Origin of the sequence: Deinococcus arcticus (assembly GCF_003028415.1) — a bacterium.
GTDB lineage: Bacteria > Deinococcota > Deinococci > Deinococcales > Deinococcaceae > Deinococcus > Deinococcus arcticus.
Genome location: NZ_PYSV01000014.1, coordinates 1 through 57,671 on the forward strand (window position 1 = coordinate 1; position 57,671 = coordinate 57,671).

39 protein-coding genes (1 of these 39 running past the window's edge) are annotated in these 57,671 nt (G+C 68.5%); 26 read left to right on the plus strand and 13 right to left on the minus strand.

The genetic code is table 11. The annotated features are described in order from the left end of the window. The 4 genes from C8263_RS13770 to C8263_RS13785 all read left to right on the plus strand — a co-directional run. Nucleotides 1-1,532 (plus strand): glycosyl hydrolase family 18 protein (locus C8263_RS13770; protein ID WP_233218817.1); only part of this gene is annotated, 1,532 nt, incomplete at its 5' end. A gap of 445 nt (nucleotides 1,533-1,977) precedes the next feature. Further along, nucleotides 1,978-6,831 (plus strand): response regulator, encoded by a 4,854-nt coding sequence (locus C8263_RS13775; protein WP_107138716.1) that lies wholly within the window; start codon nucleotides 1,978-1,980, stop codon nucleotides 6,829-6,831. After that, nucleotides 6,816-7,664, plus strand: a complete 849-nt coding sequence (locus C8263_RS13780) for a CheR family methyltransferase (RefSeq protein ID WP_233218818.1) — start codon at nucleotides 6,816-6,818, stop codon at nucleotides 7,662-7,664. The genes C8263_RS13775 and C8263_RS13780 overlap by 16 nt, the downstream gene beginning before the upstream one ends. Next, the gene (locus tag C8263_RS13785; protein WP_107138718.1) at nucleotides 7,664-9,232 is read left to right on the plus strand and encodes a sensor histidine kinase; all 1,569 of its coding nucleotides are present in this window, start codon (nucleotides 7,664-7,666) and stop codon (nucleotides 9,230-9,232) included. The genes C8263_RS13780 and C8263_RS13785 overlap by 1 nt, the downstream gene beginning before the upstream one ends. A 140-nt stretch (nucleotides 9,233-9,372) precedes the next feature. Here the strand turns inward: C8263_RS13785 and C8263_RS19325 are convergent, their stop codons facing one another. The 6 genes from C8263_RS19325 to C8263_RS13820 form a co-directional block, all read right to left on the minus strand. Further along, nucleotides 9,373-10,422 (minus strand): eCIS core domain-containing protein, encoded by a 1,050-nt coding sequence (locus C8263_RS19325; RefSeq protein ID WP_158263806.1) that lies wholly within the window; start codon nucleotides 10,420-10,422, stop codon nucleotides 9,373-9,375. Between the two features lie 4,194 nt (nucleotides 10,423-14,616). Continuing rightward, on the minus strand, nucleotides 14,617-15,207 hold the full coding sequence (locus C8263_RS13805; protein ID WP_233218819.1) for a phage tail protein: 591 nt from the start codon (nucleotides 15,205-15,207) through the stop codon (nucleotides 14,617-14,619). Nucleotides 15,208-15,210: 3 nt separating this feature from the next. Then, nucleotides 15,211-15,378 carry a hypothetical protein gene (locus tag C8263_RS19330; protein WP_158263807.1) on the minus strand — a complete coding sequence of 56 codons (168 nt, stop codon included), beginning with the start codon at nucleotides 15,376-15,378 and terminating at the stop codon, nucleotides 15,211-15,213. Then, the gene (locus tag C8263_RS13810) at nucleotides 15,375-15,785 is read right to left on the minus strand and encodes a hypothetical protein (RefSeq protein ID WP_107138722.1); all 411 of its coding nucleotides are present in this window, start codon (nucleotides 15,783-15,785) and stop codon (nucleotides 15,375-15,377) included. Before C8263_RS13810 ends, C8263_RS19330 begins: the two co-directional genes overlap by 4 nt. 22 nt (nucleotides 15,786-15,807) lie before the next feature. After that, nucleotides 15,808-16,266 (minus strand): phage tail protein, encoded by a 459-nt coding sequence (locus tag C8263_RS13815; protein WP_199188407.1) that lies wholly within the window; start codon nucleotides 16,264-16,266, stop codon nucleotides 15,808-15,810. Between the two features lie 81 nt (nucleotides 16,267-16,347). Then, nucleotides 16,348-17,979, minus strand: coding sequence for a phage tail sheath family protein (locus C8263_RS13820; RefSeq protein ID WP_107138723.1), 1,632 nt, complete (start codon nucleotides 17,977-17,979; stop codon nucleotides 16,348-16,350). Nucleotides 17,980-18,261: 282 nt separating this feature from the next. Here C8263_RS13820 and C8263_RS13825 point away from each other — a divergent pair, with 282 nt between their 5' ends. The 10 genes from C8263_RS13825 (at nucleotide 18,262) to C8263_RS13870 (ending at nucleotide 34,723) form a co-directional block, all read left to right on the plus strand. Further along, nucleotides 18,262-19,086: a Pvc16 family protein gene (locus tag C8263_RS13825; RefSeq protein ID WP_107138724.1), complete on the plus strand. Its 825-nt coding sequence runs from the start codon at nucleotides 18,262-18,264 to the stop codon at nucleotides 19,084-19,086. Nucleotides 19,087-19,138: 52 nt separating this feature from the next. Further along, nucleotides 19,139-19,552, plus strand: a complete 414-nt coding sequence (locus C8263_RS13830) for a GPW/gp25 family protein (protein WP_107138725.1) — start codon at nucleotides 19,139-19,141, stop codon at nucleotides 19,550-19,552. Nucleotides 19,553-19,578: 26 nt separating this feature from the next. Continuing rightward, the gene (locus C8263_RS13835) at nucleotides 19,579-21,681 is read left to right on the plus strand and encodes a putative baseplate assembly protein (protein WP_107138726.1); all 2,103 of its coding nucleotides are present in this window, start codon (nucleotides 19,579-19,581) and stop codon (nucleotides 21,679-21,681) included. Next, a complete protein-coding gene (locus tag C8263_RS13840; protein ID WP_107138727.1) occupies nucleotides 21,681-22,643 on the plus strand; it encodes an FHA domain-containing protein in 963 nt (320 codons plus the stop codon). The genes C8263_RS13835 and C8263_RS13840 overlap by 1 nt, the downstream gene beginning before the upstream one ends. After that, entirely contained in the window at nucleotides 22,636-27,492 is a 4,857-nt protein-coding gene (locus tag C8263_RS13845) for a serine/threonine protein kinase (RefSeq protein ID WP_107138728.1), read from the plus strand. The genes C8263_RS13840 and C8263_RS13845 overlap by 8 nt, the downstream gene beginning before the upstream one ends. 21 nt (nucleotides 27,493-27,513) lie before the next feature. After that, on the plus strand, nucleotides 27,514-28,152 hold the full coding sequence (locus C8263_RS13850) for a CIS tube protein (RefSeq protein ID WP_146160693.1): 639 nt from the start codon (nucleotides 27,514-27,516) through the stop codon (nucleotides 28,150-28,152). A gap of 3 nt (nucleotides 28,153-28,155) precedes the next feature. After that, nucleotides 28,156-29,934, plus strand: coding sequence for a VgrG-related protein (locus C8263_RS13855; protein ID WP_107138730.1), 1,779 nt, complete (start codon nucleotides 28,156-28,158; stop codon nucleotides 29,932-29,934). A gap of 113 nt (nucleotides 29,935-30,047) precedes the next feature. Beyond that, nucleotides 30,048-32,141, plus strand: a complete 2,094-nt coding sequence (locus tag C8263_RS13860; protein ID WP_107138731.1) for a C39 family peptidase — start codon at nucleotides 30,048-30,050, stop codon at nucleotides 32,139-32,141. Then, nucleotides 32,138-32,761, plus strand: coding sequence for a hypothetical protein (locus C8263_RS13865; protein WP_107138732.1), 624 nt, complete (start codon nucleotides 32,138-32,140; stop codon nucleotides 32,759-32,761). Before C8263_RS13860 ends, C8263_RS13865 begins: the two co-directional genes overlap by 4 nt. Beyond that, complete coding sequence (locus tag C8263_RS13870) at nucleotides 32,762-34,723, plus strand: ATP-binding protein (protein ID WP_107138733.1); 1,962 nt, start codon at nucleotides 32,762-32,764, stop codon at nucleotides 34,721-34,723. A 70-nt stretch (nucleotides 34,724-34,793) separates the two neighbouring features. On the opposite strand, the gene C8263_RS13875 is transcribed toward C8263_RS13870, so the two are convergent. Next, on the minus strand, nucleotides 34,794-36,242 hold the full coding sequence (locus tag C8263_RS13875; protein ID WP_107138734.1) for an NAD-dependent succinate-semialdehyde dehydrogenase: 1,449 nt from the start codon (nucleotides 36,240-36,242) through the stop codon (nucleotides 34,794-34,796). A gap of 178 nt (nucleotides 36,243-36,420) precedes the next feature. On the opposite strand from C8263_RS13875, the gene C8263_RS13880 reads away from it, so the two are divergent. The 9 genes from C8263_RS13880 to C8263_RS13920 are packed head-to-tail and all read left to right on the plus strand — an operon-like array spanning nucleotide 36,421 to nucleotide 42,884. Continuing rightward, entirely contained in the window at nucleotides 36,421-37,197 is a 777-nt protein-coding gene (locus tag C8263_RS13880; protein ID WP_107138794.1) for an SDR family oxidoreductase, read from the plus strand. After that, the gene (locus tag C8263_RS13885; RefSeq protein ID WP_107138735.1) at nucleotides 37,194-37,643 is read left to right on the plus strand and encodes a MaoC family dehydratase; all 450 of its coding nucleotides are present in this window, start codon (nucleotides 37,194-37,196) and stop codon (nucleotides 37,641-37,643) included. The genes C8263_RS13880 and C8263_RS13885 overlap by 4 nt, the downstream gene beginning before the upstream one ends. Continuing rightward, nucleotides 37,640-38,230, plus strand: coding sequence for a hypothetical protein (locus C8263_RS13890; RefSeq protein ID WP_107138736.1), 591 nt, complete (start codon nucleotides 37,640-37,642; stop codon nucleotides 38,228-38,230). Before C8263_RS13885 ends, C8263_RS13890 begins: the two co-directional genes overlap by 4 nt. Continuing rightward, nucleotides 38,227-38,862, plus strand: a complete 636-nt coding sequence (locus C8263_RS13895) for a macro domain-containing protein (RefSeq protein WP_233218820.1) — start codon at nucleotides 38,227-38,229, stop codon at nucleotides 38,860-38,862. Before C8263_RS13890 ends, C8263_RS13895 begins: the two co-directional genes overlap by 4 nt. Beyond that, entirely contained in the window at nucleotides 38,859-39,077 is a 219-nt protein-coding gene (locus tag C8263_RS13900) for a hypothetical protein (protein ID WP_107138737.1), read from the plus strand. Before C8263_RS13895 ends, C8263_RS13900 begins: the two co-directional genes overlap by 4 nt. Beyond that, nucleotides 39,074-40,309: an acyl-CoA dehydrogenase family protein gene (locus C8263_RS13905; protein ID WP_107138738.1), complete on the plus strand. Its 1,236-nt coding sequence runs from the start codon at nucleotides 39,074-39,076 to the stop codon at nucleotides 40,307-40,309. The genes C8263_RS13900 and C8263_RS13905 overlap by 4 nt, the downstream gene beginning before the upstream one ends. A 2-nt stretch (nucleotides 40,310-40,311) precedes the next feature. Next, nucleotides 40,312-41,079 (plus strand): SDR family oxidoreductase, encoded by a 768-nt coding sequence (locus C8263_RS13910; protein WP_107138739.1) that lies wholly within the window; start codon nucleotides 40,312-40,314, stop codon nucleotides 41,077-41,079. 10 nt (nucleotides 41,080-41,089) lie between these two features. Further along, nucleotides 41,090-42,184 (plus strand): phosphotransferase family protein, encoded by a 1,095-nt coding sequence (locus C8263_RS13915; RefSeq protein ID WP_107138740.1) that lies wholly within the window; start codon nucleotides 41,090-41,092, stop codon nucleotides 42,182-42,184. Then, on the plus strand, nucleotides 42,177-42,884 hold the full coding sequence (locus tag C8263_RS13920; protein WP_107138741.1) for a histidine phosphatase family protein: 708 nt from the start codon (nucleotides 42,177-42,179) through the stop codon (nucleotides 42,882-42,884). Before C8263_RS13915 ends, C8263_RS13920 begins: the two co-directional genes overlap by 8 nt. 40 nt (nucleotides 42,885-42,924) lie before the next feature. Here the strand turns inward: C8263_RS13920 and C8263_RS13925 are convergent, their stop codons facing one another. From C8263_RS13925 to C8263_RS13935, 3 genes are all read right to left on the minus strand, one after another. Further along, nucleotides 42,925-45,351, minus strand: coding sequence for an EAL domain-containing protein (locus C8263_RS13925; RefSeq protein ID WP_107138742.1), 2,427 nt, complete (start codon nucleotides 45,349-45,351; stop codon nucleotides 42,925-42,927). Between the two features lie 369 nt (nucleotides 45,352-45,720). Continuing rightward, on the minus strand, nucleotides 45,721-46,929 hold the full coding sequence (locus C8263_RS13930) for a S8 family serine peptidase (protein ID WP_158263808.1): 1,209 nt from the start codon (nucleotides 46,927-46,929) through the stop codon (nucleotides 45,721-45,723). Nucleotides 46,930-47,405: 476 nt separating this feature from the next. Further along, on the minus strand, nucleotides 47,406-49,553 hold the full coding sequence (locus C8263_RS13935) for an ATP-binding protein (protein ID WP_158263809.1): 2,148 nt from the start codon (nucleotides 49,551-49,553) through the stop codon (nucleotides 47,406-47,408). 402 nt (nucleotides 49,554-49,955) lie between these two features. Here C8263_RS13935 and C8263_RS18975 point away from each other — a divergent pair, with 402 nt between their 5' ends. Together C8263_RS18975 and C8263_RS19895 are read left to right on the plus strand one after the other, a co-directional pair. Continuing rightward, nucleotides 49,956-50,258: a hypothetical protein gene (locus C8263_RS18975; RefSeq protein WP_146160694.1), complete on the plus strand. Its 303-nt coding sequence runs from the start codon at nucleotides 49,956-49,958 to the stop codon at nucleotides 50,256-50,258. Nucleotides 50,259-50,699: 441 nt separating this feature from the next. Beyond that, the gene (locus C8263_RS19895) at nucleotides 50,700-51,038 is read left to right on the plus strand and encodes a helix-turn-helix domain-containing protein (RefSeq protein ID WP_107138745.1); all 339 of its coding nucleotides are present in this window, start codon (nucleotides 50,700-50,702) and stop codon (nucleotides 51,036-51,038) included. Here the strand turns inward: C8263_RS19895 and C8263_RS13945 are convergent. After that, nucleotides 50,966-52,825, minus strand: coding sequence for an ABC transporter ATP-binding protein (locus C8263_RS13945; protein WP_107138746.1), 1,860 nt, complete (start codon nucleotides 52,823-52,825; stop codon nucleotides 50,966-50,968). The two genes, C8263_RS19895 and C8263_RS13945, sit on opposite strands and share 73 nt — an antisense overlap. A 100-nt stretch (nucleotides 52,826-52,925) precedes the next feature. After that, on the minus strand, nucleotides 52,926-53,831 hold the full coding sequence (locus tag C8263_RS13950) for an MBL fold metallo-hydrolase (protein ID WP_107138747.1): 906 nt from the start codon (nucleotides 53,829-53,831) through the stop codon (nucleotides 52,926-52,928). A 355-nt stretch (nucleotides 53,832-54,186) separates the two neighbouring features. Between C8263_RS13950 and C8263_RS13955 the strand changes: the two genes are divergently transcribed. Next, on the plus strand, nucleotides 54,187-54,672 hold the full coding sequence (locus tag C8263_RS13955; RefSeq protein WP_146160695.1) for a hypothetical protein: 486 nt from the start codon (nucleotides 54,187-54,189) through the stop codon (nucleotides 54,670-54,672). Nucleotides 54,673-54,991: 319 nt separating this feature from the next. Here the strand turns inward: C8263_RS13955 and C8263_RS13960 are convergent, their stop codons facing one another. Next, nucleotides 54,992-57,671, minus strand: the 3' portion of a protein-coding gene (locus C8263_RS13960) for a PAS domain-containing protein (RefSeq protein ID WP_107138749.1). It continues 482 nt past the right edge of the window; the window shows 2,680 of its 3,162 coding nt (coding positions 483-3,162); its start codon lies off the right edge, out of view; its stop codon occupies nucleotides 54,992-54,994.

The window sequence follows — 57,671 nt, forward strand, 5'->3', positions numbered from 1 at the left end:
CCACGGTGAGCCTGAGTGCGAGCCCAGGTGCGGTGACCAGTGCCGGTGCAGTGAGTTTGAGTGCCAGTGCGGGCGATAACGTGGGGGTGACGAAGGTGGAGTTCTATCAGGGCTCGACCTTGCTGGGAACAGATACGACGGCGCCGTATACGGCAAGTGAGAACGTGACGAGTGCCCACAATGGCACGCGGACGTACACGGCCAGAGCGTTTGATGCGGCGGGAAACAGCACCTCCGCGTCCGCCTCGGTCACTGTCTCCATCGGCACCACGCCCCCACCACCTCCGCCCCCCAGCGGTTTCAAGAAGATCGCCTACTTTGCCCAGTGGGGCATCTACGGGCGCAACTATCAGGTGAAGAACATTGACACCAGCGGCACGGCCGCCACCCTCACGCACATCAATTACGCGTTCGGCAACATCTACAACGAGAACGGCACCTACCGCTGCAACATCGTGACCCGGGCCGAGACCGGCAACGGGGACGGCGGCGACGGCTTTGCCGACTACGGCAAGGGCTTTGACGCCGCCACCAGCGTGGACGGCGTGGCCGACCGCTGGGACCAGCCGCTCAAGGGCAACTTCAACCAGATCAAGAAGCTCAAGGCCAAATACCCCAACATCAAGGCCCTGATCTCGCTGGGCGGCTGGACCTGGAGCAAGCACTTCAGCGCCGCGTCCATGACCGACGCCTCGCGCAGGGCGCTGGTCAGCTCCTGCATTGACGTGTACATCAAGGGCAACCTGCCGGTCTCGGACGGCGCGGGCGGCCCCGGGGCGGCGGCCGGCGTGTTTGACGGCATTGACATTGACTGGGAATACCCCGGGGGCGGCGGTCTGCCCACCAACGGTGTCAGTCCGCAGGACAAGCAGAACTTCACGCTGCTGCTGCAGGAGTTCCGCCGCCAGCTCGACGCCTACAAGCCGGGCCTGCTGCTGACCATCGCCGCGCCGGGCGGGGCCGACAAGATTGCCAACCAGGACCCCGCCGCCTACAAGAACGCTGTGGACTGGATCAACATCATGACCTACGACTTCCGGGGCGCCTGGGACGCGACGGGACCCACCAACTTCCACTCCAACCTGTACCCCAGCCCCAGCGACCCCGGCACGGGCGTGGTCAAGAACTACGCGGTGGACACCGCCGTCCAGGCGTTCCTAAATGCGGGCGTGCCGGCCAGCAAACTGGTGATCGGCATTCCCTTCTACGGACGCGGCTGGACCGGCGTGGGCAGCGCCAACAACGGTTTGTACCAGTCGGCCACAGGCCCGGCGCGCGGCACCTACGAGGCGGGCATCGAGGATTACAAGGTGCTGAAGAATGCCCCGGGCACCGTGTTCCGCGACCCCGTGACCAAGCAGATGTGGAAGTACGACGGCAGCACTTTCTGGAGCTACGACGACCCCGAGGTGATTGCCACCAAGATGGCCTACGTGAAGCAAAAAGGCCTGGGCGGCGCCATGGCCTGGGCGCTGGACGGCGACGACGCCCAGGGCACGCTGGCCAAGGCCATCCACAACGGCCTGAGGTAAGACCGACCTCCGGTGCCATCGTGGGCAGACCCGATGGCACCGGAGCGAGTCGAGAACGAGGACAACGGACTCCGGGCGCCACACCCCCTCCGGGCTGGGCCCAGCGAGAGGCGCAACAGACGGAACCTGCCCCAGCCCCGAAAGGAGCCCACATGACCTGACAAAGAGTGACAACCGACCAGGAGGGAAGGGTGCTGAGGGGCGCCCTTCTCCGCTGTTTGGGGGGTATTGTTGAGGCCCTCCGCCAGAGTCCCACGACGAAAGGCCCACAGTTGCATGAAGAAGAGTTCATGCGCAGGGGGGGCCTGCCCACCTGCTGGGCGCCGCGCCGGCCCCGGCACCCCGCCGCCCGCTATCCTGACCCGGATATGGCCCGACTGCGCCGCTTTGGCCTCTTTGCCCGCCCTGCCTCCCTGCGCCCCCTTTCCGCTCCAGGCAGGACGCGATGACCACCACCGACCGCCTGGACGCCCAGGCCATCTTGCAGGCCCTGAATGCCTACCGCCGGGGTGATTTCAGCGCCCGGCTGCCGCTCACCTGGGACGGCGTGGAAGGGCGCATTGCCGAGACTTTCAATGATCTGGTGGAAGAGAGCGCGCGCATTGCCCAGGACGTGACCCGGGTGGGCCGCGCCGTGGGCAAGGAAGGCAACACCAAGCAGCGCATTCCGCTGGGCCCCACCACCGGCAGCTGGGCCGCCCTGATCGAGAACGTGAACGATCTGGTGGACGACCTGGTCTGGCCCACGAGCGAGATGACGCGCGTGGTCACGGCCGTGGCCCACGGCGACCTGTCGCAGACCATGGCCACCGAGGTCAACGGCCGCCCCATGCAGGGCCAGTTCCTGCAGATCGTGACCACCCTGAACACCATGGTGGCCCAGCTGAACGCCTTTGCGGGCGAGGTGACGCGCGTGGCCCGTGAGGTGGGCACCGAAGGCAAGCTGGGCGGCCAGGCCAACGTGGAAGGCGTGGGCGGCGTGTGGCGTGACCTCACCGAGAACGTGAACTTCATGGCGAACAACCTGACCGGGCAGGTGCGCAACATTGCGGACGTGACCACGGCGGTGGCGAACGGCGACCTGAGCCGCAAGATCACCGTGGACGCCCGGGGCGAGATCCTGGAGCTGAAAAACACCATCAACACCATGGTGGACCAGCTCAACGCCTTTGCCAGCGAGGTGACGCGCGTGGCCCGCGAGGTGGGCACCGAGGGCCGCCTGGGCGGTCAGGCCGATGTGCGCGGCGTGGGGGGCACCTGGAAGGACCTCACCGACAACGTGAACTTCATGGCGAACAACCTGACCGGGCAGGTGCGCAACATTGCGGACGTGACCACGGCGGTGGCGAACGGCGACCTGAGCCGCAAGATCACCGTGGACGCCCGGGGCGAGATTCTGGACCTGAAAAACACCATCAACACCATGGTGGACCAGCTCAACGCCTTTGCCAGCGAGGTGACGCGCGTGGCCCGCGAGGTGGGCACCGAGGGCAAGCTGGGCGGGCAGGCGCAGGTGGTGGGTGTGGGCGGCACCTGGAAGGACCTCACGGAGAACGTGAACTCCATGGCTTCCAACCTCACCGACCAGGTGCGTAACATCGCCTTCGTGACCACCGCCGTGGCGAACGGCGACCTGAGCAAGAAGATCACCGTGGACGTCAAGGGTGAGATTCTGGACCTGAAAAACACCGTGAACACCATGGTGGACCAGCTCAACGCCTTTGCGGGCGAGGTCACCCGCGTGGCCCGTGAAGTGGGCACGGAAGGGAAGCTGGGCGGGCAGGCCGACGTGCGCGGGGTGGCCGGCACCTGGAAGGACCTCACGGACAACGTGAACTTCATGGCCTCCAACCTCACAGACCAGGTGCGTAACATCGCCTTTGTGACCACGGCCGTGGCAAACGGGGACCTGAGCAAGAAAATCACCGTGGATGTCAAGGGTGAGATTCTGGACCTGAAAAACACCGTGAACATCATGGTGGACCAGCTCAACGCCTTTGCCAGTGAGGTGACGCGCGTGGCCCGTGAAGTGGGCACCGAGGGCAAGCTGGGCGGGCAGGCCAACGTGCCCGGCGTGGGCGGCACCTGGAAGGACCTCACCGAGAACGTGAACTCCATGGCCTCGAACCTCACGGGGCAGGTGCGCGGCATTGCCCGCGTGGTGACGGCGGTGGCGAACGGCGACCTGAAAAAGACGCTGACCCTGGAAGCCAAGGGCGAGATTGCCGAGCTGGCCGAGACCATCAATTCCATGATCGAGACGCTGGCCACCTTCGCCCAGCAGGTGACCGGCGTGGCGCGCGAGGTGGGTGTGGAAGGCCGCCTGGGCGGGCAGGCCAGCGTGCCCGGCGCCAGCGGCACCTGGAAGGACCTGACCGACAACGTGAACCAGCTGGCGGCCAACCTGACCACCCAGGTGCGCGCCATTGCCGACGTGGCCACCGCCGTGACGGCCGGCGACCTCACCCGCTCGATCAATCTGGATGCCCGGGGCGAGCTGGACGCGCTGAAAGACAACATCAACGAGATGATTGTCAACCTGCGCGAGACCACCGAGAAGAACACCGAGCAGGACTGGCTGAAAACCAACCTCGCCAAGTTCACGCGGATGCTGCAGGGTCAGCGCGACCTGCTGACCGTCAGCCGCCTGATTCTCTCGGAGCTGGCGCCGCTGGTGCGTGCCCGGCACGGCGTCTTTTACACCATAGAAGAGGACAGCACCACCCTGCAGCTGCAGGCCAGCTACGCCTACCGCGAGCGCAAGGGGCTGGCCAACCGCTTCATGCTGGGCGAGGGCCTGGTGGGGCAGGCCGCGCTGGAACAGGAAATGATCGTCCTGACCCATGTGCCCGACGATTACGTGCAGATTAACTCCGGGCTGGGGGCGGGCGCGCCGCGCACCATCGTGGTGCTGCCGGTGGTGTTTGAAGGGCAGACCAAGGCCGTCATTGAACTGGCCTCCTTTGAAACCTTCAGCGCCACCCACCTGAGCTTCCTGGAGCAGTTCACCGAATCGGTGGGCATCGTGCTGAACACCATTCAGGCCACCATGCGCACAGAAACGTTGCTGCGCCAGTCGCAGGGCATGGCCCAGGAACTGCAGAGCCAGCAGGAAGAACTGCGCCAGACCAACGAGGAACTGGAAGAAAAGGCCCGGTTGCTGGCCGACCAGAACCGCGAGGTGGAGCACAAGAACCGGCAGGTGGAATCCGCCCGCCACGCCCTGGAAGAAAAGGCCGCGCAATTGGCCCTGACCAGCAAATACAAGAGCGAGTTCCTGGCGAACATGAGCCACGAACTGCGCACGCCTCTGAACAGCCTGCTGCTGCTGGCCGGGCAGCTGCGCGAGGACCCGCAGGGCAACCTCTCCGAGCAGCAGAAAGCCTACGCCAAGACCATCTTTGCGGCCGGCAACGATCTGCTGAGCCTCATCAACGACATCCTGGACCTCTCGAAGATCGAATCCGGCACCGTGAACGCCGACCCCACCCAGGTTTCCTTCGCGCGCATCCGGGAAGCGGTCGAGACCACCTTTGCTCACCTGGCCGCCGAAAAGGGCGTCGAACTGCGCCTGGACTTCAGCCCGCAGCTGCCGGCCAGCCTGTACACCGACGACACCCGCCTGCTGCAGATTCTGAAAAACCTGCTGTCCAACGCCTTTAAATTCACGGCAGAGGGCCACGTGGCGCTGGAGGTGGCCCCGGCCAAGGGTGGCTGGAGCCCCGACCAGACGGCGCTGAATAGCGCCCCCAGCGTGGTCGCCTTCCGTGTGGCCGATACCGGCATCGGCATTGCGGCCGATAAGCAGCGCCTGATTTTCGAGGCGTTTCAGCAGGCCGACGGCTCCACCAGCCGCAAGTACGGCGGCACCGGCCTGGGGCTGGCCATCAGCCGCGAACTGGCGCGCATTCTGGGCGGCGAGATTCTGCTGGAGAGCACCCCCGGCCAGGGCAGCCGCTTTACCCTGTACCTGCCGCTGCGCTTTCAGGCCCCGCCTGAAGGGCGCGCGCGCCCGGCCACCACGCCCCTGCCGCCCCTGGCCCCGGCCGCCCCGGCCCTGCCTGCCCCCGAGCTGGCCGCGCCAGACACGCTGGTGCAGGACGACCGCGCCTCGCTGCAACCCGGCGACCGCATCCTGCTGATCGTGGAAGATGACCCCGCTTACGCGGGCGTGCTGCTGGACCTCGCGCACGAGCGCGGCTTCATGGCGCTGGTGGCCGGGCGCGGCGATCAGGCGCTGCACCTCGCGCAGACCTACCGCCCGGCGGCCGTCACCCTGGACCTCACGCTGCCTGACACCAACGGCTGGGCGGTGCTGGACGCCCTGAAGCACGACCCCCAGACCCGGCACATTCCGGTGCATATCATTTCCGGGCAGGAGCCCAGCATCGTCAGCCGCAAACTGGGCGCGCTGGACCACACCACCAAGGCCGGCACCCGGCAGCAGCTGACCGACGTGTTTACCAACCTCGAAGCCTTCCTGGCCCGCCGGGTCAAGCGCGTGCTGATCGTGGAGGACGACGAGACGCAGCGTCAGAGCCTGGAAGAGCTGATTGGCGATACCGATGTGGAGACTGTGGCGGTGACCACCGGGGCCGCTGCCCTGGAGGCCCTGCAGGACGCGCCGTTTGACTGCATCGTGCTGGACCTGCACCTGCCCGACATGAGCGGCTTTGACCTGATGAGCACCCTGCACGAGACGCCCGCCTACCGCGCCATTCCGATCATCGTGTACACCGCCCAGGACCTCACGCGCGCCCAGGAAACGCAGCTGCGTAGGGCCGCCAAGTCCATCATCCTGAAAGACGTGCGCTCACCCGAGCGCCTGCTGGACGAGGTGACCCTGTTCCTGCACCGCGTGGAGGCCAGCCTGCCCGAGGGCAAACGCCAGATTCTGGCTGGCGCGCGCCAGCAGGAACCTGAACTGCACGGCAAGAAGGTGCTACTGGTGGACGACGACATCCGCAACATCTTTGCGCTGACGGCGGTGCTGGAGCGCCACCAGATGCAGATTGTCACCGCCGAGAACGGACGCGAGGCCCTGGCCGCCCTGGAGGCCCATGACGACATTGATCTGGTGCTGATGGACGTGATGATGCCGGAACTCGACGGCTACGAAACCACGCGCCTGATTCGCCGCAACCCGGCCTATGCGGCCTTACCCATCATCTCGCTGACTGCCAAGGCCATGCCCGGCGACCGCGAGCAGTCCATCGAATCCGGGGCCAGCGACTACATCAGCAAGCCGGTCAATACCGCGCAGCTGCTCTCCCTGCTGCGGGTGTGGCTCTCGAAGTGAACGGCGAGTTTCCCAAAGAGCCCCTGCAGGACATTGAGCTGTCGCTGCTGCTCGAAGCCGTGTACCGCGTGACCGGGCACGATTTCCGTGCCTACACCACCGCCACCATCCGCCGCCGGGTGCTGCACGCGGTGGCCGAGGAGGGCCTGGGCAGCATCAGCGCGCTGCAGGCGCGGACCCTGCATGACCCGGCCGCCATGCAGCGCCTGCGCGAAACGCTGGCCATCAATGTCACCGAGATGTTCCGCGACCCCACCTTCTTCCGGGCCCTGCGCGAACAGGTGCTGCCCCTGCTGCGCACCCACCCGTTTGTGCGGGTGTGGCACGCGGGCTGCTCCACGGGCGAGGAGGTGTATTCGCTGGCCATCTTGCTGCACGAAGCGGGGCTGCTCTCGCGCAGCCGCCTGTACGCCACCGATATGCACGCTCCGGCGCTGCAACAGGCGCGCCAGGGCATCTATCCGCTGGACAAGCTGGCGGCCCATGCAGAAAACTACGCGCTGTCGGGTGGACAGGCCGAATTCAGGGACTACTTTACCCAGCAGTACGGCCACGCCCGGGTCAAGGCGTTTCTGCGCCAGCCGATCATCTGGGGCCAGCACAACCTCGCCACCGATTCGTCGTTCAACGAGTTTCACCTGATTCTGTGCCGCAACGTGATGATCTATTTCACCCGCCCGCTGCAGGACCACGTGCAGGCCCTGCTGTGGGAAAGCCTGATGCCGTTTGGCGTGCTGGGCCTGGGCCACCACGAGAGCCTGGATTTCAGTCCGCAGGCGGTGCGTTTTGAGCCGCTGAATCTGGCGGAAAAACTCTACCGGCGGGTGGGGTGATGACCGCGCCCGTCCTCACGCCACGCGCCCGCATCCTGATTGTGGACGATCAGGACGCCAAGCGCCTGGGCCTGGCCGCTGCCCTGGAACCGCTGGGGCAGGAAGTGGTGCTGGTGGCCTCGGGCCGCGAAGCGCTGCGGCACCTGCTGACGGAAGAGTTCGCCGTGATCCTGCTGGACGTACAGATGCCGGACATGGACGGCTTTGAAACCGCCCGCCTGATTCGCAGCCGCCGCCAGACCGAAACCACCCCGATCATCTTTGTCACCGCCCATGACCGCGCCGAGGCCGACATGCTGGGCGGCTACCACCTGGGGGCAGTGGACTTTATCTTCTCGCCGGTGCGCGCCGAGGTGCTGCGGGCCAAGGTGAACGTGTTCGTGGAGCTGCACCTCAAGACCCTGACGGTGCAGGCGCACGAGCGGCGGCTGCGCGAACTGGAAAGCCGGCAGGCGCAGCACGAACTGGCCAAGCTGTGGGGCGCGATTGCCCAGTCGGCTGACCCCGTGATGATCACCAGCCGCGACGGCCGGATTGAATACGTGAACAGCGCCTTTGAGCGCGTGACCGGCTACAGCGCCGACGAAGCGCTGGGCCAGACGCCGGCCCTGCTCAATTCCGGGCGGCAGGACGCGGCCTTTTTCGAGGCCCTGTGGCGCACGCTGCTGTCCGGCGAGGTCTTCCGGGGCGAGTTCATCAACCGGCGCAAGGGCGGCGGCGAGTACTTTGAGGAAAAGACCATCACGCCCATCCGCGACGAGGCCGGGCACATCACCCACTTCGTGGCCACCAGCCAGGACGTGACCTACCGCAAGCAGATGGAAGCCGAACTGCACGCCCTGAACGCCTCGCTGGAAGCGCGGGTGCAGGAGCGCACCGCCGAGCTGGAGGACGTGAACAGCGAACTGGAAGCCTACGCCTACTCCATCTCGCATGACCTGCGCACGCCGCTGCGCCACATCGGGTCCTTTGCCGACCTGCTGGCCCGCTCCAGCGCCGAGAACCTGGGCGACAATGGGCGGCGCTACCTGGGCATCATTCAGGACGGCGCCGTGAAGATGGAAGCGCTGATTGACGGCCTGCTGGATTTTGCGCGCACCGGCCGCAGCGAACTGCGCCCCCAGGCCATTGACCTGCCCCGGGTGGTCCGCGAGCTGATCGCCGAGCTGCCCGGCGCCGAGGCCGCCACCTGGGAACTGGGTGACCTGGGCACCGTCTGCGGCGATCTGCTGGGTGTGCGCCAGGTGCTGACCAACCTGCTGACCAACGCCCTGAAGTACGCCCACCCCGCCCGGCCGCCCCGCATTGAGGTCTGGAGTCAGGCGGGCCAGGGCGAGCAGACCGTGCATGTGCGCGACAACGGCCTGGGCTTCGACATGACCTATGCCCAGCGCCTGTTCGCGGTCTTTCAGCGCCTGCACACCGAGGCGCCGGGTCACGGGGTGGGGCTGGCCATCGTCAAGCGCATTGTGACGCGCCACGGCGGGCGCATCTGGGCCGAGAGCGTGGAGGGCCAGGGCTCCACCTTCAGCTTCAGCCTGCCCTGCAGCGAGCCGCCGCCCCCCTGAAACGCGGCCCGTCGGCCAGAAGCAGCGCAGGGGGGTCACAGCAGGGGGCGCCGTTCACCAGACCCAGGGCCTCTGGAGACGGCAAGCACAGGAGGGGCGGCGGTGAAGTTCTCACCGCCGCCCCTGACCACCCTCCGGTTTTACAGCCGGCGCAACTCGTCGCCCAGGCGGTCACGCAGCCGGGCATAGATCTCCCGCGCCACCTGATCCAGGTCCACCTGGGGCGCGGCTGTGACCCGGCGCCCCACCGCCGGCGTACTGGCAGGAGCCGCTGGAGGCGGACTGCCCGGATGAGGTCGGTCGCTGGCCGCCGCGTGGGCCCAGGCGGGCACACTGGGCTGGGGCGGCGGGGCAGCGGGCAGCGAGGGGGGGGAAGAGGCCAGCGGCTCTGCCCGTGGCCCGGGGGCGGCAGGCCGGGGAGCCCCCACCGGATCATCCCAGCCCGGCATGGGTTCCCAGGGAGCCGGCAGTCCCGGCAGGCGCGCGGCCGACGGGGCAGGCGGCGTCTGGCGCTGTTCCCGCGCCACGGCGTGTTCGGTGCCCAGGGCCACAGCTTCCTCGTCCTGGGGCGTGGGGCCAGGCCCCGCCCGCCGCAGCACCTGGGGCACAAAGGTGGGCTGGTCGTGGCGGATGGCGTGGGTGGCCTCGTGGGCGGCCAGGGCGAAGCCCGCTGGGGTATCCACCCGGGTGTCGGGCGCCAGGAAGACGGTCCGGCCCACGGTCAGACCGTCGGCCCGGGCAATCTTCAGGGCCGCCGGCACATGCACGTTTTGCACCACCCGCACGTCGTCCACCGCGCGGCCCAGGGTCTGTGCCAGCGCTGCCCTCGCGCTGGGCGCCAGCGGCTGGCCGTGGCCGTCGCGGTGCAGGGCCGTGTCCAGCGCCTCTTCCAACGCGGTTTCGGTGGGGGGCCGCGCGGCGCGGGGCAGGCCCAGGCGACTGGGCGCGGCCGGGCGCGGCACCAGCGGGGCCGGGCGGTCCAGCCGGGTGGCGCGCGGGGCCTGGGTGGGCGGCGCCACCGGGCGCGCCTCGGCCGCTTCTGACGGAGGCCGCACCGGCCGCTGTCCCTGCGGGCTGGGCGAGGGATCGGCTGCCCGGCCGTCCGGTCGCACCGCCTGCGGCTCCGGGCCGGGCCGCATGGGTGAGGGCCGCACGGGTGCCGGCAACTCTGGCGAGGGCAGCGCAGCCACGGGCGGCAAGAGTGGCGGCTGGGCTGGCACGCTCTGAAGCGGCGGCGGGACCACCGGGGCGGGGGAGAAGGCGCGCGCCTGTTCCGGCAACGCTGACCGGGGCCCGGCAGTGGGCGCTGGGTCGTTGGCCAGAGCCAACGGAAGCTCCGGGGCTTCGGGGACCACCTGGGGCCGCGCGGACTGCCGGCCCTGAGCCTCGGGCGGCGGCGGGGCCACAGGCACCGGCTGAACGGGCCGCGCCACGGGCGCCTGAGGGGTGAATGGGGTGGTGGGCTGGGGACCGGTCGTCACTCCAGCCGGGTTTTCTACCTGGGGCCAGCCAGCGGCCGCCGCCTCGGTTGGTCCTGATTGCACGGGTGAGGGCTGGCTGTTCCTCAACTGTTCGGCGCTTGGCGGTACCGGGTGAACCAGAGCGGGTGGCACGGGCAGGCCCCCGGGCACGGCCTCAGGCGCCACCAGCGGCGGGGTCACCGCCATGTTGGGGGAAGCAGCCCGATCTGGACGAACCGGGACCCGGGAGGGCATGGGCAGGGAGGACGCGGTCTGGCCCTCAGCCAGGGGCTGCGGCTGTGCCGGCCCAAACAGAGCTGGGGAAAGGTCGCCCAGGGGCGCGGTTCCCTCTGACTGGGCCTGCCGCTGAACCACTGGCGGCGCAGTGGTTGGGCCCACAGCAGCTGGTCCAGGCAGCAGCCCGGGCTGATCGAAGCTGGGGCTGGGCGCCGCAGGCGATGTCAAAGGAGCCGCAGGCGCCACAGGAGAGAGCGGTGGCTGGGCGGGTGCCGGCGGGCGGGTGCTCCGCTCCGGCTGTTCGGCGGGCGCTGGGGCCACGGCAGGCACGGCATCCGGCTGCCGTGGAGCGGCTGGGCGCACAGCGGCCTGGGGCTGCTGGAAACCGGCTGGCCCGGCCGTGGGCTGAGCGGCCCGCGCCGCCGGGGGCCGGGCTGCAAGTGGCCGCCCGGGGTCGGCCAGAGCTGCCTCGCCCGGGGCAGTCCTGGCCGGCGGCTGACTGGCCAGCCCAGGCTGGGGGGTGCGGATTGAAGCCGGCGGCACCACCCCTGCCTTCGCGGCCAGATGGGGCGCCACGGCCTGTGGTGCAGCCCCGTCAGCCCCTTCCACCACAGGCGCCGCGTTCACAGGGTGAAGGGGCTCAGGGGCTGTGAGCGTCGGCGGTGGGGTTGTGGGCGACACTGGCGTGCCGGGCGGCACCGGAAGAGGCCGGGTTGGCGCTTCGGCGGGCACAGACACAGCCCGGGAGGCAACTGCAGACCAGGCAGAGGCAGGCTCGGCCAGCGGTCCAGTCAGAGCAGGGTCAACCGGCGCTGGCTGAGCTGGCGCTGGCTGAATCGGCGCTGGCTGAACTGGCAGTGGGCCTGTGCCCTCTGACGGTGGCTCGGGCTGCCGCTGGACAGTCGGGGACACGCTGGGCTGCCCTGCCCGCTGAACTGGGCCAGCCGGCGCCGTGGGTCCCAGAGACTGGGGCGACGCATCCAGCGGCGGCAAGGTCGTCTGGGTCAGGGTGGGTACTGGCACAGTGCCCATGACGTTTTGCTGGGCAAGGGCCATGTTGCCTTCCGCACTGACGTTTTCTGGGCTGCCCAGCGGGGAGGCTCCCACCGGAGGGGCCTGTGCCGGCCCGGCCACGGGGGGGACAGACCCCAGATCGGGGTCCAGCGGAGCGAGGCTGGGTGACAAGCGCGTCTGGCCGGGCGGCTGGGGCAGGGCCTGTGGTGGCTGTCGCAGGCTGGGCCGCACAGGACCAGGCGGAATCGGCACGACGTTCCCCGCCGCTGCCGCCCCTGGGAGGGCGGGGGGCGCCGGCTCAGAGAGGGCCGCAGGCACCGCGAGGGTGGGATCCGTGCGGTCCTGGACCGGGCTGGTTGGGGTCACGCTGGCGCGGTCTGGCAGCGAGGGCGTCGCTGGCCCCACATGGTCTGGAGCAGGACTGGGCGGCAAGACTGGGGGCGCAGACGGAGCAACCGGAACAATGGGCGCCGCCAGTGGCTGGGCCGGGGACCCTGGGAGCGCCGCCGCAACCTGGGCCTGAGGCGATACGGGCGGCACCACCAAGGGAGATTCAGCGGTGCCGGGGGGCAACGGGGCTTCAGGCTCTGCTGGAAGGAACGGCGCAGCCACAACGGGAGCCACCGGGGCGTCCACCAGACGCGTGGACGGCAGGTCGCCCAGAGGCGCTGCCGGGCTGGCCTGGACTCCCGGGTCCGGTTGCACAGGGGCACGTGGCGGCGCGGGCGGGGGGCCTGCCACCAGCCTGGGCGCACTGTCCGTGATGGGCCGCTCAGGCGCTGGCTCAGGGACGCCCCTCTCTTCCCGGGTTCGCTGAAGGCGGGCCGGCGACCCACTGGGCTGGAGTGAGGCCAGGCTATCGGTGCCGGGCGCAGGGGTCAGCGGCTCTCCCTCGGCCGCTGGTGCGGTCGGGACCGCAGTGAGCCCCTCTGGGGCAGCAACGCCGGGCGGAGAGCCTCCTCTCGGGGGTGCTGTGTCAGGTTCTTCGTCGGTCTCCTGGCCCTCACGGCGCCGGGTAGGAGCCGAGCGCGCCTCCTTGTTGTGGCCCGCGCGACTGGGGCGGGCCTTCAAGCGCGTCGGGCCAGCGGGGGCCGCCGGCAGGGGCGCCGCAGGGGCCACGTCAGCAGTGACAGTCTCGGTGGGAACGCCAGCACCGCTGCCCTCCTCGGCGCTGTCCAGGGGCGCCAGATTCTGGTCGGGGCTGTGGTCCTTCCAGTCCAGCAGCTGGTGAAAGGGAATCATGGACGGGCTGAGTTCACCACTGGCCTCCAGTTCTGCGTAGCGGTTCAGGCGCGACAGCAGGCTCTGGGAGGTCTCGGGCGCAATGATGGGCGCCGCCTTTTCCTCGGCCGGGGGTGGGGTCTGGGGGCGCGGCGGCACCACGGGCCGGGGGCGCCGGGGCAACCGCACCGGGACATCACTGTTCTGGGCACGCAACAACGCTTCCAGTTCGCGGCGCTCCTGTTCCTGGGCGGCCCGGACCTCTTCAGGAGTGGGGCCAGTGGGTGCGGGCTCGGGCACCGCTGGCTCAGGCTGAACGTCGGCCGGCTCCGGCGCGGTTGCCTCGTCGGCTGCCAGTGGACCAGGCGCCGGCGTGGGGTCCACGGACGCTGGCGGGGGCTGAACCGCTTCAGGCTGATCCGCCTCAATGGGGGCCGCTGACCGGGCCACGGGCGCTTCAACCGGCGCTGGGGCGACGGCCGGCGAAGGCGCCGCCGCTGCTTCGCGGCGTTCGGGCGTGGCTGGGGCCACCGGCGCCCCGCGCACGGGTGAGGGCTGGGCTATGGCCATCTCTCCCGTCTCAGCCGGTGGGGCCACCGGGGGCAGAGTCACTGGCGGCTGAGCAGGGACCAGCTCTGTCTCCTCGCGTGGCGGCCTCGCCGGCACCTCCAGCTGGCCCTGGTCGGGCAGATTGACGGGGCGAGGGTCTGGTTCCAGCGGCGCCGGGGAGGCGGTCACCGGCGGGGGCAGCAGGCCCTCGTGAGGCGCCCCCTCTTCAAGCGACTGATTGAGCGCCATCGTTTCCCGGAACGACGGGGTCCGCCGGGGCAGGACCACGGCCGGCACGGGCTCGGGGTCTGGCCGGGGCGCCGGGGGCAGGCCCTGGGGCGGCGGAGAGGTCAGCAGGCCAGCGGCCAGCGCGGCCTGGGTATCCCCGAAAGGATCGACCACGAGATCGTCTGCGCGCGGTCCCTGGGCTGCGGCGTCTGCGGTGACAGTCTCGGGGACGGCCGCCGGCGCCGGCTGGGCGCGCAGCTCCTGGCGCGTGGGCATCTGAGGTGGCGGCGCGGCTATGGCGGGCGCCGGCTGTCCTGGTAAGGTCGCGGGGCGGCCGGCCAGCGCTGGCTGGGGCAGGGGCGCGGCAACAGGTACAGGTGTCTCGGGCCCGGGGGCAGCGGCGGGAAGGGCCACCAGCCGCGCCACCACCCGGCGCGGCTGGGTCTGGGGCCGCGCACTTCCCCAGGGCGCCACGACCCCACTGACCGGCCCAGTGAAAGAGCCAGCGAATGAAACGGGCAAAGGGGCGCCTGCCGGGCGCTCCTGCTGCGTGACGGCCATATGGGCTGCGTGTTTCAGGCGGCGAAGCCGCTCGTCAAAGATGCTCACAAAACTCCTCTCGGTCGCCGCGCGGGTGACCCAGCGGGGACCAAAGTAGGAGGGAGGTCCCCGCGCTCAGCGGCTGATTTGCAGAAAGCCGGCGTGCGCCAGTTCCAGGGTTTCGACCGCCACAGCGTCGCCACTGCCTGCAAACTGAGGCCCGCTCCATTTCACCGGATACGCCTGAAGCAGCTCGAAGCGCACCAGCACGCTGCCATTGGGTTGATACACAATGATCGTGACATTGCGCACATCCAGATAGCCGCCAACGACGCTCAGATACCATTCCAGCAACTGCTGGCCGGAAACCACACCCCGCTTCAGGGTGATGTTGCCCATCTTGCTGCGCACAGGCAGGCGCAGGACGCGGTCATTGACCCCGCCCTCAATAAAATCCATCGTCTCGGTTTCGATTTGCAGCCCGCTGACCTCATTGAAGGCCGCGTGTTCCAGGCCATCAATCGCCACGTGGTAGCGGTGATTGGACAGGATGTTGTAGGCCGCTTTCTGCGGCGTGGTGGGCACCGGGGGCTGCTTGACCTGAGCGCGCACGCTCAGGCTGGCCGAGGCCGAAACGCCCCCAACCCCCACCGTGGCCGAAGCGCTAAACGACGCGCCGGCGCCGGCCCGGCTGTAGTGCGCGCTGGTTGCCATCTTGATACTCATGACTTACTGACCTCCGGTGCGGCGGGCGCGCTCCAGGCGCAGGTCTTCGAGCAGCAGAAGGTAGACCCGCCGCGTGAGTTCCTCCAGATCCAGCCCCGGCGCCTGCAGCGGCGCGCGGGCGCCCACGGGGGGAGCCGCGCCGACTGGCCGGGCTGGCGGCGGGCCGCTCATGCCGGGCTGGCCTCAGGCGACAGATCAAGTTCCAGCAGCGCGCCGCAGTGGGGGCATTCGGTCTCGATGGTGCCCGGCAGCGCGGCCGGCAGGCTGGGTGCTGGCGCCGCTGCCCAGCTGACGGGCAGAGCCGCGTTCATATGGGCGTACAGCGCCTGAAGGTGGGCGAAGTCGGCAGCCGGCAGCACCGCCAGGGTTTCGGGCGTCACGGGCGAGAACGGGCCCAGCCGGGTGACCACGCGGGCCAGCAGCAACAGGCTGTAGTACGCCTCGTTGTGCTGCACGCGGGCGTCGCCCAGCGGTTCAATCTCATCCAGGGCCGTGGCCAGGCGCATCACGCCGCTGCGGTGAACCTGCCCGTCGGACGTAAACAGTCCGACGGGCAGCATGAAGGGAAGCTCGTTCACGCTTCAGTCCGGAAGGCGGGGCTTAGCCGCCGACGGGAACGCGTCTGTAGCCTTCGTGCGTGATGGTCAGCTCTTCAATGGCGACCTCATTGCTCTTGGCGTCGTAGGTGGGGCCGTTGAGTTTGCTGGGCCAGGCGCGCTCGAAGGTCCAGGCGGCGATGGGCTGCCCGGCCTGGTTGTACAGGGTGATGGTGCCGCTGCGGCGGGCCTCGTCCATCTTGCCCTCTTCCACCTGCTGACGCCAGGCCCACATGTCCATGTCGTCGGTGATGCCGCGCTTGAGCACGATGTCGTTGTACTTCATGGTGCCGGCTTCGCGGATCAGCACAGGGCGGCCCTTGTCGTCGGTGGCGCGGTACTCCACCACCTGGGACTCGCTGCCCAGGCCGGTGACTTCACGGAAGGCGCCCACAACCTTGTTGTCGAACTGCAGGCTGAAGTAGGCGGCCACCAAGGGGTCTTTACGGGTTGTTGCGGTCATGACTGTACCTCCAGAGAAGAGATGGAAAGAAAGGGGCGGAATTCAGACCGTGACGGGAACAGTGTAACGCCTCTTCGGCGCTTACTGTCCGCCGCCAGCGTACTGGCTGAAGCGGAAGACAATGAACTCGGCGGGCTTGACCGGGGCCATCCCAATCTCGATCTGCAGGACGCCACGGTCACGCAGTTCGGGGGGGTTGAGTTCGCTGTCGCACTTCACATAGAAGGCTTCGCGGGCGGTGTTGCCAAACAGCGCGCCGTCGCGCCACACGCTGGTCAGGAAGGAGTTGATGTCGCGGCGGATGCGGAACCACAGGTTCTCGTCGTTCGGCTCGAACACGGCCCACTGCGTGCCGCGTTCAATGCTCTTTTCCACATAGTTGAACAGGCGGCGCACCGGCACGTAGCGCCACTGGGCGTTGCTGGACAGGGTCCGGGCGCCCCATACGCGCACGCCCATGCCTGGGAATTCGCGGATGCAGTTCACGCCAACCGGGTTCAGAATGTCCTGCTCGCTCTTGGTGACCTGAATGGCTGGCCCCAGAATGCCGCGCACCGTCTCGTTGGCGGGCGCCTTGTGCACGCCGCGCTCCACGTCGTTGCGGGCGTAGATGCCGGCCACGAAGCCGCTGGGCGGCACGACCATGGGCGCGCCGTCGGGCCCTTCAATCTTGACCCAGGGGTAGTACATGGCGGCGTAGCTGGAATCAAAGTTGGTGTCCACCGTGCGCCACTTCATGGCCTGCTGCGGGGTCAGGTCAGGCAGGGTGTCCAGCAGGGCGATGCGGTTGGCGTTGCGATCGCAGTGGTCAATCAGGGCGCGCTGCACGGCCTTGACGCCGTCGGCATTGATCATGCCAGCCTGGTAGGCGCTCATCAGGTCGGGCACGGCGATCATGCTGACCTCTTCGGCAATTTCCAGGCTCTCGATGCCGCTGCGGCCATCCACGCTGCCCACGAAGTCCTGCCCTTTCATCTCGCGGCGCTGCTCGATGACGTTGCTGTCGGCCTGCAGCACGTAGCTGCCCAGCTCGGGGGCGCGCTCCACGAGGGGCCCGGCGCTGCTGGCCTCCTCAATGGTGATCAGGGTGCTTTCCTTGTTCACCACTTCAGCCACGGCGCGCGGGTGCTTCTTGCCAATGGACACGTTGGGGAACGTCTCGGTGAGGTCGTTGCGGGTGACTTTCAGGGTGAACAGGCCGTCCGGGCCCTCTTCGGGGTCCTGGGGACCCTTGGCGTCCTTGCCCTTGGCGCCGTCCTGGGCCTTGACCGGATCGGGGGCCAGCACTTCAATCTGAATGTCGCTCTGGCGGCCGTCCTTGGCCACGATGCTCAGGCTGGGCACCGCCTTGCTGGCGCGCGAAGGCAGCTGCAGGGGCCGGGCCGCTTCCACGGTCCGCTTGCCAGCGCCGGCGTCGCCCTGCTGGGGGACCAGGCGAACCACGTAGCAGCGCGTGCCGCCGTTGTTGAAAAACGCGTACACGCTCTGGGCCAGGTACGCGCCTTCCATGAAGGGGTTGCGCGTGCCACTGGCGTCCAGGGTCCCGAAGGTTTCCTTGAACTGCTGCCAGTTGGCCACAAAGACCGGGGTGTTGGCCGGGCCATTGGGCGCGAAGCCCACGAACGCCGCCGTGGTGGTGCTGATGCCCTCAATCGGCCGGGGGCCGCTCTGAGACTCTTCGATGTAAACGCCTGGGGACAGATATTCAGCCATGGATTCCTCCGGGAAACATGCAGGGGTTGGCAACACCCACGACCCGGGGGGCCGGCGTGCGCGAAACACTGAGGCTTCCACCATGCCAGATGGAAACGCACATGTAAACCGCAAGTCAGCAGACGTGCAGACCGGAGGCGGTTTATACTGACCAGTCACTCAGCCGGTGCAGGTCATCCAAGCTCCCAGAACTATCGCTTCAGGACGGAAGAACGCCATGACAAACTTCACACGACTGGTGCTCTCCCCGGGCCAGAGCTGCCAGATGCCAGGAGCGCTGGCATGATTGCTGACGTTCAGCAGGCCCTCAAAGAACTCGTGTACACCGAGGCGGCCCTGCCACGCGAGGCGCTGGATATTCGCTTTGCGGCCCCCACCCCCAGCTGGGTTTCGGGCCTGACCCGCCCAACCCTGAATTTCTTCATGCATGACCTGCGGGAAAACGCGGGGCTGCGTTCCATGGAATTCAGTCAGGCGCCGGTGCGGGGCGGCGTGCAGCGCACCCTGGCCGCCCGGCGCATTGACCTGCGCTTTCTGGTCACGGTGTTTTTCAAGTCTCAGCTGGATGAACTGGGCCGGGACGAATGGAATGTGCTGTGGCGGGTGCTGGCCGCGCTGATGCGCCAGAACGAGTGGGGCGAGACCTACCTGCCCGAGGAAGCCCGGCGCCTGAACCTGGGGGTGCTGGGCGTGGTGGGCCCCGGTGAGGGCACCCAGAGCGTGTTTTCCAGCCTGGGCCAGCCGGTTCGCCCGCACCTGAACTACACCGTGACCGTGCCGCTGGACCTGAATGTCACGGCCCAGTCGCCGCTGGTGCTGGAGCGCGACCTGGCCTTCTATGACGGCCTGACCCGCGACATGCCGGCCGTCAGCACGCGCGTGCGCTCCAGCTGGCAGCTGCGCGACGAGGCCGGAGTGCCGCTGAGCGACGCCCTGGTGCGCACCGATGGCGGCGCGCGCGGCTTTACCGACGTGCAGGGCGTGGTGCACCTGAATGTGCCGCGCGACGCGGTGGCGCGGCTGGACATCCTGACCCTGGACGGCCGGCAGCTGAGCCTGCAGCCGCACAGCCCCCAGGCGCAACCTCGCGTTCTGGAGGACGCGTGAGCGGGTACAGTGCGGCCGTGTGCCCCTGCACCCCTGACCCCGGAGCCTCACCATGACCAAGCCCTCTGCCCTGAATCCCCCCACCGATGTGCTGGGCACCGGCGTGGCCTTTCCCGTGGGCGTGAACGCGCGCGGCCAGCTGAGCATGGTGTCGGGCGAGCGCGCTGTGACCCAGGCCATTCTGACCCTGCTGATGACGGCGCGCGGGCAGCGCGTGATGCGCCCGGAGTACGGCTGCCGCATTCATGAACTGGTGTTTGCCCCTGGCGACGCCACCACGCTGGGTCTGGCCTCGTATTACGTGGACGAAGCCCTCAGAATGTGGGAACCCCGCATTGAAGTTGAGAACGTCCAGGCCCGCCTGGACCCGGCCGACAGCTCCCGCATCATCGTGGACCTGCTGTACCGCCTCAAGGGCACGCCGGAGCCGCGCTCGCTGGTGTTTCCCTTCTACCGCACCCCCTAAGCCCCCTGTCCCCCGGAGACCTTGCCTTGCCCCTACCGACTGTGAACCTGGACGACCGCCGCTTCGACGACATCATGGACGAGGCGCGGCGGCTCATTCCGCAGTTCTGCCCCGAATGGACTGACCACAACGCCTCTGATCCCGGCATGGCGATTCTCGAAGTGTTTGCCTGGATGACCGATCTGCTGCTCTACCGGGTCAATCAGGTGCCGGACAAGCTGCTGATCGCGTTCCTGGAGATGATCGGGGTGCAGCTCGCGCCGCCGCGCGCGGCCGGAGCGCCGGTGACGTTCTACCTCAGCGCGCCCCAGGACACCCCGCTGAGCATTGCCGCTGGCACCGAGATCGCCACCCTGCGCACCGAGGTGAACGAGGCCATCGTGTTCTCCACCGAGCGCGCCGGACTGATCCGGCCCCCCACGCTGCGCGGGCTGTACACCGCCAACACCCTGGCCCAGGTGCGGCTGGACACCGAGGGGCAGGGCGGCGAAGGGCACGGCGACGCCACGCGGCATGATCTGGCGCACCTGGGCCTGCCCGGCTACCGCTTTCCCATCTTTCAGCCGCAGCCGCGCCCGGGCGACGCCCTGTTCATTCAGCTGGAAGGCGATCACAGCGAGCATGTGGTGGCGCTGACCTTCGGCGTGGAGCTGGCCGGGGGCGCCGGGGTGAATCCCAACCACCCGCCCTACGTGTGGGAAGCGTGGCAGGGCGGGGTCAGCCGCTGGGCCACCTGCGAGGTGGAGTACGACGGCACCCAGGCGTTCAACGTCTCTGGCGAGCTGATTCTGCGCCTGCCCACCATGCGCGAGGGCACCTTCTTCGACCAGCACGGCTACTGGCTGCGCTGCCGCCTGACCAACGAGCAGATGCACGCGGGCTACAAGGTCAGCCCCGACCTGGAAACGCTGCAGCTGGACGCCCGGGGTATCACGGTGCCGGCGCGGCACGCGACCATCGTGCAAAACGAACTGCTGGGCCAGAGCAACGGCACCCCGGGGCAGCGGTTCCGGCTGCTGCACGGCCCGGTGCTGTATCTGGACCCCGAACGCGACGTGCTGGAGGTGGTGAGCGCCGAGGGTGACGTGCAGCGCTACACCCCGGTGCCGGACTTCTCGACCTCGGTGCCCGAGGACCGGCACTTCACGCTGGACGCCACCACCGGCGAGGTGGCCTTTGGGCCCAGCATCCTGCAGGCTGACGGCAGCGTGTACCGCTTCGGCGCAGTGCCGCCGCAGGGTGCCACCATTCGCATGCGGCGTTACCAGTACGGCGGCGGCTCGGGCGGCAACGTGCCGGCCCGCGCCCTGAGCGTGCTTAAATCCAGCGTGCCCTACGTGGCGCGCGTGACCAACCACGCTCCGGCTGCCGGTGGGCGCAATGGCCAGCTGCTGGAAGACGCGGTGCAGCGCGTGCCCTACCTGCTGCGGCTGCGCAACCGCGCCGTCACTGCTGACGACTATGAGGGGCTGGCGGCCCAGGTGTCTGGCGTGGCCCGCGCCCGCTGCGTGACCCCCAACATGGCCGTGCCCGGTCAGACCTACCCTGGCCAGATTCGCGCGCTGCAGGTGCCGGCTGGGCAGGTGACCCTGGCGCTGCTGCCCCAGGTGTCGTTCGACGACCTGATTGCGCTGGATGACGTGAGTGCCGATCCCCTGGCGCCGCTGACCGGCCGCATTGCCCCCGAGCGCCTGACCCTGAGCGCCGAGCTGCGCGGCGCCGTGCAGGAGGAGCTGGACCTGCGCCGCCCGGTGGGCACCACCCTGGACCTGCGCGCCCCGCAGTACGTGTGGGTGAGCGTGACCGCCACCCTGCGCGCCGGGGCCGGGGCCAGCCGCCCCATGCGCGAGGACGTGCGCCGCCGCGCCATGCAGGCCCTGTACGGTTACCTGAATCCGTTCACCGGTGGCCCCGACGGCAAAGGCTGGCCCTTTGGGCGCACCCTGAGCATCAGCGAGCTGTACGGCCTGCTGCGCGCGGTGCCCGGCGTGGAAGTGGCCGAGGACGTGCAGGTGGTGCTGACCGAGCCCGGCCAGCCCGAGACGCGCGAAACCATCACCGGCAGCCTGCCCCTGCCCCCGCAGGCCCTGATTGTCTCTGACGTGCACCACGTCCGGGTGGATCACTGATGGCCCAGCTGCAGGTTCGCGTGCGCGGCGAGGTGCTGAGGGTGCTGACCCTCAGCCGTCAGCTGTCCATTGGCCGCACCCCCGACAATGGGCTGCCGCTGCGGGATCCCAGTGTGGCCATCCGCCACGCCGAGATCACCGCTGAAAGCGGCACCCTGCTGCTGACCGACCTGACGGGCGGCGAGGGCGTGACTTTTGTCAATGGGCACCGCCTCTCGCCCAACCAGCCCCACCGTCTGGAACAGGGCGACGAGATTCAGATTGGCCCCTTTACGCTGGCCTTTCTGGCCGATCTGTCGGTGCGCGCAGAGGCCGCGCGCCCCAGTGGCCGGGTGGACGTGCAGGGGGAACTGGCCGCGCGTCCGGCCCGCCCGCCGCTGCCCACCTTCACCGCCGAGCGGCCCGCCCGCGACGGCATGGCGCTGTACACCGAGTTCCTGCCGCCCTTTTTTCAGGAATCCGAATTCCTGGGCCGGTACCTGAAGATTTTTGAAGCACTGTGGGAGCCGATGCAGCGGCGTCAGGACAGCATCGAGCTGCACTTTGATCCCCGGGTGGCCCCGCCGCAGGTGCTGGGCTGGATGGCCGGCTGGCTGGGGCTGCCGCTGGACCCCCACTGGCCCGAGGGCCGCCAGCGCGCCTGGATGCGCGAGGCCGTGACCCTGTACCGCTGGCGCGGCACCCGCTACGGCCTGAGCCGCGCCCTGGAAACGGTGTACGGCCTGACCCCGGTGCTGCGCGAGGACACCGCGCAGCCGCATACCCTGAGCGTGCAACTGCTCGACTCTCTGGACGGCGAGGACACCGCCAGCCGCGAGGCCATCACCCACTTCATCTTCACCCATGCCCCGGCCCACGTGCAGGTCACCGTCGAGTTTGTGGCAGCCCCCCCGGCCGCCCCGCCTCTTCCCGATGACCCCGGACCGCACCGGCCCGTGACACAGGACCCCGCGCATGACTGAGACCAAGATTTTCCACCACTACCAACTGGGCCGCCTGCTGGGCGGGGGCTGGCTGGGCCCTGTCCACGCCGCCACCGACCTGGATGAGGGCCGCGAGGTCGCGCTGCGCATTCTGGACGACGCCAGCAGCGGTCAGTCGTTCCTGCTGATGCAGCTTGAGCGCCTGCTGCTGAAAGTGTCCTCGCTGCGCCACGCGCATGTGCTGCCCACCGAGGCCCTGCAGCAGCGCGACCACCGCGCCTTTTATGCCATGGAACTGGGGCGTCAGGGCAGCGCCCGGCAACTGCTGCAGGGTCAGGCGCGCGCCGCGCAGCCGCTGCCCATCGTCACGGCAGTGGACCTGGTGCGGCAGGCGGCCTCGGGGCTGGCCCACGCCCACAGCCACGGCCTGATGCACGGCAACCTGAAGCCGGAAAACCTGATTCTGCAGCCCGGCCGGGCGCTGCTGGGTCACGCGGGGTATGTCACGCAGCTGAGCGACTTCGGGCTGGCCGAGCTGCGCGCAGGCAGCTACGGCACCCACGACCGCGCGGTGGTGAACGCCCTGGCCTACATGAGCCCCGAACAGTGCCGGGGCGTGCGCAATGAGCTTCGTACCGACCTGTACGCCCTGGGCCTGATTCTGTATGAACTGCTGACGGGCATGGTGCCGTTCGAGATCCGCGACGCCGCCGAGGCACTGGAAAAACACCAGCATGTGGCGCCGCGTCAGCCCAGCCGCCTGCGGCCGGAAATGCCCGGGACTCTGGAAGAGATCGTCCTGACCTGTCTGGCCAAGGACCCGGAGGACCGCTACCCGCACGCCCAGGCCCTGGAAGCGGCGCTGCAGGAGGTCCTGAACGCCCTGATGCCCGGCGGCCCCGAGCCCACGCTGCGCCTCTCGGCCCTGCCGGTCCTGCCGCCGCCGCCTCGCCTGGACAACGTGCAGCCCGGCGCAGACCTGCAACTGCTGGTGTTCAGCGAGCGCCACGAACTCGTGCGCGCCCAGCCGGTCACCACGCCCACGCTGACCATCGGCCGCGCGCCGGACAACGCCGTGGTGCTGGAACATGTGGGGGTCAGCCGCCACCACCTGAATGTGGAATTCAGTGGTGGGCAGGCGCACGTCACAGAACTCACCGCCACCAACGGCACCGTCATGGACGGGCTGCCGCTGACCCCCATGACCCGCCTGCGCTGGCCCACCCGGACGCCGCTGTACCTGCGGCCCTACTGGCTGGTGCTGCTCGAACCCCAGGCGGCGGCCGTGCGCCCCCGCATCGTGGTGACCCCGGAGCGCACCACCCTCAAGCTCTCGCCGGGCACGCCATATGTGCTGGATATTGCCCTGGCGAACACCGGACGCACGGTGGACCACTTCCGCGTGAGCCTGGAAGGCATTCCGCCCGAGTGGGTGCAAGACGCCCACGGCGAGGTGCAGCTGAACCCCGGCATGCAGGGTCAGACCAGCCTGACCCTGCTGGCCCCGCGCGACAGCCGCAGCCGCGCGGGCACCTACGAGGTCAAGGTGCGCGCCCGCTCGCGCGAGAACCCGGCCGAGTACGGCGAGTCGCCCATGACCATTGAGGTGCTGCCGTTCCACGATCTGGTGGCCACCCTGCTGCCCCCGGTGCGCCGCACGTGGCGCCATACCACCTACACCCTGCGCGTGGAGAACAAGGGCAACACCCGCCAGGACGCCCTGACCAAGCTGCTGGACCATGAAGGCCAGATGCTGGCGGTGCCGCGCCCGCAGGACCTGCTGAACACCAACATTCCGCAGACCAGCATGATGACCGGCCGGGGCATTGACCCCACCCTGATGGCCCAGGAAGCGGCCCGGCAGGCCACGCAGCAGGCCCGTCACGCCGCGCTGATGGCCGCGCAGCGCGTGGTGGGGGGCCAGGGGCGTATTCGTCTGGAAGGGCTGCCGGCCATGCTGGAACTGGAACCCGGTCAGAGCCAGGAAGAAACGCTGAAGGTGCGCGTGCCCCTGCGCTGGGTGGGCACCTCCTCGCAGCATGAAATGCGCGTGGACCTGTACAGCGTGCCCGAAACCGAGGAAGACACCGGGCAGCTGATGACGCAGGCCCGGGCCACCCTGCACCACAACCCGCTGATTCCCCTGTGGCTGATTCCCATTCTGCTGCTGCTGCTGGGCATTCTGATCTGGTGGCTGACCCGCCCGCCCGTGATCACGCAGTTTGCCCTGAGCGGCAGCGACACGGCTGTGCGCCCAGGCCAGCCTTTCACGCTGCGCTGGGACACCAGCAACGCCCGCCGCGTCAGCATTCTGGAACTGGGGGCCGACGGGCAGAATCTGCCGCCAGACGGCACCTATCGGGTGAAAAAGGGCATTGCCAAGGACCAGCGCTATACCCTGGTGGCCCGCTCGCTGATTGGCCGCCGCGCTGAGAAGTTCGAAGTGGTGCAGTCGCGCTTTGACCGCCCCGTGATTGAAAAATTCGAGGTCAATCCGCCGCGTGTGGCGGGCAATCAGAAGGTCACCGTCACGTGGAAGGTGCGCAACGCCGAGCAGGTCACCATTACGGAACTGGGCAAGGTGCCTGCTGAGGGCAAGCGCTCGTTTGTGCCGGACAAGGACGTGAATCTGGTTCTGACCGCACAGAACGGCACAGAGAAGGAATCTGACAGCCGCAGTGTGAGCGTGCTGGGCCCAGAGGTTGAAACCTTCGAAATCAAGCCCACGGAAATTCAGAAGGGCCAGAGCGCGGTCCTGACCTGGGACATTCGCAACGCCACCACCGTGACCATTGACGGTCTGGGCACCGTGCCCGCCAAGGGCAAGCGCACGGTGACGCCCAAGGACAGCACCACCTACACCGTCACGGCTGTGGGCGGCAGCAACATGACCAAGAGCGCCAACGCCCGACTGGAAATCACGGTGCCCAAGCCGGAGTTCACCCTGTTCACAGTCTCGCCCAATCCGGTGAAGTCCAACGAGCAGGTGACCATCACCTGGAAAACGAAGAACGCCAGCGGCGTGAATGTGAATTACGGTGTCGGCGCTGAAGACAGTGGCCCCGAGGGCGCCACCGTCAAGAGTCCGCCCGCCTCGGACTTCACCGTAACCCTGACAGCGCGCAACGACGCAGGCGATCAGGTGCCGGTGAGTAAGCAGGTAACCGTCATTCCAATTGACGAGGAGGCCGTTCGCAAGGCTGCTGAGGAAAAGGCGGCAAAGGAAGCCAAGGCCAAGGCTGAGAAGGAAGCGGAGGAAAAGGAAAAAGCCAACATTCAGAAAATCACCTTCACCGCTCAACCCGAGGAGATTGTGGGCGAGGGTGATGTGACCCTGACCTGGAATGCGCCGGACTGGGGCACGGTGACGATCCTGCCGCTTAAAGGCCCAATCAACAACAAGTTTGAGGACCAGGGCAGCCACATCGACGAAAAAGTCAATAAGACCCGGGTCTATACCCTGGTCCTGCCGCTGCGGAACAAACCGCCGCTCAAAATCAGCCGAACGGTCACCGTCAAGCCCCGGCCCATCGAGATTCGCAGCTTCGATGTTTCCAGTAACAGCCTGCAGGCGCCGGGCCCCGTGACCCTGAAATGGGAAGTGGCCAATGCCAGCGCTGTGCGCATTGCCGGTGTGCCTGGGCCGCTGACGGGCAGCAAGTGGCCCCCGAAGGGGCAGGTGACCGTGCAGGTGGCCCGCACCCGCACCTTCGTGCTGAGTGTCGGCACCCAGCAGAAGACGCAACTGGTGAATGTCAAGCCGCTACAGGCGGTCATCAACAGCTTTGATGTGCAGCCCCGGCAGGTCACGGGCCCAGGCACGGTCGTGGTGACCTGGAACGTGAAGAACGCCGCCAGTGTGCGCATTGATGGCGTGCGCGGGCCAAACAGTGACGGCTCGTGGGGCGCGCAGGGCCGGACCACCGTGCCGGTGAGCGCCACCCGCACCTTTACCCTGCGGGCCGGCGAGAACACTCAGAGCCAGACAGTCACGGTGAAGCCCTTGCCCCAGCCGCGCATCAACAGCTTCAGGCCCTCCACCACCGCGCTGACCGGGCCCGGCAAGGTCACCCTGACCTGGGATGTCAGCAACGCCACAGCTGTGCGCATTACCAATCTGGTGGGCAACCTGCCGGGCGGCCTGTGGAAGCCGCAGGGCAGCGCCACTGTGCAGCTGGCCAAATCCACCGTGTTTGTCCTAACAGCCGGCAGCCAGCAGAAGAGTGTGGCGGTGACTGTGTCGCCCCGGGTCACCCCCACCCCTCAGCCCCGGCCGCAGCCCCAACCGCAACCGCAACCACAGCCCCAACCGCAGCCGCAGCCCACACCGGGCGTCGCCCCCCGCGTCACCTCCTTCATTCCCACCCCCAGAAGCGTCAAGGCCGGTTCCTCGACCACCCTCAGCTGGCGCAGCGTGGGGATCAGCAGCGTGCGGATTGAGGGCGTGGACGGCACTTTCCGGCCCAATGACAGCGTGCGCGTCACCCCGGCCCAGACGACCCTGTACAACCTTGTGGCCACCACCAGCACCGGCGGCACCGTGCGCAGCTCCACCACCGTGACGGTCACGGCTGCCAGCAGTCCCTACGCCGATCTGGCGGGGCTATGGAACCATCCGCTGGGTACCCTGACCATTTCCGGCATTGAAGGCCGCCGTGCCAGCGGCACCTTCGTGGGCGAAAGTGACGCCCTGGCCAATGTGCCGCTGGACATCACGTTTACCGGGACCACCCTGACCGCCAGTTCATCACAGCTTTCAGAATTCAAACTGGTCTTGGCGATCAACTCCGGTCGCCGGACAATGACAGGGACCTACACCTTCCGAGGTGACAGTGAACGCTGGTGCATCTACCGTCCCAATACCCCACCCCCCCAGGACTGCCGCTAATTTCACACCGGAGGTGACCCCATGATTCCGACAGGTTCAGGTGGACAGTTTGCCCGTGCACAGATCGTTCCCGTTGAAGGCGACGGCAAGAACCGCAAGTTCGACAAGCCAATTGCGTGCATGTTCAACCCGCGTGAGTACTCTATTTCCCGCACCCTGGAATGGAAAACGGCCGCCAATGACAACAGCGACACCGGCAACAAGGTGTACGCCGGCGGCACCCCCGCCAAGCTGACGCTGGAACTGTTTTTCGATACCTACGCCTTTCGCGCTCAGCCGGGCGTGGTGGAGGACGTGCGCAAGCACACCGACCGCCTGTGGGCCATGACCCAGATGGACCCCTCTACCACCGAAACCGCCAAGGGGTCCAGCCTCAAGAAGCTCCGGCCGCCCAAGGTGCTGTTTCAGTGGGGCAGCACCTGGCACTTTGAAGCGGTGATCAAGGACATGGAGCAGCAATTCACGCTCTTCATGCCCGACGGAACGCCGGTGCGCTCCATCATCAAAGTGACCTTTGAGCAGGCTGACCGCAGCACCGCCTTTCACAACCCCAATTCCAAGGGACCCACGGCAACCCATGTGAGTCAGGGGATTCGCAACGCGGCGGCCGACCGGGGCTTCTCGGGGGACCTGCGCCGCACCACCTTCGGGAAGGGCTAAGGCATGACCCGCACTGTGCGCGACCCCCTGGAAGGGTCTGTCAGCAGCCTCTACATGAATGTGGACGGCCGCGACATGGACCAGGAACTGTTTGAGGTGATTCACGAAATCACCGTGGACAGCAGCCTGCAACTGCCGGACGTGGCCACCATTACCCTGCGGGACCTGGAAGGCATGCTGGTGGATGACGAGCGCTTTAAACTGGGCGCCCGCATCAAGATCATCTCGCAGGTCAAGGACCACAAGGAAACCGTCTTTGACGGCGAACTGGTGGAAATCGAGCCGCGGTACACCCGGTCCACCCAGCAGCTGCGCCTGCGGGCCTTTGACCGACTGCACCGCCTGGCGCGCGGTACCCACACCCGGTCGTTCCAGAACATCAGCGACCTGGACCTGGTGAAAAAACTGGCCGGCGAGGCCGGCATGACTGCCAAAACGGAAGGCAGCAGCGTGGTTCACCCCTATGTGCTGCAGCACAACCAGACCAATCTGGCGTTTCTGCGCGAGCGGGTCTCGCGCCTGGGCATGATTCTGTATGCCGACGGCACCACCCTGCACTGCGAGCCGGTGCGCGGCCAGGACCGCATTGAGCTGACCTGGGGTGACAACCTCTCGGAGTTTCTGCCGCGCCTGACCAGCCTGCAGCAGACCAGCCAGAGCACCATACGCTCCTGGGACCCCAAGCAAAAACGCAGTGTGGTGGGCCAGGCCAGCAGCGGCAAGGGCAAGGCCGAGGTCGCCGAGAGCACGAAAAGCGAGGGCGTGGCCCAGCAGGCGTTCAACATGAAAGCGCCGGCCACCTCCAGCACCCTCATCGTGCGCGATCAGGGGTATGCGGCCGCCATTGCCCAGGCCCAGCGCAACACCGTGGCTGAGCACCTGCTCGAAGCGCGCGGCATCACGGCCGGCTATCCGCGCCTGACGGCCGGCACCACCCTGGAGATCAAGAACGTGGGGCGGCGCTTCAGCGGCAAGTACATTGCCAGCAATGTGCGCCATGTGTACCGCAACGGGGAAGGCTACAGCACCGAATTCAGCGTCACTGGCAGTCGGCCGGATTCGCTGGGCAGCCTGCTGCGTGCGGCCAGCGGCGGCGCCGGCACGGACGCCCCCTACACCCCGGTGCAGGGCCTGATGATCGGCGTGGTGACCAACAACAACGACCCGGACAGCCAGGGGCGCGTGAAGCTGAAACTTCCCGCCCTGACCGAGGACGATGAAACCGACTGGGCGCGCGTGGTGGGCCTGGGCAACGGCCCCAACCGGGGCTCTCACCACACCCCGGAGGTGAACGACGAGGTGCTCGTGGGTTTTGAGCACGGCGACATTCACCACCCCTATGTGATTGGCGGCCTGTGGAACGGCAAGGACAGCCCGCCGCGTCCGGTGGACAAGGTGGTCAAGAACGGCAAGGTGATTCAGCGCGTGTACCGCACCCGCCTGGGCCATGAGTTCATCTACGACGACCCCGACGCCCCCGATCCGCCCAAGATCACCCTGCAGAGCAGCAAGAACCACGCCCTGGAATTAAACGACGATAAGAAGAAGCCCTTCGTCGAACTGCGCTCCAAAGAGGGTCACCGCCTGACCCTGACCGAGGGCAGCGGCCCGCAGGTGATTCTGCGCGACAAGAACGGCAACGAGGTGCTGCTGAATACCCGCAGCAACACCGTGACCATCACCAGCACCGGCAAGCTGGAACTCAAGGCCCGCATGGGCATCAGCATTGATGGCGGCGGCGGCAACGTGGACGTGCGCGGCGTGATGATCAACCTCAACTGAGGCCCGAGGGTAAAGCCTCGCTGAGCCTGACCATCAAGTGCGCCGGCCCGGGTCTGGGCCAGAATAAGGCCCACCGCTGTGCCCCCGTTTCCCTTGCCCCCTCAGGAGATCCCATGACGCAGGCCAACCCTCAGAAACGTCCGCCCGGCCTTCTCGACATCCTGGAACAGAAGGTGGAAGACCTGGCTGATGGCGTACTGGACGCCCTGGGCTGGGGCTCTCCCAAGCCGGCCGCCGGACGCAGGGCGCCCGGCGGCGCGGGCCCGGGCTGGACGCGCGATTTCCGGCATGACAACGGGCAACTCAGCCTGCATCTGCACCTGAAGCGTTCGGGCGACGGCCAGCTGAGCGGACACTACGCGGTGCAGCCCAGGGGCAAGGCGCGCGGGCAGAACTGGCCCCTGGCGGGCCGGGTGCTGGGCGACGGCTCATTTACCCTCCAGGGCACCGAAAACGGCGCCCGGTTCGCCGGGTCCCTGCGTGGCGGCGCGCCTCAGGTGAGCGAGTTCAGAAACCGCAAGTTCACACTGGAAAACTTCACCTTCACCCGCCTGACGGCGGCCGCGCCCCGAGCGAAACCGGCCGCGCGCCCGGCGCCAGCGGCCACGCCGACCCCCAGTGGGCCCACAACCGGGGGCGGCGCGGCCGCTGGCCCGCGCACGGGCGCCCTGCCCGACCTGCCGGCCCTGCGCGAGCCCGGGTTTCTGGCGCGGCTGCGGCAGGTGGCGGCCGCTGTGAATACCTCGCCGGAAATCGTGCTGGCCTTTCTGAACCTGGAAAGCAACCTGGACCCCACCAGCAACAAGGACCGCAAGACCCAGTACAAAGGACTGGGGCAGATTGGCCGCGACGCCCTGGCCGACATCAATGCCCACATTGCCAGCCACAAGTTGCCGCTGCGGGCGCTGGGCAGCACCCAGGAGCTGACCGGCCTGAGCGCCACCCAGCAGCTGGCTTACGTGGAAATCCACCTGAAGCTGCACATGCACGGCGTGGACAAGAAAGCCCGGGCCGCCGGGCGCCATACCTCGCTGGAAGAGGTGTACATGGGCCACCTGGGCGGCAGTGCCCGGTATGCCCAGAAGGACGTGTGGGTCAGTGAGGGCAGCGCCGCGTACCGGCAGAACCCCATGGACGCCGACCAGGACGGCCACAACACACCTGCTGAGGCTGCAGACACGGTGCGCGGCCGGTTCACTGCCAACTTCAAGGCCAACCTGGATGAGCGCAGCCGGCACCTGAAGCCCACGAGGCGCAAGTTCGACGGCAAGACGCAGCTGTTTTACGTGTACGACGCTGGCCACGACAACGGGCTGCCGCTGTTCAGCCTGGACCCGGCTGAGCGGTCCCCCATTCCGGCGCCCGTTCTGCCCAAGCCCCCAGCTGTGGAGATCCGTGAGGAAGAGGAACCGGCGGGCGAGCCCGACGCCCTGGACCGGCTGATGAAACTCGGCGAGGACACCCCGCAGTACACCTCACAGCAGATCCGGGTGGCGCGGGAACTGATCAAGCTGCAGCCTCAGTCGCAGCGTGCCGAGCTGTACCTGATGTTGCAGGAAAAGACCCCGCACCACTCGCAGCGCAACAACGAGAGTCTGGGCCGCGCGGTGGACGGTGACCGGCCAGGCGGCCGCATTGGCAACGTGATGTGCAACCTCACCAGCGCCGCAATGGTGCTGGAGCAGCTGGGCATCGAGAACCCCAACCCGGAAGACTTTCCGCAGTTCGAGGATTATCTGGAAGACCTGCGGCGCAAGTACGTGGACGCCCGTTACCAGGAACTGCTGAACTCGGGGCTGTCGCCGCAGAAGGCGCGCCAGGGGTCGTACGCGCGCTTTCACCGCACCACCATGGAGGGCTGGGGCAAGGTGCTGGGCCTGATGGGTGCCTCGTACGCCACCATTCCGCCGCGCCGCGACCGGGCTTTCTGGGAGAGCACCGTGCGCAAGCACCTGGAGGAGGGCGAGGCTGTGATGTTCAGCATCAACGGCCATATCGTGCGCCTGCAGGGCATGAACGAGCAGGGCCTGATCGTGGATGACCCTTACGGCCAGTCGGTGCTGCTGAAAAACACCGGTATGGCCGCCGGAGACAAGGACGGCAAGTACAGGCACGACCGCACCAAGAGCGGCAACAACACGGTCTGGTCGTGGGCCAGTGTGGCCGAGCACGACATGCTGTGGATTGCGGCGGTGAAGAAGAAGTGACGGCTGGTCTGCGCCGTTTTCTGGCGGGGGGGGTGCTGACCGCCCTGGGCCTGACAGGAGCGGCCACGACTGCGCCGCGCCCCCTGCTGGGGCAGCCGCTGTTCCGGTCAGTGCCCAGTGTAGAAGGGCCAGTGCCGGCGGCGGTGGGTGTGGAAGACGCGGCCTTCTGCCGGACCTACCAGTGTGTGGGCTCTGCCTCGGTGGGCACCACAACCACCGGCACCCAGGGCTGGTACGTGGTGCCCCCGTCTGCCCGGGCGGCCGAGGTGCTGCGGGGCCATGAGGCGGGCCGTTTCTTTCCCGAAGCCACCGTAATGTACGAGCGGAATGTCGTCATGTACACCGATCTGGCCTTTGATACTGCCGTGCGCCAGACGCTCAGTTCCGCCACCCTGAACCTGCTGGGCCATTTCACCCGGCTGGTGCTGGGCGCGCCCATCAGCGGGCAGAAGCTGGCGGCCTGTTACCGGATTCTGCGCACCCAGGCGCGCTGCACAGTGGGCAGCGGCCGGGTGCGGCTGGTCAGCGGCGAGACCAGGACCTACCAGGCGAACTTTCGCGTGTTGGAGGACCCTGAGGGCCGCACCCGCGTGAAATACGCGGTAGGACTGGACGAGTAGATGCCGCGCGCTGCCCCCCGCCCCGCCCCCGCCCAGGACCCCCACCTCCTGCGGGCGGTGTGCGACAGCCTGAGCGCCCAGGTGCTGGACGCTGCCCTGGGTGAACAGAGCGACCCCGAAGCCGCCTATGAGGTGGTGCTGCCGGGCGAACTGGAGCAGACCCGTCTGGGTACCCTGGCGCGCGGTCTGGCCCTGACCCCTTTTGAAACGGGAGTGGTGGCCCTGGCCCTGACCACCGAGCTGTACCCGGAGCGCACCCTGGCCGCCTGCGCCACGGCCCTGCAACTCGAAGGGCCCTACGCGGGCTTTCTCACGCCCTCGCTGTGCCGCCGCTGGCTGCCCGACCCGGCGGGCACCGATGTGGCGGCTTTTCAGCCGGGCAGCGCCCTGTTCCGCTACCACCTGGTTGAACTGGGTCAGAGCGTGAATGCCAGTGTGGTGGAGGCCCTGACCCCGCTGCGCCTGAGTGCCGGCGCCCTGGCCTACCTGCGCGGCGATGACGGCGCAGCCCTGGAACTGCGCAGTGTGGCGCAGCCGATGCCCAGCGGCGGCCTGCTGAGCGACTCGCAGGAGGCCGTGGTTCAGACGGCCCGCAAGCACCTGTCGCGCGGGGGCAGTGACCGGGCGGTGCTGCTGTACGGCACCCAGACGGCCGCCATGCGCTCGCTGGCCGCGCACCTGCTGGCGGACCAGACCGGCTCAGCCCTGCTGCTGGACATCTCGGCCCTGGCTGCGCGCCCGGCAGAGGAACTGAATGTGATCCTGCGGGCGCTGGAGCGCAGCGGCCGGGTGAATGCCGCGCCGCTGGTGCTGGACGCCACGGGTGACGCCCCCGAGGGCCAGACCCTGGACGACCTGACCGGGCGGGTGCTGGAGGCCGCCACCGGGCTGTGCGTGATTCTGGCCGCTGATCCGCTGCCGCTGGAGTCGGCGCGCGCCATCCTGCCGCTGGAGGTGCAGGCCCCGACGCCCCTGGAGCAGCGCGAGCGCTGGGCCCAGGCGCTGGGTGTAAGCGGTGACTCCAGCCTGCTGCGGCAACTGGGCGACCAGTACGCCCTGAGCCTGGACCGCATTGACACCCTGGCGCGTGAGGCGAGGGCGGCGCTGCCCGGTAACGCCCCGCACGCCGCCCGGCTGGACCGGGCCTGGGAAGCGGCCCGCACCGCCAACCGCCGCCTGATGGGCTCGCTGGCCCAGCGCATCGAAACGCGCGCCGGCTGGGACGACCTGATTCTGCCGGCCGCCGACCGCGCCGCGCTGGAACAGATCGCCGCCCATGTGCGCCACCGCTCGCAGGTGTACGAGGACATGGGCATGGCCCGCCCCGGGCGCGGGCGCTCTATCGCCGCGCTGTTCAGCGGCCCCAGCGGCACCGGCAAGACGCTGAGTGCCGAGGTGCTGGCCCGCGACCTGAACCTGGACCTGTACCGGGTGGACCTCAGCAGCACGGTCAGCAAGTACATCGGGGAAACCGAGAAGAACCTCAAGAAGATCTTCGATGCGGCCGATCAGGGCGGCTGCGTCCTACTGTTCGACGAGGCCGACAGCGTGTTCGGCAAACGCGGCGAGGTGCGCGATTCCAACGACCGCTACGCCAACGTGCAGGTCAATTACCTGCTGCAGCGCCTGGAGAGCTTTAACGGGCTGGCGGTGCTGACCACCAACATGGAAAGCAGCATGGACATCGCCTTTATGCGCCGGCTGCAGTTCGTGATCAATTTCCGCGCGCCGCAGGCCCACGAGCGCGAGCGGCTGTGGCGCGGGGCCTTTCCCAAGACCCTGGACACCAGCGCCCTGGATTTCCCCAAACTGGCCGCCGCTGACGTGGCCGGGGGCAACATTCGCAGCGTGGTCATGAACGCGGTGTTCATGGCCGTGGCGCGTGGGGTGCCCCTGAGCCAGCCCCTGGTGGAAGAGGCCCTGCACCTCGAATACCGCAAACTGGGCCGACTGGTGCTGTAGGGACTGGTGCTGTCGGCAAAGGCGAGGGGCCGGACCAGGGCAGCCTCGCCCGGTCCGGCCCCTTGTTCGCCTACAGGCCCACCGAGATGAACTTCGTCTCCAGATACTCGTCCAGGCCCCAGTGCCCGCCCTCGCGGCCCACACCGCTGTTCTTCATGCCCCCAAAGGGCACATGCGGAGCGCCGGCGCTGGGTACGCCGTCGTTGATGCCCACGATGCCGTATTCCAGCGCCTCGGCCACCCGCCACGCGCGGCTCAGGTCGCGGGTGTAGGCGTAGGCTGCCAGCCCATACTCCGAGGCGTTGGCAAGGCGCAGCGCCTCTTCCTCGGTGTCAAAGGGCACCACCGGCGCCACCGGCCCAAAGGTTTCCTCTCGCAGGATGAGCGAATCCGGGTGAACGTCGGTGAGCACCGTGGGATGAAAGAACAGCCCCTCTTTCACCGTGCCGCCCACCGTGGCCCGCGCGCCGCGCTGCAGGGCGTCGTCCACCTGCGCCACGATCTTGTCCAGGCCCGCCTGTTCCACCACCGGGCCCACGCCGGTGCCGTCCAGCAGGGGGTCGCCCACCACCAGCTTGCCGGTCAGGCGGGTCAGGATGGCTGTAAATTCCTCGGCCACGGCGCGCTGCACATACACACGGTTGGTGCTGATACAGGTTTGCCCCGCGTTGCGGAACTTGCTGCCCACCACCTCGCGCGCGGCTTTGTCCAGATCGGCGTCCTGGAACACCAGGAAAGGCGCGTGGCCGCCCAGTTCCAGCGACACCCGTTTCAGGGTCTGGGCGGCCTGGGTGTACAGCAGGCGCCCCACAGCGGTGGAGCCTGTAAAGGTCAGTTTGCGCACCCGCTCGTCGGCCATGAAAGGCGCGCTGAAAGCCGGGGCGTCGTTCGTGGGCAGCACCTGCAGCGTGTTGGCGGGCCCACCCGCCTGCAGCCACAGTTCGGCCAGATACAGCGCGGTCATGGGGCTCTGTTCGGCGGGTTTGAGGATCATCACGCAGCCGGCGGCCAGGGCAGGCGCGGCCTTGCGGGTGATCATGCCAGCCGGGAAATTCCAGGGGGTCACGGCGTACACGGTGCCCACGGGCTCGGCGTTTGTGAAACCGCGCTTGCGGTTCTGGCGCATGGAAATCCGCTCGCCGCTGATGCGTCCGGCTTCCTCGGCGCACCACTCCACGAAGCTGGCGGCGTAATGCACCTCGCCGCGCGTCTCGCTGATGGGTTTGCCCATTTCCAGGGTCATCAGGCGGGCCAGCTGCTCCTTGTGCTCGAACATCAGGTCGTGCCAGCGGCGCAGAATCTGGCCGCGCTGATACGGATTGACCTGCCGCCACGCGCGCAGGGCTTCTTCGGCGGCGTCAATGGCCCGGCGGGCGTCATCGGCGGTGCAGTCGGCCACGGCGCCAATGGGTTCCAGGGTGCCGGGGTGAATCACCTCGAAGGTGCGGGCGCCGGCGCGCCACTCGCCGTCAAAGTAAGCCTGGGTGCGGGTCACGGGGTCGTTGAGCAGGGCAGTCATGGGGCTCCTTGAACAGGGGAGAGAGAGGCGAAATGGTGGCTGCAGCGTAGCGCGCCGGCTGGCTGCCCTGCCCCGCATCACCGGACACGGGGCCTCTGCTTTCCGCCCACGTTCAAAATTGACGTGCGCGTAACTTCCGGCCTATGCTGAACCGACGTCTCACACTGGAGGATTGTTCATGCCCCTGAAGCAACTGTTTGACCTGAGCGGCAAGGTGGCCCTGGTAACCGGCGGCAGCCGGGGCCTGGGCCTGCAAATCGCCGAGGCGCTGGGCGAGTACGGCGCGAGTGTGGTGCTCACGGCCCGCAAGGCCCACGAACTGGAAGCCGCCGCCGCCCACCTGCGCGCCCAGGGGATGACGGTGCATGTGCTGCCCGGCGACCTCTCGGCCCTGGAGACCATAGACGCGGCGGTGGAGCAGCTGCTGGCCCAAGTGGGCCACATTGACATTCTGGTGAACAATGCCGGGGCCACCTGGGGTGCCCCCACGGCCGAGCACCCCCTGGACGCCTGGCAGAAGGTGATGAACGTGAACGTGAATGGTGCCTTCGTGCTGACCCAGAGCGTGCTGCGCCGCTCCATGCTGCCGCGCGGCTGGGGCCGCATCATCAACGTGGCCTCGGTGGCGGGGCTGCGCGGCAACGACCCGCGCATGGTGCCCACCCTGGCCTACAACACCAGCAAGGGGGCCCTGGTGAACTTCACCCGCGCCCTGGCGGCCGAGTTCGCCGCGCAGGGGATTACGGTCAACAGCATCTGCCCCGGCTACTTTCCCACCAGGATGACCAGGGGCACCCTGGCCTACGGCGAGGCGGCCATTCTGGAGCACACCCCCATGCGGCGGCTGGGCGGCGACGAGGACCTCAAGGGCGTGGCCCTGCTGCTGGCCAGCGACGCCGGGGCGTACATCACCGGGCAGAACATCGCCGTGGACGGCGGGATGACGGCCGTATGAAACCGGCTGAACTGGCCGCGCATCTGGGGCAGGAGGTGGCGTGCTCCGGCTGGGTGGAGGTGACGCAGGCGCGCATAGACGCCTTTGCCCACGCCACGGGCGACCACCAGTTCATTCACGTGGACCCTGCGCGCGCGGCAGCCGGGCCTTTTGGCGGCACCATTGCCCACGGCTTCCTTACCCTGTCTCTCCTGGCCGGTGAATTCATGACCCAGGGTGGGGTGCCGGCCATTGAAGGCGCCCGGCTGGTCGTGAATTACGGCCTGAACCGGGTGCGGTTTATCACGCCGGTGCGTGCCGGGGCCCGGCTGCGCACCCGCGCCGCGCTGCAGGCGGTCCAGGCGGGGGAGGGGTACGTGCAGCTCACCCTGGCCAACACCATTGAGATTGAGGGCGAGCCCCGGCCCGCCTGCACGGCCGAAGTGGTGTACCGGATTTTCCTGTGAGACGCCTGACCAACCGCAAGAAGCTGCGCGGCGGCCACACCCAGTTGCGGCGGCTGGCCCGCTGGCGCCAGCGGTTCCTGGAACCCGACTGGACTGAGCTGGAGGCTTTTGGCGTGGATTACGTGAAACTGTGGCTTGATCCCTGGTCCCGGTATCCGCGCCGGAATCCACCAGCGTGGCTGCGCCGGGAGATGCTGACAGGTCTGCTGGACATTCACACTGCCTGGGCCCGCGCCGCTGCCGGCCGGGCGGACGTGGGCTATCTGGCGCTGTGGGTGTCGTGGCCCCACTTCATTGATTCGCAGGTGGTCATGGCCTCGCCCGAGCGGGCGCAGATGTACCGCACCATGTTCACGCCTGCCAAGCCCCGGCCGCTGCCCCCGCAGCTGCTGGCGCAGGAACCGCGTCTGAGCGACCTGCACTGGGCGACAGGGCTGGACGAGTTCTTCCTGACCGGGGAGGAGGTGGCAGCGGGGCTGTCGGTGCTGCGCCGCCCTTACCGGGTGGCGGACCCGGGGCCCCTCCATTCCCTGTATGCCTTCCAGCGCGGCCATGTGTGGGTGGGCCAGAAAGGAGAAGACGCATGACCCCCGTGTATGTGACCGGTGATACGGATTCCGTTCATTTCCGTAACATCCGGGAAAGAGCCGGATGTTCCTTCAATTCCCGGAAATCCGCATCTTTTCCTGCTCCCTTCGGTCGAAAAAATTCCGTAACTCGTTACGGAATTTTTCGGAACCTGTATGACGCCACGCAGCCGCAGGGCGACGGGCCCAAGCTGCTGGTGCATGTGTGCAATGACATCGGCGCCTGGGGCCGGGGCTTTGTGCTGGCCCTGTCGCAGCGGTTCAGGGCGCCCGAAACGGAGTTCAAACGCTGGGCAGCTGGTGAAACGGGGCAGCCCTACGCGCTGGGCGAGGTGCAGTTTGTGCCGGTGGCCCCGGACCTCGTGGTGGCCAATCTGGTGGGCCAGCACGACATTGCCCGCAAGAACCGGCCTGCCCCCCAGCCCCCGGTGCGCTACGAAGCCATTCGCACTAGGCTGGCGCGGGTGCGGCGCGAGGCCCAGCAGCAGGGTGCCACCGTCCACATGCCCCGGATTGGCGCGGGGGTGGCGGGCGGCGACTGGGCAATCATTGAACCCATCATCGAGGACGAGTTGACCCGGCACGGCGTGCACGTCACCGTGTACGACCTGCCGGCCCAGGACCCCCAGTGATTCGCGGCACCTTCGAGGCCACCCTCGCCTTTGCCCCTGACCGCCCCCTCTTCGACGAGGACGCCCGGTGCGCCGAGCAGGTGGCCGATGACGATTTGCCGGAAGCACTGGCGCTGCGCGGCCCACGCGGCGTGGGCCAGCGCGACATGCTGCTGAGCATTGAGGGGGACTGGGCGGGCTTCCGGCCGCTGCACCCGGAAGAGGAGCCCCTATGACCCTGTTTGACCTCTCCCCCCGCACCCGTGATCTGCACGTGCGGCTGCAGCGCTTCATGGACGCCCACATCTATCCCAACGAGGCGGCTGTGAGGGACCAGATTGACACGGGAGACCGCTGGGCCCCGCTGCCCCTGCTGGAAACGCTGAAAGAGCAGGCGCGTGCCGAGGGCCTGTGGAACCTCTTTCTGCCGCCGGCCAGTGACCCCCAGGGCCGTTTTGGGGCGGGCCTGACCAACCTGGACTACGCGCCGCTGTGCGAACTGATGGGCCGCGTGTGGTGGGCGCCTGAAGTCTTTAACTGCTCGGCCCCCGACACCGGCAACATGGAGGTGCTGGCCCGCTACGGCACCCCGGAGCAGCAGGAGGCGTGGTTGTGGCCGCTCCTGCGCGGCGAGATCCGTTCGGCCTTTTCCATGACCGAGCCGGACGTGGCGTCCAGCGACGCCACCAACATCCAGGCCCGCATCGAGCGTGACGGCGACGAGTACGTATTGAGCGGCGAGAAGTGGTGGACCAGTGGCGCGGGTGATTCCCGCTGCGCCGTGACCATCTTCATGGGCAAGACGAACCCGCAGGCCCCTCGCCACGAGCAGCAGAGCATGATTCTGGTGCCCATGAGCGCCCCCGGCGTGACCACCAAGCGGATGCTGACCGTCTTCGGCTACGACGACGCGCCCCACGGCCACGCGCAGATGACCTTCCGCGACGTGCGCGTGCCGGCGAGCAACCTCCTGCTGGGCGAGGGCCGGGGCTTTGAAATTGCGCAGGGGCGGCTGGGGCCGGGCCGCATTCACCACTGCATGCGCCTGATTGGGCAGGCCGAGCGCGCCCTGACACTGATGGTGGAGCGGGCACAGCAGCGGGTGGCCTTTGGCAAGCCGCTTTCGGGGCACCAGCATGTGCGCGAGGCCATTGCCCATTCCCGCATCGAGATTGATCAGGCGCGGCTGCTGACGCTGCAGGCCGCCCACCTGATGGACACTGTGGGCAACCGCGCGGCGCGGGGGCAGATTGCCGCCATCAAGGTGGTCGCGCCCAATGTGGCGCTGCGGGTGATTGACCGCGCCATTCAGGTGTTCGGCGGCGCCGGGGTCAGCCAGGACACGCCGCTGGCCCTGATGTACGCCCAGGCCCGCACCCTGCGGCTGGCCGATGGCCCGGACATCGTGCACACCGAGACGGTGGCCAAGGTGGAACTGGGGCGGCACGCCCGCCACCAGGAGGACTGAACATGGAGTTTCCAGGCAAAATCATCGTGGTCACGGGCGCGGCGTCCGGCATCGGGCAGGCGCTGGCGGCACGTTTGGTGGGGGAGGGCGCGGCGGTGATCGCCTCTGACCGAAATGCAGAGCAGGGCCTTCAGGCGGCCGCCCGGATGGGCGCCCGTTTCGTGGCCGCCGACGTGGGCACCGAGGCAGGCGTACAGGGCCTCATTCAGGACGTGCTGGCGAACGAAGGCCGAATTGACCTCTTCTGCTCGAATGCGGGCGTGGCGATTGGCGAGGGCCCCGAATCCCCCGATGCCCACTGGGACCTGAGCCACCGGGTGAACGTCATGAGCCACGTGTGGGCCGCCCGGCACCTGTTGCCGCATATGCTGGCGCGCGGCGAGGGCTACCTGCTGAACACTGCGTCGGCGGCGGGACTGCTGACCGAACTGCACTCGGCGCCCTACGCGGTTACCAAACACGGTGCGCTGGCGTTTGCCGAGTGGCTGGCGATCACCTATGGCGACCGGGGCATCCGGGTGGCCTGCCTGTGCCCCGAAGGGGTGTGGACCCCCATGATCGCGCACGCGCCGCTGCTGCAGCAGACCGCCATCACCACCGACGAACTGGTGGACCGCACCCTGGCCGCCCTGCGTGCCGACGCCTTTTTAATCACCACCCACCCCACCACGCTGAAGGGCTTTGCCTTGAAGGCCGCCGATTACGACGGCTGGATTGTGCGCATGCGCGCCCTGCGCACCCGGGCCCTGGCGCTGCTGGGAAAGGCGTGAGGGGGAGGCGGTGACGCGCCCGGACACGGCCCCGGTGCGCCCGGGGGAAGAGCTGCCGCTGGCTGCCCTGCGCCGGGCCCTGCGTGGCCGCGTGGCGGGCGATGTGGACGCCCTGCAGGTCGAGCAGTTTCCGGGCGGCTTTTCTAACCTTACCTACCTGCTGCGCCTGGGCGAAACCGAATACGTGCTGCGCCGCGCGCCGCTGGGGCCGGTGGCGCCCGGCGCCCACGACATGGTGCGCGAGGCCGGGCTGCTGTCGCGCATTCATCCGGTGCTGCCGGTGGCCCCGCGCCCGGTGCTGGTGGTAGAAGACGAGGCGGTGCTGGGCCGCCCCTTTTACCTGATGGAGAGGCGCCGGGGCGTGGTGGTGCGCGCGGCCCTGCCCCACGAATACGCGGCCCGGTCCGGCGCCCCCGCGCAGCTCTCGGCCGCGCTGATTGACACGCTGGCCGACCTGCACGCGGTGGATATTGACGCCGCTGGCCTGCGCGCCCTGGGCAAGCCTGAGGGCTTCAACGCCCGGCAGGTGGCGGGGTGGGCGGGCCGCTGGCGCCGCGCCCGCGAGGCCCTGCAGGGGGGCAGCGATCTGCCAGACGCCCTCCCCGACGAAATGGTGATGGCGTGGCTGCAGGTTCATACCCCGCCCGAAAGCGCCCACACGCTGGTTCACAACGACTTCAAACTCGACAACCTGATGTTTGACCCCCAGGACCCGGGCCGGGTGACCGCCCTGCTGGACTGGGAGATGACCACCGTGGGCGACCCCCTGGTGGACCTGGGTCTGACCCTGACCTACTGGACCCTGCCCGAGCTGCCCGGCGGCGCCCCGAACCGGGTGGGGGCCAGTGCCCCGGGTTTTCTGGGGCGCGACGAACTGGTGGCCCGCTACGAGGCCCGCCGTGCTCGTCACGTGACGAGCAGCCTGTCCTGGTATGAGGTGCTGGGCCATTTCAAGCTGGCGGTGATCGTGCTGCAGATCTTCGCCCGCTACGACGCCGGGCAGACCCAGGACCCCCGCTTTGCACCACTGGCGGCCCAGGCCGCGTGGCTGATCGCTGAAGCTGAGCGGCGAATCAATGGGGCCAGCTTCCTGCCCCGTGGCTGAACTGCTGCTGGTCCGCCACGCTCAGGCCACCCCTTTCGACCCCGATTCCGACCGGCTCTCTCCCCTGGGGCAGGTGCAGGCCCGCCGGACTGGCAGAATGCTGGCCGCTGAGGGCATGAGCCCCACCCAGGTGTGGCATGGCCCCCTGAACCGGCAGCGCCGAACTGCTGAACTGGCCGCCCAAGCCGCCGGTGACGGCTGGCCGTTTCTGACCGAGGACCCCCGGCTGGCGGAATACGACGGCGAGGGGCTGATGCGCGTGCTGGCGCCCCAGCTGGCCGCGCAGGTGCCCAGGGTGGCCGCTCAGCTCGGCAGCCTGGGTCGCCCGGAGTCTGAGCCCGCCGAGCGGCAACGCGCCTTTCAAGGCGTGCTGGAGACTGTGGCCCAGCACTGGCAGGCCGGCACCCTGACCCACCCGACGGTCGAGCCGTGGCCCGCGTTCCAGTCGCGCGTGGCAGCCGCCCTGCACGATCTGGTGAAGCTGCCCTCTGGCACCCGGGCGGTGGTGTTCACCAGCGGCGGCGTGATTGCCCTGCTGGTGGCCCAGGTGCTGAGCGCGCCGCCGGCAAGCATGCTGGCCCTGGACTGGCGGGTGCGCAACGCCTCGGTTACCCGCCTGAGCTTTGGCCGGGGCCGGGTAAGCCTGGACAGCTTTAACGAGGTCCACCATCTGCCGCCCCAGGCGCGCTCCTGGCGCTGAGGGCGCCCCAGGCCGCTGCCCCGCTGTTCTCCTCTGCCTGCTACGCCCGGGGCGGCTGCCAGTTCGCCGTGGGGCGCGCGAAGTAATAGCCCTGCATCACCTGCACCCCCAGCGCGGCCAGCAGGTCGGCCTGCCGCAGGGTTTCCACGCCCTCGGCCACCAGTTCCAGGCCCAGGTCGCGGCTCAGGCCCACCATCGCCCGCACGATGGCCGCGTCGCGCCCGCCGGGCTGTTCCTGCAGCGCGGTCACAAAGCCCCGGTCAATCTTCAGGCCGCTCAGGGGAAAGCGGGCGAGGTAGCCCAGGCTGCTGTAGCCGGTGCCGAAGTCGTCCAGCATCACCCGCACCCCGTCGGCCTGGAACTCGCTCAGCACCCGCGCCGCCCGCTCGGGCGACTGCATCATCAGACTCTCGGTGATTTCCAGTTCCAGGCATGAAGGTTCCAGGCCGCTGCCCTGCAGGGCGGCGCGCACCACGCCACGCAGGTCCGAGCGGGCAAACTGCTGCGCCGAGAGGTTCACCGCCACCCGGGTCCCCCCCCAGCGCGCCGCCTGAGCGCAGGCCGCCTGCAGCACCCAGGCCCCCACCTCCACAATCTGGCCGCTGCGTTCCAGAATGGGCATGAAAATCCCCGGGCTCTGCAGGCCATGTTCGGCGCTGCGCCAGCGCAGCAGGGCCTCCGCGCACACCACCTGCCGCGAACGCACGTCAATCATGGGCTGAAAGTGCAGCTCGAATTCGCCGCGTTCCAGCGCGCGGGCCAGCGCCCCTTCCAGGCCCGCGTGGGCGTGCGCCCGGCGGTCGTAGGCCACGCAGGCCTCGCCCTGAGCCTTGGCGTCGTTCAGCGCCAGTTCCGACGCCTGACGCAGCGCCTCGGGTTCGCGGGCGTCGCTAGGCCAGTGCGCGGCGCCCACGCTCCACGACATCCGAATGGGGTGGCCGCCCACGGGCACCGGGGCATTCAGGGCGTCCAGGGCCTGCGCCAGCCGCTGATCCAGGGTGCCGTCGGCGCGGCGCCCCAGCAGGATCAGGGCAAATTCGTCGCCGCCCACCCGCGCCACCATCTCGTCATCCTGCAGCGCCGCGCGCAGCCGACCGGCCACTGCGCGCAGCACCTCGTCGGCGGCGTCCTGGCCATAGGCGTCGTTCACCAGCTGAAAGCGGTTGAGGTCGGCCGACACCAGCAGAAATTCCGTGCCCACACGCCTGGCCCGCTCCACCTGCTGGGCCAGCTGCGCACGCAGCATTACTCGGTTGGGCAGCCCGGTCAGGGGATCGTACAGCCGCCCCCGTTCCAGTTCCTGCAGCTGGCGCTGCACCGTTTCCTCGGCCTGCAGCCGCAGCGCTTGTTCGTAGGCCGCGCGCCGCTGGGCGCTGTCCAGGGCAGCCTGCGCGGTCAGCTCGCGCAGGTGCCGGTCCTGCGAGGCCGCGCCCAGTTCCGCCTGCAGGGCCAGTACCTGGCGCAGGTAGGCCACCGCCTGCGCCGGGTGCCCGGGTTCGGACAGCTCGGCCAGAATGTTCAGAGCGTCCAGTTCCACCTGCTTGCGGCGGTCTGTTGTGGCCAGGTCCAGGGCCTGGGCAGCGGCGGCGCGGGCCAGGTCGTGCTCGCCGGCCCCCTGGTAAATGCGCGCCAGCAGCAGCTGCGTGGCCATCACCCCGTCAGGGTCATGCACTCCCTCAAAGGTGGCCTGGGTCTGCTCGGCGCAGGCCCGGGCTTCCGCGTGCCCCAGGTGAAACAGTGCCTGCGCCAGATTCAGCTGAACATACGCTTGCATGTCCGGCAGACTGGGCAGCTCGGGTTCCTGAATCAGGGGTTCGAGCAGCGCCACGCACTCGGCATAGCGCGCCCCTTTCAGATACACGTCCCCCAGATTGATGGCTGCCAGAAACAGCGCGCTCGCGGCCCCAGCGCTCCGCGCCCGTTCCAGGCAGCGCCGGTACTGGTGGGCCGCCTCGTCCAGCTTGCCCTGCGAGGTCAGGGCCCGGGCCAGCGTGTTCAGAAAATGCAGTTCGGCCGCCAGGGGAAGCTCGCTGGCCGGCATCTGGTCCAGGGTCGTCTGCGCGTCCTGCAGCGCCAGCATGGCCTGGTAGTCATCGTTCAGACTCAGGCAGATACCAGCGATATTACACAGCACGTTCACCCGCCCCACCATGTCGCCCAGCCGCCCGCGCAACTGGGCGGCTTCCTGCAGCAGCCGCAGCGCTTCTTCGCTGTCCAGCTGAAGGTGGTGCAGGTGGGCCAGCTGCACGAGGCTGCGCGCCTGATCGGCCAGGTCACCCCGCAGGGTCGCGGCCTCGCGGGCCTGTTCAAAATCCTGCTGGGCCTGCGTCAGATCGCCAGCCGCCTTGTGGTACTCACCCCTGCCATAGGGCAGATCGGCGGCAGAAAGCGAGGCCAGCGCGGTGTGCGCGGCCTCCAGATTGCCTCTGTCCAGCAGATCCAGGACTTCCTGCAGCGCGTCTGACATCAGGTGAGGGGGCGCGGTGGGCCAGGATGGAATGGCTGCTGAACTGGGTGAGAGGGCACACGCCTCCAGCCACCAGGGTCCTGCGAGTAGCCAGGGGAAGCCGCAGAGGGCCGCATCGCCCGGGCCTCGGCCCAGAGCAGCGGTCCTCCTCCGGTCACCCGGATGGGCCCACCCGGGACGGACCCCAGATCATACGGATTCCGTCCACTTCCGTTCCATCCGGGAAGAGGGGGCATGGTTCCCGCCTGCGGCGCTGTTCCAGTCCAATGCCCGGACAGCCGCATTTTCTCCTGCTCTGCTCCGCCGCTCTGGGAGCCCCTCTGGTCGGAACAATTCCGGAACACATTACGGAATTGTTCGGAACTCGTCTCAGTCATTGAGGTCGTCGAGGAAATCGGTGAGGTTCACGCGCCCGGCACCCAGCTGGCCCTGGTAGGCCCTGTTGCCGGGCAACGCGTCCAGCTGGAGCGCCCCGTCTTGCAGGGCCTCCAGGGCTGCCTCTGGGCTGGCCCCCTGCGACAGCCCCAGTGCCAGGGCGCCTGCCACCACGGGCGTGCTCATGGAGGTGCCGCTGAACTGCCCGGCCCGCGCCCCGGGGTACGGGGCAGCCACCTGCTCACCAGGGGCCATCAGGCCCACAGCGGGGCCATACGACGAGAACGAGCTTTTCAGGTCGTCGCTATCCACGCTCCCCACGGCCACGTTCAGGGGCTGGCCGCCAAACCCGGCCGCCGGATGGTCCAGTTCGGGGCGGTCACTGTTGCCCGCCGCCGCCACCACCAGCACCTGCCGGCTGTTGGCGTAGGCAACCGCCTGCTGCAGGGCGTCAAAGGGCTCGGCGGTGCCCAGGCTCAGGTTGATCACGTCGGCTCCGTGGTCCACCGCCCACACGATGGCCGCCGCCACGTTCAGCGCGTCGCCCCGGCCGGTGTGGTCCAGCACTCGCAGCGGCATGATCCTGGCACGCGGGGCCACCTGCGCCGCAATACCCGCCACCACCGTGCCGTGGCCGTAGGCACCCTGGCCCACGGCGCCTTCTTCCTGGGGCCGGGCGTCGCCATCCACGAAGTCGCGCCAGGTGTTTGGGGCACTCAGCAGGTGGGTGAACATGGGGTGCTGCAGGTCCACGCCGCTGTCAATCACGGCAACGGTGCGCCCTGCCCCCAGGCGGCTGTCGGCGTAAGCGCCTTCCAGGCCAATGCGCCGCCACACAGCGGTGTTGGCGGGCAAACCCTGGTAGGTGCCGCCCGACCACAGTTGCTGGGCAGTCCCCGTCCAGTCGGTCACGGTACTGGACCACAGGTCGCCAGTGCTGCGGCCCCAGGAGATCTTGCTGGTGCTGCTCCAGAAGGTGGGCGGCGTATCAGAAGGCACGGACAGCACGTCCCGGTTGGGCTCTGGCCGGGCGCCGCCCTGTGCCTGCAGCGGCGCGCGGGTGGGATTCCCCAGCACCGCAAAGGTACCAGTGCGCAGCGCCACCTTGCCGCCGTAGCGCTGTTCCAGGGTCTCGTTGCTGACGGCCGGCGCCGCGGCCACCGTCAGAATGCTGCTGGGCCGCTGCACCTCTGGGGTGGGCACGGAGCTACAAGCGGGGAGCAGGAGGGCGGTCAGAAGGACGCAGGGGAAAGTGCGACGCATGAAGGGCTCCTTAAGAGATGAAGTGAGAAAGAAGCTGGGCCAGCACGCCAGAAAGCCAACCTTCCAGCGACGCCTGATTGTAGCGGTTTCATGATGAACTCACCTGAAACCTGGATTACCCCCGGTGAAGGCACGGGCGCTGTCCACCTCCTGGAGGGTACTTCAGCCCGGCCCCCCGCAGGCCATGCCAAACCTCTCATACGGCTTCCGAGACATTCCGTCACGTCTTGCGGAATGTCTCCGCCCGCAGGGACTCGCAGAGCGTCGGAGCAGAGCAGGAACACAGGCAGGGTTCCGGGCATTGAACTGCTCCCCGCCCAAGGCGGGGAACATCCCCCATCCTCCTGGAGGTGCGGACATGGACAGCCGTCCGTCTCAGGGCATGGGGGTATTGCCGTGTACAGGAGCCAGGGCCCTTACCCTGGTGGCAGGACCGGCACCCGGGGCAGGCTGAAGCTGAAAGTGGCGCCCTCACCGGGCTGGCCCTGGGCCGACCAGCTGCCGCCGTGCCGCTGCAGAATGCGGCGCACATTGGCCAGCCCCACCCCACTGCCGCCAAAGTCCTCGGCGCGGTGGAGGCGCTGAAACACCCCAAACAGCTTGTGGCTGTAGCGCGGATCGAAGCCCACGCCGTTGTCGCGCACATGCACTGTCCAGCCTCCGGGGGTGTCCTCGGCCCAGACCTCAATACGGGCGTGCTCTGAGCGGGCGGTGTACTTCACCGCGTTGCCCAGCAGGTTGGCCAGCACCTGCCGCAGCAGCGCGGCGTCGGCATACACGGTGGGGAGCTCGCCCACCTGCACCTGAAGGTCACGTCCCTGCAGTTCGGGCTGCAGTTCGGCCAGCACGCTGCGCGTCAGAGCCCCCAGGTCCACCTGGGCCAGGCGCAGCTCGTGGCGCCCCGCGCGCGAAAGGTTGAGCATGGCGTCAATCAGGGCGTTCATCTGGGCCGCCGCGCCCTCAATCACCTGCAGGGCGCGCGCCACCTTGGGCTGCGCGCGCGTCTCGTCGTCCAGGGCACGCGACAGCAGATCGGCAAAGCCCGCAATGTGCCGCACCGGCGCGCGCAGGTCGTGGCTGACCGAGTAGGCAAAGGCCTCCAGCTCCTCGTTGGCCGCCTGCAGGGCCTCATTGCTGCGTTCCAGTTCAGCGGCAGACTGCTGCAGTTGCTGCACACTGCGCGCGCGCCCCAGCGCCAGGGTCAGGCTCTGGGTGACGGCCAGCAGCAGGGTGCGCTCGCCCGCCGTCCAGGGCTGCGCCGCGAACTGGCCCACCGTGAATACCCCCAGGCGTTCCTCGCCCACCTGCAACGGCAGGCTGGCCAGCGCGCCCGGAGCGTCCGGGAGGTCCAGCCCGTCGGCGGTGGCGTCGTAGGCGGCCTGGTAGTACGGCTCGCCGCTCTCCCAGGGCAGCCGCAGGCTGGGGGCCCCGCCACCCAGGCCCGCGTCCAGCGCCGCCTGAAAGGCCGCCGAGCGCACCTGCCCCACCTGCGAGCGCAGCTGCCAGTGCCCGCCGTGCTCCTCGAAGTAGGCGGCAAAGCCCCGGGGCATCAGCGAAAGAATGACCTCCTGGGCGCGGCGAATCAGGGCCAGGCGCTGGTCCTGGGTTCCCAGATCGGCGCTGAGCTGCGCAAACGCCTCCAGCGCGCGGGCCTGCGCCTGTAGCGCCGCGTTTTCCTCGCGCAGGCCCGCGTCTTGCAGGGCCCGGTCCAGCGCCAGGGCCAGGCTGCGGCCCACCGCCCGGAACACGCTGCGTTCGCGCTCGGTCCAGCCGGTGGCCTGCGCTGTGCCCATGGCCAGCAGGCCCACGGCCGCGCCGCCCTGGTGCATGGGGCACAGGGCCACGGCCCGGAACGCCTGCACGCCCGGCACGTTGGGTGCCGTCCACTGCGGCACAAACAGCACGTCGCGCGAGGCCAGGGCCGCTTCCACGCTGGGCCCGCGTAGCGGCAGCCCGGCGCGCAGCTGGGCCGCCAGCGCCTCGGGTACCCCCCCCGACAGCACCGAGGCCCGCCACAGCCGCCCCTGCGGCACCAGATAGGCGGCGGCCACCGGGCCCAGGGTGGCGCGCAGCACCGCCACTGCCCGCTGGGTCAGCGCGGTTACGTCGGTGCTGCGCAGGGCCTGCTCACTGAACCCGGCAAAGGCGGCCAGGGCGGCGCGTTCGGCGGTCAGCTGCCCGGCCTGGGTGCAGCGGTCCAGCGCGCGGTCCACTACCAGCGTGGCGGCGCGCAGCAGCGCCTGCTCGGCGGCCGTCCACCGGGCCCCGGGCCGCTGCACCAGCAGCGCCTCGGCGGTCCGGTCCAGCCACTGCGCAGCCCAGGCGGGCTGGCCGTGTTCGCCGCCCCCCAGGTGCAGTCGGCCCGGGGTCAGCTTGGCAGCGCCCAGCACCTCGGCCAGCCGGTCCGCCGTCACCCACGCCACGGTCACCTCCGGGCCCAGGGCCGCAAAGGCGCCGGGGGCCCGGGCCCGCACATCGGCCTGGGTGGCGGCCCCCACCAGGGCCTGCTCGGCGGTGTCCAAGCCATGCAGCAGCGCCTCGGCGTTCAGCAGTTCCAGGGTCATGGCGCCCGGCCCAGCCCGGCTGACACGGGCCGCCCCCCGGGGGGGGCCGCCGCCGCTTGCCCAGGGGCCAGGACACCGATCATCGCCGCGCAGCATAGCGCTGGCCTGCGCTGGTGCCGCCGAAGATCAGGAAACGCTCAGGACAGTGGGTCCAGGCGGGGTCTGAGCGCCGGGAAGTCGGGTCGGGCTCACCACCCACAGCAGCCGGAAGGGCGCGAGGGCAGCGGCTCGAGAAGGGTCTCACCTGGCGAAGACCGAAATTTTGTCCAATTCGTGATACGTCTGAATGGCTGTGTTCCCTGAACTTTTCTTGCCCACTGGCAATGAGGGGCGAGAGGCAGCCATTAGCGGTCAAGGTCATCAGTCGTCCGAGTCCTCTTCTGAGTGGCGTACTCTAGAACTATGCTGGGGCTGTCCGCAGAGGATGTATTGATCGGCTTGGCCCTTCTCACGGCCTATTTCTTGGTCTACCGGAAGGCTTATAAACGTGCTTCGTGGCGAAAGATTAGACACGAGGCCGCATTCACATTTGCTTTTCTGGCGGTGTTCCTCGTGCTTCCTGAACTTATTCCCGCTTGGAAACCTTTCTTGTATTGGGTTGTTGACGATTTCCTAGACTACATAGGGTTAATTGGTTTCGTACTCCTCCTGGCTCTCGGGCTTTGGAACTGGCTTGCTCCCCGCTTACGTCGTCGCATACCGTAATCAAAAAGTCCCACAATGAGAGCTGGTGGCCTCTAAGGCTCAGGAGTTGCACCTCGCATAGTGGAGTGGATGGCCGTGCTGAGCGAGAAAATCTGCATTTTTGCTGAATGTGTTGAGGAGAGGGTTTAAGTACACGAGTGGTATCACCCTGGGCACGGCCAGCGCGGCACATGCTTCCAGGGTTATGCCTGCTTCTCGGTGGAGGATAGCCAGCGTCCAGGCCAGAAACACCAGCAACACTCAGCGGTCTATCCCCACCTCAGTTCGCAACGCAGCTTCACCTAAGTAGCTCGCTGTTGATCTTTAGATCAACCGAGCGGAGCGAGTATCGAAAAAAGGACGTTGCACCGGGAGTGGAGACTTTGCGGTGCTCTCCTGCAAAGTCGTAACGTGAGGTGCAACGTCCTTAAGTAGCTCGTGAATAAGAAGTAGGATTCGGGCATGGGCCGCCCTACGCGACGAATCGAGATCAGCGAAGCTGCTGACCAGCAGCTCCGTGCGCTGGAGTTCAATGTCCACGTGCATCCGAAAGTGCGCTTCCGGGCGACCCTGCTTCGGTTGCACCGAGCGGGCTGGACAGTCACCCAGCTCGCGCAGCACTTCGAGCGCAATCCACAAGCGGTGCACAACGATCTGACGCGCTTTGAACAGCAGGGCATCGCGGGGCTGGCCGATGGGCCAGCCCAAGGCAAAGCGCCGCGCACGATTCATCCTGTGGGCCCATCCGGGCGGGGCACACGCTCCGCCTCGCTCACATACCCCTGCGCCTGCAGGTCGTAGAGCGCCGCGTAGCGCCCGCCGCGCGCCATCAGTTCGGCGTGGCTGCCCGCTTCGGCCACCTCGCCCCCCGAGAGCACCAGAATCAGGTCGGCCAGGCGCACAGTGGAAAAGCGGTGCGAGATGAGCAGGGTGATGCGCCCGCGCGTTTCCTCGCGCAGCGCCTGAATGGTCTCGAACTCGGCGCGGGCGTCCAGGGCGGCGGTGGGCTCATCGAAGACCAGCACCGAGGCGTCGCGGAAATACAGCCGGGCCAGGGCGAGGCGTTGCCACTGCCCGCCCGAGAGCTGGCGCCCGCCCTGAAACAGCCGGCCCAGCGGTGTGTCCAGCCCGTCCGGCAGCGTCCCCACAAAGTCGGCGCCTGCCCGCGTGACCGCCCGGGCCACCCCAGCTTCCTGCGCGGGGTCGGAGGCAGTGGCCAGGGCCACGTTGGCGCGCGCGCTCAGCTGATACTGGCCGAAATCCTGGAAGATCACGCTCATCTCGCGCTGCACGCTGCGCGGACTGAAGCGCGCGGCGTCCTCGCCGTTCAGCAGAATCTGGCCGCTGGTGGGGGAGAACAGCAGGGTCAGCAGCTTGATCACCGTGGTCTTGCCCGCGCCGTTCTCGCCCACCAGGGCCAGGGCCTGCCCCCGCCGCACCGTGAAGCTCACGTCGCGCAGCACGTCGCGCTCGGTCAGGGGGTAGCGGAAACCCACGCGGCGGAACTCGATGGTGTGGATGGGTCCCTGCCACGGTTCCCCGGCGTCCAGGTCGCGGCTGGGCAACTCTAAAAAGGCAAAGAGGTTGCGCATGTACAGCAGGTTCTGGTACACCGCGCTGCCGCCGCCCAGCAGCCCGCTGACCGTGCTCTGCACCTGCGCGATGCCCAGCACGAACACGCTGAATTCCCCGGCGCTCACCTGCCCGGCCGCCGCCCGGCGCAGAATCAGGGCGCTGGCCAGCCCAATAAGCAGCGCGCTGAGCAGCGACGCAGCGAAGCCCCAGCCCGCGCGGCGGCGCACCAGGGCTTCGAGCTGGCGGCGAAAGCCCAGGTAGTAGTCGCGCCAGCGCGACAGCAGTTCAGTCTCGAAGCCAAAGAGGCGCACCTCCTTGACCTGTGCGTCGGAGGTGAGGAGGCTGCCCAGGTAATTCTGCACGCGCGCGTCGTGGGTCTGGCGGCGCAGCATGCGGTAGCCTTCCACGCCGAAGCGGTTGTTCACGATCACCCCGGGCACCGTGGCCAGCATCACCAGCGGCAGTACCCAGGGTCCCAGCGTGAGCATCAGCGCCCCCACCGAGCCCAGCGTGACCAGCCCTCCGGCCAGCGACACCAGCTGCGTGGCCACCCCCAGGGGGCGCGACCCCACCTCGCGGTACGCCTGCTGCAGCCGGTCGTAGGTTTCAGCGTGCTCGAAACTCTCCACGCTCAGGGCAGCGGCCTTGGTCAGAATGCGGCGGCTGACCGCGTGCTGCAGGCTGTCGCCCAGCAGTTGCTGCGCCGCTGCCTGCAGGGTGGAGAGCAGGCTGCCCAGCACCACCAGCCCCACCTGCACGGCCAGCAGGACCAGCAGCGCACGGTAGGTCACCCCGCCCTGCGCCGCGCGGGCCACCTCGTCGAGCAGCAGTTTGCTGATATACAGGTTGGCCGCTGGCAGGGCGCTGGCCGCCAGTGTGGTGGCCACATAGACCAGGCTGTGCCGGGGACTGGCGGCCCACACCAGCGCCAGCGTGGCGCGCAGATCGTGCAGGCGCTCGCGCAGGCTCAGGGTCTCGGCGGGGGGCGGGGCGGGCGCGCGGGGCGTGGTCATCTGGGCCTCAGCATGCCGCACGGGCGAGCAGCGGCACCGCGGCCCAGTGCATTCACCCGGACGCCCAGGGCCTTTGCCCAGGGTGGAGCCAGGGTTTGCCTTAGCGCCGGGTCAGCCACCACAGGGCAGCCAGGGCGCCCAGTCCGGCCAGCGGGCGACCCAGTGGCCCGGGTCCCCGGGGCACCGGGCCGCCCACCGGCACGGGGTGGCGGGTGTACCAGCCGCCAAAAGGCCGGCTGCGCTCGTCGAAGGTGCGCGCCAGCCGCGTCAGATCAGCTGCCACCTGGGGTCCCTGGACTGGGTGCCCGTGGCCGGTGGCCAGCAGGTCGGCCTCCAGTTCAGCCAGCTGCTGCGCCGAGGTGTGCGCCGCCGTCCAGTTGGGCGTGTAATAGCTGGGCGGCCCCTGCACCGAGACCGGGTGCAGGGTCAGCGCGCCGCGCACCGTGGCCTGGTGGGTGGTGACCACCGCGTCACCGGCCAGCAGAGTGCGGTCGGCCGCGCGCCACAGGGCCACGTGGCCGTCGGTGTGCCCCGGCGTGTGCAGCCAGCGCCAGTCCGGCAGCGCCGGCACCTCGCCCCCCTCTGGCAGGGTCTGCACCGCTGACCCGAAATCAAAGGGCCCGGGCACGAACGCCGGGGAAAGCAGGCTCATCCCGCCGCCCACCAGGGGGTCTGGCCAGGGATAGCGCGCCTGGCCGGTCACGAAGGGCCGCTCCAGGGGATGCACGAAGATGGGGGCTGCCCAGCGGCGATGCAGCGCCCGCAGCGTCCCCACATGGTCCAGGTGGCCGTGGGTCAGCACAATGGCGCGCGGCGCGCGCCCGCCGTAAGCCGCCTGCGCGGCCCGCTCAATCAGCCCGGCTGTTCCAGGCAGGCCCGCGTCCACCAGCACCCAGTCCTGGCCGGGGTGGCCCACGAAATACACGTTCACCAGCGGCAGGCGCAGCCGCGCCACATCTGGCCGCAGCCAGCTCAGCTGGCCAGTGGCGGAAAGAATGGAGCTCATGACCACCTCCTTGAAAGGCGGCGGTCCTCGCCGCCACACCGGAGTCTGGTCGCCTAGGTCCCCTGACAGGATGAGCGGCGCCCCAGGCCACCCTCAGGAAATCCGGCCTCCGGGCTTCATGTGTTCCCGACGGCCTTTGGCGATGGGCGTTCAAGATGAAGTCACGACACGCTTTCAACCCAGACGGATTCTGGCTTTTCGACGTTCGTTAAGCAGAATGTAGGTGTATCAGGACGGCGGCCACTGCGCGACGCCTCAACATACGAGATGAACTTATGTCGTCACTCGTATCGCCTTTGTTCCACATGCGCCCGATTCCTTCAGACGTACTCCGTAGCACGGGCGGGTGCCGAGGGTGAGTTCGTCCACACCACTGGGCGCCCGCCTGCAGGTCGTCATGGGCCAGTTGCCAGGATGGCTGACCACCATGCTCGGTATCTGGGCCACGCTGATCGCAGGATGCATGTGTGGGTACACCCTGATAGTCGGTACGTGGAGCCTGATGGGCGTTCCTGGGAGTGGCCACCTCTTGATGGGGACGGTGCTGCTCCTCTTCACGGCGGCCACCTGGGTGCTGAGCATAGCCACGGTGTTGCCGGTTCGTTGGTGGTGGCGACGTGATCCACGGGTCCTCAGCCTGACGGCCCTGGTTGCTCCACTGAGCTTTCTGATTACCGAGGGGCTGGAGAAGGAGGGGTATGCCGGCGTTGCGGCCGTCCAGGCCGCCATCACGCTGCCCGGTCTGGTGGTTACCTGCTGGATCATGCTCCGGGCATTGAGGCTCAAGCGTCAGCACGAGTCCCTGGGGCCTGACCATGAAGGGGCCTCTCCAAAGACCTGACACACCTTGGGTGCACGGCGTGGGGAGGCCTGTGATGGACGTCAAGGTGGCGAAGCCCATTGCGAAATCGCCACAGGCGGCCGTCCGTATCACAGGCGGCCAGTAGAGAGTGGGCCATGTCGCCGCCCCCACTTCCTCTACCCCCCGGTCTGCCGTCCATTTCCAGAGCAGTCAAAGAGGACCTGGGTGCTCCCCGCCGTCGGCGCCGTTCCAGCCCACCTCCTGGGCATCCGTACTGTTCGTTTTGCGCTGCGCAGCTCTCTGTGGCCGTGGGGTCGGAACCATCCTGTCACCCTTGCAGAGTGGTTCGGAAGCCGTATCAGGGCGCTGCTGAAGCCTTCTCCGGCGCCAGCGGCAGGGTAAAGTGAAAGGTGCTGCCCACGCCCGGAGTGCTCTCGGCCCAGAGGGCGCCGCCGTGGCGCTCGACAATCTTCTGACAGATTCCCAGGCCCAGCCCGGTGCCCTCGTACTGGTCGCGGGCGTGCAGGCGCTGAAACAGCACGAAGATGCGCTGCAGATAGGCCGCCTCAATGCCAATGCCGTTGTCGGCCACACGCAGGTGCCACGCCTGACCTTCGCGCGCAGCGTCCAGGTGAATCTCGGGCGTGACCCCCGGGCGGGTGAACTTCAGGGCGTTGGACAGCAGGTTCTGCAGCAGCTGGGCCAGCTGTGGGCCGTCACCCAGTACCTCGGGCAACTCGCCCACAGTCACGCGCGCCCCGGTTTCTTCCAGGCGGCGGCTCAGGCGGGCCAGGGCCTCGGTGAGCGGGGTGCGCAGGTCCACTGGCTGCAGGGGCGCTGCGTCACCGCTCAGGCGCGAGTAGGTCAGCAGGTCGTCCACCAGAGCCCGCATGCGCTCAGCGCCTTTCTCGATCATGCCCAGATACAGGTGGGCGCGCTCGTCCAGCTGCCCGCCGTAGCGCTGCGCGATCAGCCCCGTGAAGCTGGCCACGGTGCGAATGGGTTCTTTCAGATCGTGCGAGGTGATATACGCGAAACGCTCCAGTTCCATGTTGCTGCGCTGCAGTTCCGCGTTGGCCCGTTCCAGTTCGGCGGTGCGCGCCTGCACCCGCCGTTCCAGTGAGGCTGCCAGTTCGGCCAGCTGGGCCTGCGCTTCCCGCTGCGCGGTCACGTCCGTGTTCGTGCCAAACCAGCGCACAATCTGTCCCTGCGCGTCCCGGATGGGCACGGCCCGCGACAGGAACCACCGGTACTCGCCCGTCCTGGAGCGCAGGGGAAAGGTGTCCTCCCACGGCTCACCGGCCTTGACTGCGTGGCTGAACTTGCGCACCACCTCGTCCCGGTGCTCGGGGTGGTGCAGCTGGGCCCAGCCCCAGCCCTGCACCTCTTCGAGTGTGGTGCCGGTGTAGTCGTACCAGCGCTGGTTGAACCACCCGATGGCCCCTGAGGGGTCGGCGGTCCAGGCGAACTGGCTGATATGGTCGGCCAGCTCACGAAAACGCTCCTCGCTCTCGCGCAGGGCAGCCAGCACGGCCCGGCGCTCCTGCACGTCCAGCAGCACCCCGGGAAACGAGAGAGGCGTGCCGTCCCCGTCCAGGTCCACGCGGCCGTTGGCCTCGATCCAGTAATACTGGCCGTCGCGCCGCCGGACCCGGTATTCATGCGCGTATGGGCCGCCCCGCGCCACCGCCTCGTCAATGGCCGCCACCAGACCGGGGCGGTCGTCTGGGTGTACGGTGGCGATCACTTGTTCCAGGCTCAGGCCCTCCTGCCCCAGCGCGGGGTCCAGTCCGAAACTGGTGGCAAACGCCTCGTCCACAGTAAAGCGGTCGTGGCGCAGGTCCCAGAACCATGTGCCCAGAATCGCGCCCGCTGCGAGCGCCAGCCCAATCCGCTCGACATGCTGCTGCAGCGCCTGTTCGGCCGCCATCCTCGCGGTGACGTCCTGCTCGGCCACCACCGCCCCCAGCAACTGGCCCCCGGCGCCCAGGATGGGCGCGGCGTTGTTCAGGAAAAAGCGCCGCTCCGTGCCGCCAAACGGCTGGTATTCCACCAGTTCGCCCCGAACGGTCTCACCCTGCAGCAGGGCGCGGGCCATGCCCCACTCGTGGGCCTGGATACGCTGGCCGGTGCCGGGCCACCAGCCGGCCCACTCGCCGTACTCCTCCCAGCGGCTGGTTTCGGGGGCCATGCCCCACAGCTCACGGTGCGCGGCGTTGTCCCGGATCAGGTGACCGGCGGGATCGGCCAGCAGCACGCCCACCGGCAGGGCGTCCAGCACCGCCGAGAGCTGCGCCTCGCTGCGCGCGAGGGCCAGTTGCACTTCGTGCTGCTGGTGGACATTGGTGGCGCTGCCCAGCCACTCGTGACCCTGCAGGGGCGTGAGCTGCACCTGATGCCACTCGTAGGCGCCGTCCCGGCGCCGCAGCCGCACCTCCTGCTGAAAGGGGGCCTGCGGCGCCGGCGTGGTGGCCGCCCGCACCAGGCCCAGGTCGTCCGGGTGAATCACCTCGCGCCAGACCTCGTGCCCAGCATGTTCGGGGCAGCCGGTGTAGCGGCGCCAGCTGGGATTGAACTGCGCCTCGCCGCTCTCGATGTTCACGGTCCACACCAGCTGCGGGGTGGTGTCCAGCACCCGCCGCGTGCGCCCGGCCTGCGCCCGTTCCGCCTGCCACGCGGCGCGGTCCAGCGCCTGCGCGAACAGCGCCGCACTGGCCTGCAGAACACCGCGCTCGTCGGTGCCCAGTGGACGGGGACTGGGGAACCCCAGCCTCAGCAGGCCCACCGCGCGCCCGCCTGGACCAGTGTGCAGGGGGATGAGCGCCTGAACCGGGGTTGCTGTCCAGGCTTCTGTGCCCAGCGCCCATTCGGGAAAGCGCGCGGCCAGCGCCGGGGCGCTGAGCAGCACCGGCTCGCCCGCCGCCAGCAGCCCGGCCAGGGCGCTGCCGGGGGTCAGGGGCAAGGTCCGCTCCTGGGCCCCGTTCCCGTCCATCAAGAGGTGCAGGCTGTCGCCCCGGCACACGCTGAGGTGGGCCTGG

Bases quoted from the DNA above. Each gene is read 5' to 3' on its own strand.
- C8263_RS13775 (WP_107138716.1), top strand. From the start codon at position 1,978: ATGACCACCACCGACCGCCTGGACGCCCAGGCCATCTTGCAGGCCCTG.
- C8263_RS13785 (WP_107138718.1), top strand. From the start codon at position 7,664: ATGACCGCGCCCGTCCTCACGCCACGCGCCCGCATCCTGATTGTGGAC.
- C8263_RS13805 (WP_233218819.1), bottom strand. From the start codon at position 15,207: ATGAGTATCAAGATGGCAACCAGCGCGCACTACAGCCGGGCCGGCGCC.
- C8263_RS19330 (WP_158263807.1), bottom strand. From the start codon at position 15,378: ATGAGCGGCCCGCCGCCAGCCCGGCCAGTCGGCGCGGCTCCCCCCGTG.
- C8263_RS13815 (WP_199188407.1), bottom strand. From the start codon at position 16,266: ATGACCGCAACAACCCGTAAAGACCCCTTGGTGGCCGCCTACTTCAGC.
- C8263_RS13820 (WP_107138723.1), bottom strand. From the start codon at position 17,979: ATGGCTGAATATCTGTCCCCAGGCGTTTACATCGAAGAGTCTCAGAGC.
- C8263_RS13825 (WP_107138724.1), top strand. From the start codon at position 18,262: ATGATTGCTGACGTTCAGCAGGCCCTCAAAGAACTCGTGTACACCGAG.
- C8263_RS13830 (WP_107138725.1), top strand. From the start codon at position 19,139: ATGACCAAGCCCTCTGCCCTGAATCCCCCCACCGATGTGCTGGGCACC.
- C8263_RS13840 (WP_107138727.1), top strand. From the start codon at position 21,681: ATGGCCCAGCTGCAGGTTCGCGTGCGCGGCGAGGTGCTGAGGGTGCTG.
- C8263_RS13845 (WP_107138728.1), top strand. From the start codon at position 22,636: ATGACTGAGACCAAGATTTTCCACCACTACCAACTGGGCCGCCTGCTG.
- C8263_RS13850 (WP_146160693.1), top strand. From the start codon at position 27,514: ATGATTCCGACAGGTTCAGGTGGACAGTTTGCCCGTGCACAGATCGTT.
- C8263_RS13855 (WP_107138730.1), top strand. From the start codon at position 28,156: ATGACCCGCACTGTGCGCGACCCCCTGGAAGGGTCTGTCAGCAGCCTC.
- C8263_RS13860 (WP_107138731.1), top strand. From the start codon at position 30,048: ATGACGCAGGCCAACCCTCAGAAACGTCCGCCCGGCCTTCTCGACATC.
- C8263_RS13870 (WP_107138733.1), top strand. From the start codon at position 32,762: ATGCCGCGCGCTGCCCCCCGCCCCGCCCCCGCCCAGGACCCCCACCTC.
- C8263_RS13875 (WP_107138734.1), bottom strand. From the start codon at position 36,242: ATGACTGCCCTGCTCAACGACCCCGTGACCCGCACCCAGGCTTACTTT.
- C8263_RS13880 (WP_107138794.1), top strand. From the start codon at position 36,421: ATGCCCCTGAAGCAACTGTTTGACCTGAGCGGCAAGGTGGCCCTGGTA.
- C8263_RS13885 (WP_107138735.1), top strand. From the start codon at position 37,194: ATGAAACCGGCTGAACTGGCCGCGCATCTGGGGCAGGAGGTGGCGTGC.
- C8263_RS13895 (WP_233218820.1), top strand. From the start codon at position 38,227: ATGACCCCCGTGTATGTGACCGGTGATACGGATTCCGTTCATTTCCGT.
- C8263_RS13905 (WP_107138738.1), top strand. From the start codon at position 39,074: ATGACCCTGTTTGACCTCTCCCCCCGCACCCGTGATCTGCACGTGCGG.
- C8263_RS13910 (WP_107138739.1), top strand. From the start codon at position 40,312: ATGGAGTTTCCAGGCAAAATCATCGTGGTCACGGGCGCGGCGTCCGGC.
- C8263_RS13925 (WP_107138742.1), bottom strand. From the start codon at position 45,351: ATGTCAGACGCGCTGCAGGAAGTCCTGGATCTGCTGGACAGAGGCAAT.
- C8263_RS13935 (WP_158263809.1), bottom strand. From the start codon at position 49,553: ATGACCCTGGAACTGCTGAACGCCGAGGCGCTGCTGCATGGCTTGGAC.
- C8263_RS18975 (WP_146160694.1), top strand. From the start codon at position 49,956: ATGCTGGGGCTGTCCGCAGAGGATGTATTGATCGGCTTGGCCCTTCTC.
- C8263_RS19895 (WP_107138745.1), top strand. From the start codon at position 50,700: ATGGGCCGCCCTACGCGACGAATCGAGATCAGCGAAGCTGCTGACCAG.
- C8263_RS13945 (WP_107138746.1), bottom strand. From the start codon at position 52,825: ATGACCACGCCCCGCGCGCCCGCCCCGCCCCCCGCCGAGACCCTGAGC.
- C8263_RS13950 (WP_107138747.1), bottom strand. From the start codon at position 53,831: ATGAGCTCCATTCTTTCCGCCACTGGCCAGCTGAGCTGGCTGCGGCCA.